This window comes from Rhodococcus sp. MS16 (assembly GCF_013277795.1).
GTDB lineage: Bacteria > Actinomycetota > Actinomycetes > Mycobacteriales > Mycobacteriaceae > Rhodococcus_F > Rhodococcus_F globerula.
In genome coordinates this window covers 342735-400405 of record NZ_VBTM01000005.1, presented here as the reverse complement: position 1 = coordinate 400405, position 57671 = coordinate 342735, and the positions used below count along the sequence as shown (strand labels likewise).

Sequence of the window (57671 nt, the reverse complement as noted above, 5' to 3'; positions counted from 1 at the left end):
AACTACCCAGCGGTCGCTGACATTGCGGTCGATCGCGAGATAGATCCACCCGAGGCCACCGTGAGCTATCGGCCCCTGCACCTCGTACTGACCGGAAACCAGTTCGCCTTCTTCGAGCAGCGGACGGAAGTCGAAAGTCGAACCGCACTTGGGGCACACACCACTCTGGCGCGCGGACGTGCCTGCCGCTTTGCGGCCCACCGGTTCTCCGCACTTCCAACAGAAACGTTTGCGTTCGGGAACCGTCGCATCGCTCATCACCGCCGACGCCGGGTCTACGTGGGGAACCGGGGGAACCTCGACCAGACCGCCGCCCAGACGGAGTTTGCGTGTCGAGCGTGATCGGCGGGAACGAGTGGACCGGCCCGTCGGCGTCGATACGGAGGATGGAACGGACTCACGTAACTGTGCGGATGTCTGCTCGGGGCGGGCAGTGGCCGCGGTGAAATCCGGCTCGAATCGTGGCGCTGCCTGTGTGGCAGCATGATCGGGCTCGCCGTTCCGATCCCCGCCGTTCTGATCCTCGTCTTTCGGATCTCGAGATTCTGTCATGACCGCCTCAATCCCGATACGCGGCAGGTGGGGGACCAGGAGTCGGTCCGAGCATGGTGAGCCAACGGTCGTAGAGAGAGTTCCAGGTGCCGTCGGTGCGGATCCGGTCCAGGGTGCCGTTCACGAATCGGACCAGATCGGTGTTGCCCGCGTTGATACCGATCCCGTACGGTTCGGTGCCCAACGAACTTCCGACCATGTCGAGATACGGGTCCTGCGAGGCAAGTCCGGCAAGAATGGTGTCGTCGGTGCTGATGGCGTCTACCTGCCCTTGTTGAAGTACCACAAGGCAATCCGACCACATCGGCACAGTGACAACCGTGGCCGCGGGTTGTAGTTTCTGGATGCGGCTCAGTGACGTCGTCCCGTTCGCGACACAGACCCGTTTATCGGCCAGGTCGTCGATATTGCGAATATCGGATCCCCGTACGACCAGAATGCGTTGGCGCGCAGTGAAGTATTCACTGGAGAACTCGATCTTCTCCCGCCGCTCGCAGGTGATGGACATGGTCTTGACGACGATGTCCACGGTGGAATCCTGCAGGGCTTCGATCCGCTCGTCGGACGTCAGGATTCGGTATTCGATCTTCTCGGGATCGCCGAGGACATCGCGGGCAACTTCGCGGGCGATGTCGACGTCGAAACCCTCGAGGCGTCCGGTTGCGGGATCCCGGAAGCTCATGAGGTTGCTGCCGGTATCGAGTCCGACGATGAGGCGGCCACGTTCGCGAATCTTGTCGACACTCGGCTGCGGCGGGCGAGGATTTGCGTCGGCCGGGACCGGACGCAGGCTGGCCGTCGGATCTCCACAGTCGGCCGACGTTGTCGGCGTAGGGCTGGGCGCGATGGTCGCTTCAGCAGGTAGCGGCGGCTGCGTGTATGGCGTGGTGGTGGACGAGATGAGCTCCTCGCCGGGTTGGCCGCCGCACGCAACCAGGAACAGCGCGGCCGCACCTGCCGCAACCAGCGCACGCGCTTTTCCTCTGCCGCTCACTGATACTCCCGCAGCCGTGGCCAGAATCCGGCGGCGATACCGACAACGCCAAGTACGGCCAGCATCGTCACTCCCGGAGCCGACGCTGACAACACACGCGAGGCGTGTGAGATGTCGGCGCGAAGGCTCTCACGGGAATCCGTTATCGCTTCCCACAAGGCGTCGTCGAGCGCGCGGTACTCGGCAGCGGAATCTTCCGCACCCGATCCGACGGCGATGTTCGCAGCTCCCGTGAAATCTCCGACGCCGAGGCGCAGAGCCATCCGATCGTGCGCCGCCACCCATTGATCGCGGGCGTCGATCGCCTGCGTGAGCACGGCGGTATCAACTCCCGACCGCCCATTGCCTTGCAGCTCACGGAGAATGGCGTCGACGTTGCTCACCTTGTTGATGAAGATGTCGGTCTCGTCGCCGTCGGAATCACGCTGGGCCAAACCCAGAGTCTCAACTGTTCGCGCTTGCTGGGCCATGATGCGGGCCTCGGTCAACTCGTGCAGCGGACCCGCTCCCGCGTCGAGCGCGCGGGTGGTGGTGATCGCCGAGATCAACCCGACCGTCAACAGCCAGATCAGCGCTGCAGCAACAGATATCGAGGCGAGGATCAATCCGAGATTGAAGCGTCGACGGCTGTGTTGCGCGATGCGGATCTGGACTGCGATGAGCATGGACAATGCCAGTGCAAATGCGATGATCGGCCACCACGGTGGGCGGACAAAATCATTCTGAACCTTGGTGACCTGCGCTTCTTGTGCGGAATGCAGGTGCTGAGCCGTGGGAAGCAAGGACGTTTGCATCAGATTCGACGCCTCGCCGAGATACGCGGCGCCCACAGGGTTTCCGACGCGATTGTTGGCACGCGCCGTCTCGATCAGCCCGGTGTACACAGTGAGGTCGGTCGAGATGGAGGTGAGGGCGGCTTGGCCGGCCATGTCCACAGTGTCGAGTCCGGCGGACGCGTTCACTATTTCTGCCGACGCCTCGCCGATCGACTGTGTATAGCGGTCGCGAACCGCCGGCGGTTCCAGTCCACCCCAGATGAACGCGGTGGCTGCGGCCGCGTCGGCAACCGACAGCGCGCTGTAGAGATTCTGAGCGGAGTTGGCAAGCGGTTCGGTTTCCGTCAGGACGTTGCCCAGGCGCGCTTGACGGTTCTCGATAGTCGCGGCGGCCAGGAATCCCGCCGCCAGGGTGAGCAAGATCAGGACTATCCCGACAGCGGTGAGGCGCCCGGGGGTCGACGTCATGAAATCGCGAAGTTCGCTCTGGATCATCGGCCTGGAGGCGGCTGTATCCACCGGGTCCTCGTCAGGCGGAGCGGGTGCGGTGCGAGGCTCGAGGGAGGGTGTCACGCGGCTGACCATCGAACACCTCTCACTCTCTGCACTCGGGCTGGAGGATCACTGGATTGCGGCCTCTTCGCGAGCATATAAGTATGGTCCGCACCGAGGGCAGATTGAACGGGTTAGTGTGGGGCAGGATAGTGGCGAATTTAAAGGCAGGGCGAGGTAGTCGATGCGTGGTGACGGTGACGGTTGGTCGGTCGGATCGGACGGAACTCGGCATTGGGGGCGTCACGGCGCCGCCGGATTGTTGTTGCGTGCCCCTGACGTAGACGGAACTCCGATGGTGCTGCTCCAGCATCGTGCGGCGTGGAGCCATCAGGGCGGAACCTGGGCTTTGCCGGGTGGCGCGCGTGACTCGCACGAAAACACAACGCATGCGGCAGTTCGAGAAGCACACGAAGAAGCCGGAATCGACGAGTCGTCGGTGCGGGTGCGGGGAGACGTCGTCACCATGCGCGCCGAGAGCGGATGGACCTATACGACGGTGGTTGCAGACGTCGAAAGTCCACTCGAGACGGTCGCGAACGGTGAGAGCACCGAATTGCGGTGGGTGCGAGAGGACGACGTCGAGAGCCTGCCGCTACATCCAGGATTTCATTCGGCCTGGCCGAGCTTGCGAACGTCGGTTGTTCCGGCGGACGAGGGAACGGATCAAGGCGGTGCCCGGACTGTTGTATTGCCGGACGGACGATTCGGTTGGACGTCGGGTAGTGCGGATTCTCTACAAGACGCCTCGGAGGCATCTCGCGCCCAGGCGTAGGACGGCTTCTCGCGCTCAGGCGTAAGACACTCCCGAGAAATACAAGAAGGGTCGGACTCGTCAGAGCCCGACCCTTTTCGTTGTAGTTTCGGCGCGGGCGGCAACGCGAACGAAGGGTCCGCAGCCAGCCGAAACGGCGCTCAGCTGAGCGTGTTCAGCGCGGTGATGAAGGAAACGGCGGTGATGCCGAGCTTGAGCAGTTCGCTGATCTTGCCGAGGTTCAAGTCTTCGAGTGAAGCGGTGCTCAGCGAGGCGGTGTCGATCGATCCCATGAAAACTCCTAAATTCGAATTGTTAGCTGAAGGTAAGCTATATCAGGAGAGTGTTGAATGCGGGACCAATGGACAGATCTGTGACCAAAATCACTAATTGGGATCATTCGGGCTGGTTAACGGACAATCGTGCAGCTTGTTTCTTGTCGAACTGGACAAGTTGACCAGTCCGGAACTTGCAGCTGGCCGCGAGCTGAACTGGAAGGTAACTAGAACACCATCATGTCGGCGAGGCGGCGCGCGGCTGCCTGCGGATCCGCGGCTTCCGTGATCGCACGAACGACGACAATTCGGGTGGCTCCGGCTTCGACGACCTCCGGAACGCGCGCCTCGTCGATGCCGCCGATCGCAAACCAGGGGCGCGTCGGCGTTGCATCGGCAGTCGAGCGGACCAGATCCAAGCCGGCCGCGCTGCGGTTCGGCTTGGTCGGTGTCGCCCAGACGGGGCCGGTGCAGAAGTAGTCGACGCCCTCTTCGATTGCAGCCAAACTTGCCTGCGCGCGTGAGCTCGTGGAACGGCCGATGACAACGTCGTCGCCGACAACCGTCCGCGCGTAGGGGACGGGGATGTCGTTCTGGCCGAGGTGCAACACATCGGCGCCTGACGCCATGGCCAGGTCGGCGCGGTCGTTGACGGCCAGGAGTGCGCCGTGACGCCTCGCGGCAGCCGAGAGAACGCCAAGCGCGATCAGCTCGTCCTTGGCTTCGAGCGGCCCGAACTCGCGCTCGCCCGCGGAGCCCTTGTCCCGGAGCTGAATGATGTCGACGCCACCGGACAACGCGGCTTCCGCGAACTGTGCAAGGTCGCCTTTGTCGCGACGTGCGTCGGTGCACAGGTACAGCCGTGCTGCTGCCAGGCGCTCGCGCCGGTCGAAGAGGTTACTGGGATGTGTGGGGTGCACGAAGCAAACGGTAGCCTCTAGGAAGCAAGGTTCGACACGGGAGTCCCGAAACTGTGCTGTCGCATTTGTCGCGAAGGCAAAGTTCGTGGGGCTGAGAGGGGATCGCGGCAAAGATCCCGACCGTCAGACCTGACCCGGATCATGCCGGCGCAGGAAGAAAAGGGTGGAATTTGTCATGAGCACGCACGCACGCTCGGTTGCGGTGGTCGGCGGGGGAGTCATCGGACTGTCCATTGCCTGGTACGCAGCGCGCGACGGATGGGCAGTACAGCTGTACGACCCGGCGATCGGAACCGGCGCATCCTGGGTCGCCGGTGGAATGCTCGCCCCGCTGTCCGAAGGATGGCCAGGTGAGGAAACGGCATTGACCGTCGGCGCAGCCTCGTTGGAGCGGTGGCCGGATTTCGGCGCGCACCTGCAGAAGTTCGGACCGTCGGTGTTCACCACCGACAGTTCACTCACCGTCGCTCTCGACAGCGCCGACGCCCAGGACCTGGCGACCATCGCGGAATGGGTCAGCGCGCAGGGACACGAACTACAGATCCTCGGCCGAGCGCAGATCCGTGAACTCGAACCGATGCTCGGCCGCGGCATTCGCTCGGGGCTCATGGCTGTCGGTGAATCCGCTGTCGACAATCGTGTGTTGCTGGCCGCTCTGCAGGCCGCGTGCGTGGCGTCGGGCGTCGAATTGATCAACCGCGCTGTCCACGATCTCGCGGAACTCGATACCGATCAGATCGTGCTGAGCGCGGGAATCACCTCACCGAAGCTGTGGCCAGGATTACCCGTTCGGCCGGTCAAAGGTGAGATCCTGCGTTTGCGCAGCCGGCCGGGAGTGACGCCGGCGCCCAGTCGAACCATCCGCGGCAGCGTCCACGGCCGACCCGCGTACCTCGTGCCGCGCGGCGACGGAATCGTGGTCGGTGCAACACAATACGAATCGGGCGAGGACACGCAGGTCACCATGGCCGGTGTGCGAGACCTGATCAACGACGCCGAAGCACTCATGCCGGCGATCGGTGAATACGAACTCTACGAGTGCGCGGCCGGCTTGCGTCCGATGACGCCGGACAACCTGCCGCTGATCGGCCGGGTCTCGGAGCGTGTTGTCATCTCTACCGGGCACGGCAGGAACGGTGTGCTCCTGACTCCGGTCACCGCAGACGCGACACTCGCGTTGTTGAACGGCACATCATTGGTCGAGGTCAAAGGAACCGAACCCCAGCGGTTCGCAGCAGTGAAGGAAAATTCATGAGTGAGCAGGTCCCGATCGGGATCACCGTCAACGGCGAAGAACTCGAATTCGATCGAGCCGTCACGGTGACCGAACTTCTGACACACCTCGAACTGCCAAGCAAGGGCATTGCCGTCGCCGTCGACGGTGCGCTCTTCCCGCGTGGGCGCTGGGACGAATCCGTCTCGCGTGGTTGGGAAATCGAGATCCTCACGGCGGTGCAGGGTGGCTGAACACGATCTCCTGACTATCGCGGGCCGTACGTTCGGCTCGCGGCTCATCACCGGCACCGGCGGCGCTGCCAACCTCGCAGTTCTCAAGGAAGCGCTGGTCGCGTCCGGCACCGAACTGACCACTGTCGCGATGCGACGCGTCGACGCTGCCGGCGGTACCGGCGTGCTGGATCTGCTTCGGCGCCTCGGAATCGAACCACTACCGAACACGGCCGGATGCCGCGGCGCGGCCGAAGCAGTGTTGACGGCGCAGTTGGCACGTGAAGCGCTCGAGACCAGTTGGGTGAAACTCGAAGTCATCGCCGACGAGCGAACCCTGCTGCCCGACGCCATCGAACTTGTCTCCGCTGCAGAACAATTGGTCGACGACGGATTTACCGTGCTGCCGTACACGACGGACGATCCGGTTCTGGCGCTTCGGCTCGAAGAGGTCGGTTGCGCGGCGGTCATGCCGCTCGGTTCGCCCATCGGGACCGGGCTGGGCATCGCGAACCCGCACAATATCGAGATGATCGTCGAGCGCGCAGGCGTGCCGGTCATTCTCGACGCCGGAATCGGAACGGCCAGCGACGCAACACTTGCCATGGAGCTGGGCTGCGACGCAGTGCTTCTCGCAACGGCGGTCACCAGGGCCAAGAATCCCGCGCTCATGGCGTCGGCGATGCGTCATGCCGTCGTTGCCGGTTTCGAGGCCAGGCACGCCGGCCGGATCCCGAAACGATTCTGGGCGCAGGCATCCTCCTAGGGGTCTTCTCGGGGTGGTTCCCGGGGTCCACGTCCTACCTGGGTACCACGTCGAACTAGACCTGCGACCGATGTGCAGGCGGTGCCGGATCAGGCAGAGTTCTCCTCATGATTGAACTGAGGGGATTGACCAAGGTTTACGGACCGACCAAGGCGGTGGACGATCTGACGTTCACCGTCCGCCCCGGCATCGTCACCGGGTTCCTCGGACCCAACGGCGCCGGCAAGTCGACGACGATGCGGATGATCCTGGGGTTGGATCGCCCGACGTCGGGTGAGGCGCTGATCGAAGGCAAGTCGTACCGCGAGCTCAAGGATCCGTTGCGTACCGTCGGCGCTTTGCTCGACGCGAAGTGGGTTCATCCGAACCGCAGCGCCAGGGCGCACCTGCAGTGGATGGCCGCGTCGAACGGGATTCCGAAGTCTCGGGTGGATGAGGTTCTCGGCCTCGTGGGGCTGTCCGAGGTTGCGGGCAAGAAGGCCGGCGGGTTCTCGCTCGGCATGTCTCAGCGTCTCGGCCTGGCCGGTGCGCTGCTGGGTGACCCGAAGGTGCTCCTGTTCGACGAGCCCGTCAACGGTCTCGATCCGGAGGGCATCGTCTGGATCCGTAAGTTCATGCAGCGACTGGCTGCCGAGGGACGCACCGTGCTGGTGTCGAGCCACTTGCTGTCGGAAATGGCTTTGACCGCGGAACAATTGGTTGTCATCGGTCGAGGTCGACTGATCTCGGACTCGACTGTCGCCGAGTTCGTCGATCGTTCGTCCGAGTCGACGGTTCGAGTGCGTAGTCCTCAGCTCGATGCATTGCGCAGCGTGTTGACGTCGCAGGGATTGACGGTGCGCGAAGACGGTTCGAGTGTTGTTCCCGCTCTGGTCGTTGTCGATTCCACCACCGAAATCGTGGGTAACTTGGCTGGTGCGCAGGGAATTGTGCTGCACGAGTTGGCTTCTCAGCGTGGTTCGCTCGAGGATGCCTTCATGAAGCTCACCGGCGACGATGTCCAGTACCACGCGACCGGGGTCACAGGCCCCGCCGTCGCGCAACCGAACGCTCACCAGAATGTCATGGGAGGTGCACTGTAATGGCTGTTCTCAGTGCTGAACGCATCAAGATCACCACGACCAAATCGCCACTCTGGTGCTCGGTCATCATCGTTGTTCTCGCTCTCGGATTTGCCGCCATCATGGGCACGGTAGCCAAGTCTGCGCTGACGTCGGACGCCCAAGGCGCCCCCGAACTCGACGCGGCACTTGCCACCGCCGGAATCTCGGGCTTCGGAATCATGGTCCTCATGATCATGGCGGCACTCGCGATCACCAGTGAGTACCGCTTCGGAACGATTCGCACCACATTCCAGGCAGTGCCCAATCGGGCATCGGTTCTCGCCGCCAAAGCCGGCCTGATCGGTGGATTCGGGGCAGTCCTGACCTTCGTTCTGGCATTCGGTGCCTACGCGATGGCCAAGGTCTTGGCCGGTGCCGACGCCAGCGTCGGCTTGACGCTGTCGAGCAGCTCTGACTGGCGCGCGATGTACGGCATCCCGATCTACGCGTTCTTCTGCGTGGTACTAGCCGTGGGTGTCGGTGCGATCATTCGTCAGTCGGCCGGCGCGATCGCCTTGCTGCTGCTGTGGCCACTGCTCATCGAGAGCCTCTTTTCACTGTTCGGCAGCTTCGGCGAGAAGATCATGCCGTTCCTGCCCTTCAACAACGCAAACCACTTCCTCAGCCCTGAAATGACGACCGGCGATTTCCACTGGGGACCGTGGGGCAGCCTGATCTACTTCGCGGTGTTCGTGCTGGTCATCTTCGGCATCAGCATTGTCCTGGTGAATCGCCGCGACGCCTGACCTCGACGCCTGACCTCGACGCCTGACACTGTGCGCCCTTGTCGACCGCCCGCGGTTGATAAGGGCGCACTGCCGTTTCCTTATCGGCTCCCGCGGTTACTCTTTCGCGCATGAGACTCCATCACGCGTTGGCAATCGGCATAGCCGGGGTTCTGGTGCTTGGTGGATGTTCGGCGGGGGCCAGGCCCGCAGACACGGCGCTGATCGAACCGCAGGCCTTCTCGGGGACGGTCACCGTCGACGCGGTCATGGGCCATCTCGATCAGTTCGGCAAGATCGCAGCTGCCAACGGTAATACTCGGTCCACGGAAACCCCGGGGTACGACGCCAGCGTCGACTACGTCGCAAACCTGCTCGAAGACAATGGTTTCGACGTGGAAACCCCGGAGTTCGCGTTCAGCTCCTTCGACCCGGGAACCGAGCTGTTGACCTCCTCAGGCGGAGTCGACTTTCCGGTCCGCGCATTGACCTACTCGACGTCCACCGGACCGGACGGGATCACCGCACGCGTCGTGTCGGTACCCGCAGACGAGACACCAGGTTGTGAAGCCTCCGACTACGACGGGCTCGATGCTGCGGGAGCTATCGTCCTCGTCACCCGCGGGGTGTGCCAGTTCGGCGCCAAGCAGACCATCGCAGCAGATCAGGGCGCCGCTGCACTGTTGGTGGTCAACAACGAAGACGCGATGTTGGGCGGCGGAACCCTGGGCGATCCGGATATTGCGCGGATTCCCACGGGAGGCATCAGCCTGTCGTCGGGGCAACAGCTTGCCTCAGAGGGCGGTGACGTCACTCTGGTGCTGGACACGGTCACCACCACAACACGCTCGCGCAACGTCATCGCGCAGACGAAGACCGGATCAAGCAGCGACGTTGTCATGGTGGGCGCTCACCTGGACAGCGTTCCCGAGGGGCCCGGTATCAACGACAACGGCAGTGGCAGCGCGGCCATTCTGGAGACGGCGCTGCAGCTCGGTAGTTCGCCGGACATCACCAACGCGGTGCGGTTTGCGTTCTGGGGCGCCGAGGAACTGGGCCTCGTCGGCTCGACCGAGTACGTTGCCGGGCTCAGCCCGGAGGAACAAGCGGCCATCGCGCTGTACCTGAATTTCGACATGCTCGGCTCACCCAACCCCGGATATCTGGTCTACGACGGTGACAATTCGGATGGTCTCGGCGAAGGTCCTGGCCCGGAAGGCTCCGCCGGTATCGAACGCACCTTTGTCGACTATCTCGGCGGTCGCGGAATTCCGGCAGAGGGAACCGACTTCGACGGACGATCGGACTACGGCCCGTTCATCGAGATCGGAATTCCGGCAGGCGGCGTGTTCAGCGGAGCCGAGGAGCTGAAAACCGTCGAGCAGGCACTGAAATGGGGCGGCGAGCCCGGCGTGAGTTTCGATCCGAATTATCACACCGCCTTGGACAATCTCGACAACATCGATCGGGACGCACTCGCCGCGAATTCCGCTGCGGTGGCGTTTGCGGTGGCAACGTATGCGCAGGATATCGGGGGCCTCAACGGAGTTCCGGTAGGCGAGGCCAGAACCTTGGCTCGAACCCGGTGATCATGAGGCGCGCGGTGAGCAGCTCTAGGTTACTCTCGAGTAATGAGCGATCCGATCCCGAGCGAAGTACCCGGTGACGTGCGCGATGCCGCTCCTTCCGGCGTCCGCTCGGTCATCGGATCGGTGCTCAACACCGCGTCGGATCTGAACGGACACCAGCAGATCGTCGAGGCGCTACGACGTGTACGTCGGTTGCTTCCGGGCGACCCGGGGTTCGGCGACCCGCTCTCCCTGTCGGGGCCTGGCGGCGCCCGGGCGGTGGCACGCGTCGCCGATCGTTTTCTCGACCACAAACCGGCCGCTACCAGGGAAATGAGCCTCGGCGCGTTGCAGGTGTGGCAGGCGGCCCTCGAGAAGATGGGCCGAGGCCGTGGTGATCAGGAACTGACTATCGTCTTCACGGACCTCGTCGGTTTCTCCACGTGGTCGCTCCACGCCGGCGACGGGGCGACGCTCGCGCTCCTGCGGGCGGTCGCGCAGGCTGTCGAAACACCCATCACGGATCGCTACGGTCACGTCGTGAAACGGATGGGCGACGGACTCATGGCAGTGTTCACCAGCCCAGACGCGGCAGTGGCCGCGGTCTTCGCGGCGCAGGAAGCCCTGGCACACGTCAACCTCGACGGCTATCGGCCCAAGATGCGCGTCGGCCTCCACACCGGAACACCCCGGCAACTGGGCGACGACTGGTTGGGTGTCGACGTCACCATCGCCGCCCGGATGATGGGATTGGGCGGCGACGGCAACGTCATGATGTCTGCGGCAACTCTCGAAGAACTTGCGCCGGGAACCCTCGAAGAGCTGAACCTGGAGATCCGTCCGTGGCGCCGCGGATTCTTTGCGACGACGCCGAACGGAGTACCGCAGGATCTGGGTATCTGGCGCGTGTGGCAGGCCTGATACTCCTACATTTCGAGCCGCCACAACGGTGACACGGGGCCGTGACCGGCTCCGAGGTCGTACGATGCCTCGAGGCACTTGGTCACCCATTCCTTGCCGAAGGCGACGGCGTCGGGAACCGAATAACCGTGTGCCAGAGCGCACGTGATGGCAGCAGCCAGTGTGTCGCCGCCGCCGTGATCGTTGCCGGTCGCGATGCGGGGACTGCTGAACTCGAGGAAAGTGTCACCGTCGAACAACAGGTCGGTGCTCATGTCCGAGGTGCGCAGATGTCCACCCTTCACGATGGACCACTGAGCGCCCAAACCGTGAAGGGCCTCGGCAGCGCGGCGTGCGGTGGCGTCGTCCTCGACGTCGATGCCGGTGATCAACCGAATTTCGTCGAGGTTCGGTGTCACAACAGTTGCGGCGGGGATAAGGACGTTGCGGACAGCGTCGAGCGCTTCCGCGTGCAGGAGAGGATCGCCGTGCATCGACGCACACACGGGGTCGACGACAAGCGGGATCGGCCGGTCGCGGCCGATCCCCACCTCCGCGGCAACCGCAGCTACCGCTTCGATGATGGTTGTCGACGCCAGCATGCCTGTCTTGGCGGCGCCGATGCCGATATCCGAGACCACAGTCCGCACCTGATCGGCGACAACCTGCGGCGGAATCTCGTGGAAACCGCTGACGCCCACCGAATTCTGCACGGTGACGGCCGCAACGGCCACGCACGCGTGGACGCCGCACATTGCCATCGTGCGGGAGTCGGCTTGGATGCCGGCGCCGCCGCCGGAATCGGTGCCGGCAATGGTAAGGGCACGAATCGGCGTCTGGCCGGAGGGCGTCAGGGGAAGCAGGTTCACGTCGGAGAGCCTACCGATCGGACCTGGGGAAACCCCAGTTCGGTCCGGGCAGGTTCGGTTTCCAGGAGGTCCGCGTACTGACGGACGTCCGCCGAGATCCGCATCGAGCAGAATTTCGGACCGCACATCGAACAGAAATGCGCAGTCTTGGCGGGCTCGGCCGGAAGCGTCTCGTCGTGGAATTCTCGTGCCGTATCCGGATCGAGCGACAACGCGAACTGATCCAGCCAACGAAACTCGAAGCGCGCCTTGGACAGTGCGTCGTCCCGGGCCTGAGCATTGGGGTGTCCCTTGGCGAGGTCCGCAGCGTGCGCGGCAATCTTGTACGTGATCACCCCGGTTTTCACGTCGTCGCGGTTGGGCAGGCCGAGGTGCTCTTTGGGGGTGACGTAACAGAGCATCGCGGTTCCGGCCCGCGCGATCATCGCCGCTCCGATGGCCGACGTTATGTGGTCATAGGCAGGCGCGATGTCCGTCGCGAGCGGTCCGAGTGTGTAGAACGGCGCCTCGTCGCACAGTTCTTCCTCGAGGCGGACGTTCTCTTCGATCTTGTCCATGGGAACGTGTCCCGGACCCTCGATCATGACCTGGACGCCCGCGGCTTTCGCGATCTGGGTGAGCTCGCCCAGTGTGCGCAACTCCGCGAATTGCGCGGCGTCGTTCGCGTCGGCGATCGAACCGGGGCGAAGACCGTCACCGAGGGAGAACGTGACGTCGTAACGCCGCAGGATCTCGCACAGTTCGTCGAAGTGGGTGTACAGGAACGACTCCTGGCGATGGTGCATGCACCACGCGGCCATGATTGCGCCGCCGCGAGAAACGATTCCCGTCACTCGGTTGGCGGTCAGAGCGATGTAGCCGATTCGCACACCCGCGTGGACGGTCATGTAGTCCACACCCTGCTCACACTGCTCGATTACCGTGTCGCGGTAGATCTTCCACGTCAGGGCGGTGGGGTCACCGTTGACCTTCTCCAGTGCCTGATAGATCGGAACCGTGCCAACCGGAACGGGTGAGTTGCGCAGAATCCACTCACGGGTGAGATGGATGTCCTTGCCGGTCGACAGGTCCATGATGGTGTCGGCGCCCCACCGGATCGCCCACACCATCTTCTCGACTTCCTCTGCCACAGAAGATGTTACGGCGGAGTTTCCGATGTTTGCATTGATCTTCACGGCAAACTTCTTGCCGATGATCATCGGTTCCAGTTCGCCGTGTCGATGGTTGGCCGGGATCACGGCCCGGCCTCTGGCCACCTCGGATCGAATGAGTTCCGCGGAAACGCCCTCTCGGACAGCGCAATACCGCATCTCCGGAGTGATCACGCCGGCTCTGGCGCATTCCAATTGTGTCGAATCTCGTGCACTCCGTTCCCACGCGTCACGCGTTCTGGGGAGGCCGCGGTCGAGATCGATCGTGGCGGCGGTATCGGTGTACGGACCTGACGTGTCGTACAGATCCAGATGCTCACCAGTGGTGAGGGTGACGCGTCGAAGCGGGATCCGGAGCGAATCCGATTCGAGATAGTGCTTGCTGCTGCCCTCGATCGGGCCGGTAGTCACAGCTGCCACGCCGTGGACAGGCTTGTTGGGGACAGTCTTTTTGACAGACTTCTCGTGCATTAATGCGCTCCCTACGCCGGCATTACCCGGTCAGGTTCATCCGGTCGACGGCCCTAGCCGTCCTCTCAGCCCGCTGGTGCGAGCCCCCGTGGTGGTTGTATGAAATTTTGTGCGCGTGCGCTCACAACGGCACCGGGCGACTGTATCTCAGTACCGAAAGAAAATCTCGGTGCGATTGCGGTCGGGTCGTTCTCGGTGCGAAAATTGGGCGATCCCGGGACAGCGTCGTCGGCAACTGTTTCTATGAGTGTCATGGATCACAGTTTGGGTACCGTGCGTGCAGCAGTGGAGGTTTCCACCATGAACAACTCCGCCATGAATAACACCGACATCACGCTGATCGACAACCCGTCACATGAACGGTTCGAACTGCTCGCGGGCGACGAACTGGTCGGCATCCTCGGCTACCGCGACGAAGACGAGATCCTCGGGTGCGGCGACGAAGCCGGCGATGTGGTGGCGTACATGCACACCGTCGTCAAGGAAGAGTACGGCGGCCAGGGAATGGCAGCCGTATTGGTGCAGTTCTCGATGGATTGCGCCCGCGAACGTGAGTGGTCGGTTCGCCCGGTGTGCTCGTACGTGCAGCGATACCTCGGCGAGCATCCCGAATATCTCGATCTGCTCGTCGAGGACTGACCGCTTTCTCGCCGCTCCCGCTTTTCAGGAACCCAGCTGTGCGATCACAGGGGCGTGATCGCTGGCGCCCTTGCCTTTACGCTCGTTCCGATCGATTTCGGCTGACTCGACGCGAGCCGCCAGTGCGGGCGAGCCGAGAATGAAGTCGATGCGCATTCCCTGCTTCTTGGGGAAGCGGAGCTGCGTGTAGTCCCAGTACGTGTACACGCCGGGACCGGGAGTGTGGGGGCGGACGACGTCCGTGAAACCGGACGAGATGAACGCGTCGAAAGCAGCGCGCTCGGCCGGCGACGTATGAGTCTTGCCTTCGAAGACAGCGGGATCCCAGACGTCCTCGTCGGTGGGTGCGACATTCCAGTCGCCGACGAGGGCGATCTGCTCGTCCGGGTTCTGCTTCAGCCAGCCTTCGGCGTCGTCGCGCAGCTTGGCGAGCCAATCAAGCTTGTACGCGTAATGGGGATCGTCGAGTTCACGGCCGTTGGGAACATACAGGCTCCACACCCGCACCCCGCCACACGTCGCGCCGATCGCGCGGGCCTCGCGCACCTGCTCCGCTTCGGGGTCCTTGGTGAAGCCCGGCTGATCCTCGAAGCCGATCTGCACGTCGTCGAGACCGACACGAGAAGCGATAGCGACGCCGTTCCACTGGCTGAGTCCGACGTGAGCGACCTTGTAGCCGATCTCCTCGAAACGTTCGTACGGGAACTGCTCGTCCTTGCACTTGGTTTCCTGCATCGCCAGGACATCGACGTCGGATCGGTCGAGCCAATCGATGATCCGGTCGGTACGGGCACGGACGGAGTTGACGTTCCAGGTAGCTATGCGCACGCGGGCAAGCCTAGCGTCAGGCACCGACAGGCGCGGTGGCGTACCGGTAGCGATGATGTTCGACGAAGCCGAGCGAGCGAGCTGTGGCGACTGCCGCGGCGTTGTCTTCGGGAACGGCCAGGTAAGCATGGGTTGCGCCCTGGATTCGACTCCACCCGAGCAAGTCAGTGCAGATCAGAGTGCCGATTCCGTGCCGTCGGTGCGCATCCGCCACCGCGAGATCGAGCAGACCTGCCCACCGACGGCCGTCGGGGGCGTCGCTGACGGCGACTCGTGCCGAAGCCAGAATCATCGTGTCGGCGCTGCCGATCGTTCCGGTGGCCACGCGCGTGAGGGAGTCCCCGGCGCGAGCGTCGTCGATGGTGGTCGTGAACTGTGGCGGCGTCGGGGCTACGTTGTCGAGGTCGGCGGCAAATATGATGCCCTCGCCGCCGGAAATCCACGTGGGCGGGGCAATTCCGAGGCGGTCGGGCAGCATCAGAGTGGTCGGACGTCCCCGATCTGCGAACCAGGAGCGGATGGCCGCCAGCGTTTCCGGGGTTCGCGACGCACTGCCGCCGGGTTCGCCGAGGGGGAGTGCCGAGTCCATGTCATGGGGCGAGTGCCCGATGCGCAGCAGCCAACCGTCGATCCGAGCCTGCTCGGTTCCCGGTGAACCTGCGGCCGCAGCGATCTCGAGGTTGCGGATGTCGCCCACCCGAATGGGCCGCGCTGCAAGAACTTTGAGCGCGATTACCTGATCCGCCGATACGGTGACAACACGCCCGTCGTTGCCGCGAACCGTGATCGGGTCCGCGGATTCGAGGGTGCCGATCACGTCGGTCATCGGATGCGAGTAGCCGGGTGGGAGCTTGTACCGCAGTACCACCCGGCTACCGATCGAGATGGGCAAATGTCTCAGTCTTCGTCGTCGTGGCCGAACGGATCGTCGACCGTACCCGGAGTCCAGGTCAATCCGGGCTTACCCCAACCGGACTGCTTGATGGCCTTCTTCGCGGCGCGCGCATTCCGGCCGATCAGAACGTCGGTGTACAGGAAGCCGTCGAGGTGGCCGGTTTCGTGCTGGAGCATCCGGGCGAAGAATCCGGTGCCTTCGTACTCGACAGGGTTGCCGTCGGCGTCGGTTCCGGTGACCTTGGCCCAGTCTGCGCGGCCGGTGGGGAACTGCTCGCCGGGAACGGAAAGGCAGCCTTCGAAGTCGTCCTCGGGATCGGGCATCGTCTCGGGGATTTCCGACGTCTCGAGGACGGGGTTGACCACAACTCCGCGTCGGCGGGTGTCGCTACGATCGTCACCTGGGCAGTCGAACACGAAAAGACGCAGCGAAACACCGACCTGATTGGCCGCGAGGCCGACGCCGTTGGCGGCGTCCATCGTCTCGTACATGTCGGCGATCAGTTCGGCGATTTCCGCCGGAGACTGCGTGACCGGCTTTGTGGGCTCGTGCAGTACCGGGTCGCCGACGATTCGGATGGGGAGGATAGCCATGGCGTCAAGGATAGTGCGGCGCGCCCGCGTGGTTATCGCGGCCCGCCCGATACCTCGTGGTTCAATGGTTGCTGAAGAACAACGATGTGATTTGTTGCTCGGTCGGGCCACGTGCCCGGGGGAACGCGGGCAACAGGGGGACACAGTCTCACTGACGGCGAATACAGCAGTCGAGGAGTGACATGGACAGCGCAGTTGCGCGTAGTCGAAGCCGGACCGATGGCGCCGAGGTCGAAGATGCTGCGGGCGTCAGCTCTGCCGGAATCAACGATGTCGGCGAAGACGGGCTTACTCGCCGAGAACACGACATTCTTTCCTTCGAACGCCAATGGTGGAAGTACGCCGGCGCGAAGGAAGTAGCGATCAAAGAGTTGTTCGACATGTCGGCAACCCGCTACTACCAGGTGCTCAATGCACTCGTTGATCGCCCCGAATCGTTGGCGGCCGATCCGATGCTGGTCAAACGCCTGCGCCGGTTGCGTGCCAGCCGGCAGAAGGCCCGGGCGGCTCGTCGCCTCGGCTTCGAAGTGACCTGAAGCCGCAAAACCTACACACAAACCTCTGTCGATGAACGGTCGAACCGCCCACTGGCGATAGGGTCGAGAGTGTGAGTACCCCGAAAGAGCAGCCGTCCGGACCACCACTACGCGCTATCGCCATGGTGCTGATCGCCCTCGCGATCGTGTTCATCGGGCTCGGTGCGGCGTCGCTCGGCGGTTCCGATTCCGACACCACGGCGGCCGAGCAGACCGAGACGAGCGCGCCGGCCGCGACCACAACAGCGGTTGCCCCCGTGACAACAGCGCCGGCTGCCAAAACCGGCACCGACTCCGCGGAAACCACGACGACACGCCCGTCCGCGACCACGACATCAGCCGGCGCGTCGGTGAGTGTCGATCCGTCGACTGTCAGTGTCCGGGTGCTCAACAACAGCACGGTATCCGGGCTCGCAGCAGGAACCGCGGAAGAATTGACCGCTGCGGGTTGGAACGTCGAGGAGACGGGTAACTACAGCGAAGGAACGGTGAGCACCACCACGGTGTACTACGGATCTTCCGCGGCCGAGAAGGCAGCGGCGCAGCAGATTGCCGCCGAACTCGGTGTGACCGCAGAGCCACGATTTGCCGGTATCGCAAGCGCGTCGCCCGGTGTGATCGTCATCGTCACGTCCAACTGACCCGTCGGTTCGGACCACCCGTCGGGTCTGTGTACTACTCACGCCGTTATGATCAGTTGCACTTCCTCGCCACCCAAAGGAGCGGTTCGATGGCCCCCAGCAGCACCCGGCGTATGTCCTGGCGCGTCGTTGCCCCCGTAGTCGCACTAGCCGCTTTCGGCTTGACTGCCTGCAGTAACAACGAAGAGCCCAGCAACGTCCCCGGTACAACTCCGCCTGTGTGGACGGGTGCGGCCGACCCAAGCGCACACGAGAGCGAAAGCCACGGAGCGTCGTCGACTGCTCATGCCGGTAGCTCCGCAACCGAGACGGTTACCGCAACGTTGAACGGCGCAGACGGCAGCAAGGTCGGCACTGTCACGTTCACGCAGGAAGGTAGTGACGTCAAGGTCACCCTCGATGCAAAGGGCCTGACGCCGGGCTTCCACGGCTTCCACGTTCACCAGATTGCCAAGTGCGAGACCAACTCGGTTGCGCCCAGCGGCGGCGAGCCGGGCAACTTCCTCTCGGCCGGCGGACACTTCCAGGCAGAGGGCCACACCGGCCATCCCGCCAGCGGCGACCTGACGTCCGTACAGGTTCTCGAGGACGGCTCGGCCACCCTCGTGACCACCACCGACGCGTTCACGGTCGATCAGCTGGTGGCAAACGGCGGCACGTCCGTCATGATCCACGCAGGTGCCGACAACTTCGGCAACATCCCGACGCGTTACGCGCCGGCGCCGGATCAGCAGACCCTCGACACCGGTGACGCCGGCGCACGCGTTGCGTGTGGTGTCATCACCGAGAGCTGATTCTGCTCTGAGTTCTGTATCACTTCGGCAACTACCACGCAGTAGCCAGCACGGTGTTCTCGCGATCATTGTGGTTGGATTCTCTGCGTGGTAGTTCCATTTCCGGGTTCGCCGCGTCCGACGCTGGGCGTGGAGTGGGAGATCGCCTTGGTCGATCGTGTGACCAGAGATCTCTCCAATACAGCTGCCGAGGTGTTTTCGGCGGTCGAGGAGCTTGCGGGCTCCGAGACTCCGCACATCACCAAGGAGTTGCTGCGCAACACCGTCGAGTTGGTGACGGGCATTCACGACACGGTCGGCGAAGCCATGAGCGATCTCGATGCGTCCCTCGACCTGTTGCGCCGGGCCGCGGATCCGCTGGCCGTCGACCTCATCTGTGCGGGTACCCATCCGTTTGCCCAGTGGTCCACTCAGTTGGTCACGCGCACGCCTGATTACGACGAGCTGATCGAGCGCACGCAGTGGTGGGGCCGGCAGATGTTGATCTGGGGTGTGCACGTCCACGTCGGAGTGTCTTCGGCGGATCGGGTGTTCCCCATCATCAATGCGCTGTTGCAGCGGTACCCGCATCTGTTGGCGCTGTCGGCGTCGTCGCCGATGTGGGCCGGCGTCGATACCGGCTATGCGTCCAACCGGGCACTGATGTTCCAGCAGTTGCCGACGGCGGGTCTGCCGTACCAATTCGAGAGCTGGGCCGAGTACGAGTCGTTCATCGACGACCAGATGAAGACGGGCGTGATCACCAAGATCGGTGGCATGCATTGGGACATTCGTCCGGCGCCCAAGTGGGGAACCATCGAAGTCCGGGTGTTCGACGGGGTGTCGACGCGCGCGGAACTGGGCGCGCTGGTCGCATTGGTTCACTGCCTCATCGTTGATCTCGACCGCCGCCTCAGCGCGGGGGAGACGTTGCCGAACATGCAGCCGTGGCACGTGAAGGAAAACAAGTGGCGCGCAGCCAGATACGGTCTCGACGCCGAGATCATTCTGGACTCGGCCGCAAACGAATGTCTGGTCACCGACGACTTGGAGCGACTGCTCGAAGATCTCACGCCGATCGCGGTGTCGCTCGGGTGCGCGGACGAGTTGGCATCCGTCGCCGATATTCCGCGCCGCGGAGCGTCGTACCAGCGTCAACGACGCGTGGCGGAAGCTCACGGTGGAGATCTGGTGGCAGTGGTCGACGCGTTGGTTGCAGAGTTGGGTACGTGACGCGCCGCTGAGCAGTTCGGACAAACAGTCCATTTGTCTAGACGCCGTCCAAGCACCGTTCACTCGCCGTTTACTATTATCCGGTGTTGACAGACAGTGTGTCCCGAAGTGGGGCTTCGACGGGACAGACGGGCCAGTCCTGGGCGGCTTCGCACAAGGTCCTGATTCTCGGTAGTGCCGCAGTGCTTGCCCTCGTTCTGGGCGTGCAAGCTTTTGCGTCCTACAAGGGATATCTCGGTCCGGTGGAAAGCCTGTTCGGTGACTACTTCCTGGTTCCTCGTTCGGCAACGATGCCGTGGGTGGGGCTGGCATTGGCCCTGGTCGGGCTCAATACCCGGGAGCGTGTGTACGCGATCTCCGCGGCTGTTGCCATCGACCTGGTGGTCGGAGTTATCCGCTGGTCCGCCGGCGGTCCGATCACGATGGGCACCGGCGGCACTTGGGTGCTCACTGCTATTGCGGTGTACGCGTTCTGGAAACTCACCGGTGAGCGTCGGTCCGGCGTGCTTCGCGGAGTGGTGTTGGGTGCGTTGCTGATCCTCGCCGCGAAGGTGGCCGAGACCTGGCTTTCGATCACCATCCTCCTCGGCACCGACGTGTGGGACGAGTACGTCTTCCTGGCCGATCAGGCGCTGGGCAACCCGTCGTGGGTCATGGGTCAGTTCGTCGACGCGCTCGGCCCGGTGGGAGCGGCGATCCTCGACTGGATCTACGTCGAATTGCCGGTCGCGATCATCGTTGTCGCGCTGTACCAATGCCGTAAGGGCTGGCCGTCGCATCACCTTCTCCAGACGTTTCTGCTGATCGGTTTGATCGGGCCGATCTTCTACATTCTGTTCCCCGTGGTGGGTCCGGTATTTGCGTTCGGCCCCCGCGGGTTCGGATTCCAGATCGGCGACTTCTGGCCGAATATCGTTCCGAACGTGGATTTCTCGGCGCCGGCGTCGCTGCCGTTCGACGACGCAGCACCACGTAACTGCATGCCGAGTCTTCATACGGCGTGGGCTGTTGCGCTGTTCACCCACTCGCGCCGCGGCCCGTGGTGGCTGCGGACCTTGGGTACGTTCTGGCTTCTCGCGACGTTGACGGCAACCCTGGGTTTCGGGTTCCACTACGGCGTCGACCTCATCGCCGGCGCGGTTCTGTGCCTGACTCTCGATGCCGCACTGCACGATCCGGAACGTGGTTGGGGTTGGTTCCGCATCAGGCTGGTGCTCGGCGGAAGCGCGATACTCGTCGGACTACTGCTGTCGTACCGGTTCGCGTCCGTGCAGATGGCGGCGTACCCGGAACTGTTCGGGCCGCTGCTCGTCGGAGTTCTGACCGCGATGTCGGTGGCCTTCTTCGCGACGTTCTACGCCAAGCCTGGCACTGCGCTTGCGCAGTGGGGCGGCCGGAGCGAAGACGTCGCGGACCCTACGGATTCAGCTACGGACTCTGCGGCGGGTCTTCCAATTCGTTGATCTTCATGACGGCGTCCTGCTCGCGCTGCTCGCGGTAGGCCACACGGCCGACGCTGTGTGCGATCACCGGCGCTGTCAGCATGGTGAAGATTCCGACCAGGACGAGCATCCAGATGTCGACGCTGCCGCGCAGCAGGAACACCGCGCCCATGAGAACAAGAACAAGTCCGACGACCTGAGGTTTCGTGGCCGCGTGCATCCGGCGCAATGTGTCGGGGAATCGCACGATGCCGACAGCTGCGGTCAGGGCGAGCACCGAGCCGAGGAAGATGGCGAGGACGCCGATGACGTCGAGGATGTTGCCGATCATCGGTCACTCACCCGGAATCGTGCAACCGAGACGGATCCGATGAATCCGACCAGAGCGAGTGCAACGATCGCGGGAACGATCGTGGTGTCTCCGCTGTACGCGGCCCATACTGCGAGTCCACACATGGCAACGGCGACAATCGTGTCCAGCGCGACCAGACGGTCGAGTGAGCTCGGCCCGTCGATGAGCCGGAAAGTGGTCAGGACTGCGGCGACCGCGAGCATCACTCCGGAGATGATCAGGATGGTGGTGATGAATCCGTTCATTATTGATCCTCCGCTCGTGGCGCATCGAATTCGTAGTCACGTTGGTGCCACGGGCTTGGTTGCCAGTCGGAGTCACGCTCGAACGACGCGATGAACAGTCGCTCCAGATCTTCGACCGAGCGATAGAACGCGCTCACCGCTTTCTGTGAACCTACGTCGAGGACGTGAACGTAGACGATCCGGCGGTTCTGGTCGATCTCGAGAACCATCGTTCCCGGGATCAGGTTCAGCACGTCGATGCACAGCGTGAGTACCAGATCGGACTTGATACCAAGTTGGTAGCGCAGAACACCGGTGACGGGCGGCGGCGACGGCCGGATGGCAAGCCACGCCACCTGGATGCTGGAGACGGCCGCGTAGTACACGATCACGCCGATCAGACGCAGGATCGAGAGCACGTGCACTCGACCTTCCACGGGGACCGGCGGCAGCGGTAGAAGGACCATGATGACCAGGCCGACAGCAAGTCCACCGAAGATATTGCCCCAGCTGACGTTGCCCCACAGCAGAATCCACACGATCATGAGCCACAGGAGGACTCCGATGCGGAGTACGAGTGAGCGTTTCATCGCGGCGCCTCCTCGGTGTCAGTCACAGGCGTGTCAGTCACAGGCGTGTCGGCTACAGGGGCGTCGGCTACAGGTATCGGTCGGTGATCGCCGAGAACCGCGTCGATGTAGATGGACCGATCCTGTAGATCCTTCGCGGCTCGGTCGCTGATGTCGATGATCTGCCCGGCAAACACCGTCAACGCGAGGCCGACGCCCACGAGTGCGACTGTCGGGATCAGCATGAAGGCGGGAATCTTGCCGACGTCCTCGCGGTCGTCGAACGCGATGTCCTCTTCGGATTCGTCGATCAGAGCCGACGGGCTGACATCGGCGAGGTCGCCTTCGGGTGCGTCGGCTCGGGCGCGCCAGAAGGCCTTGGTCCACACACGGGCCACGGCGTAGAGCGTCAGGAGGCTGGTGACGGTACCGCCCGCGACGAGTACCCAGGCGAGTGCGCTGGCGTCGGAGGCTCCGGCTTGCAGCAGCGCAACCTTGCCGATGAAGCCGGAGAACGGCGGAATACCACCAAGATTGAGAGCGGGAACGAGGAACACGATAGCCAGAATCGGGCTGGCAGCGGCCAAACCGCCGAGGCGTCGTAGTGACGAGCTTCCGGCTTGTCGTTCGATCAGACCCACGACGAGGAAGAGCGTCGTCTGCACGATGATGTGGTGCGCGACGTAGTAGATGGCGCCCGACAATCCCGAGGTCGTGGAGAGCGCGATACCGAAGATCATGTAGCCGATATGGCTGACCAGGGTGAAGGACAGTAATCGTTTGATGTCGCTCTGGGCGATGGCACCCATGATGCCGACCACCATGGTCAACAGACCGCACACCATCAGGACATTGTCGAGTTCACCTTGCGGGAACAGCAGTGAGTGCGCGCGGATGATCGCATACACACCAACTTTGGTGAGCAGGCCGGCAAAGACGGCGGTGATGGGCGCCGGTGCCGTCGGGTAGGAGTCGGGAAGCCACGCCGACAGTGGGAAGACCGCAGCCTTGATCCCGAACGCCACGAGTAGGACGCCGAAGATCGCGGTGCGGGTGCCGGCGGGGATGTTGTCGAACCGCAGGGCCATGTCGGCCATGTTGAGTGTGCCAGTCGCGGCGTACGCAAAGGCGATGCCGGCCAGGAAGATCAGCGAAGACACCATCGACACCATGACGTACGAGACACCCGCTCGAACGCGGTCGGCACTCGCTCCCAAGGTCAGCAAGACGAAGCTCGCGGACAGCAGCACCTCGAACCCGACGTACAGGTTGAAGAGGTCACCGGCGAGGAAGGCGTTGGAAATACCCGCGGTCAGAGCCAGATATGTCGGCAGGAAGATCGACACCGGCTGCGCTTCGTTACCGTCGCGGATACCCTGACCGATCGCGTACACCATGACGGTGAGCAGGACGATCGAGGAGACGACCAGCATCATCGCCGACAGTCGGTCGACGACGAGAGTGATGCCGATCGGCGAATCCCAGCCGCCCACCTGAACTGCGGTGGTGCCGTCGCGGTCTGCCAGATACAGCAGCATGCCGGACACAGCCACGACGGCGACCAGTGCGATCAGGGTGATGACTCGCTGGAACCGGGGACGTCGGCCGACAACAAGTGTGGCGGCAGCGCCCAGCATCGGAATCAAGACGGGCAGGGGCGCCAGTGCGCCCATGAGGTTGGACGAAATGGTCACGTGCGCGCACCTCCCTTACCGTCTTTCTGGCGCTTCTCAGGTTCTTTCTTGCGGGCGAGATCCGTGGCCCAGTCGGGCACGGGTTCGTCCTCGAAATCGCCGTCGCGAAGATCTTCGTAGCACTCGATGTCCTCGAGGTTGACCAGTTGTTCCAGGGGGATGGGGTTGCCGTCCTTGTCGAATGCGTCGCCGCCGATGCTCGGCGCACCGGTGACGGGGTCGTCGGATCGGTCGTGGTCGGGAGCGTCGGCGGGCAACCGGCGCAGCAAGACCTTGGTGTCCTCGGGATCGTCTTCCACGGCGTCGGCGGTGTTGATCTTGTAAGACCGGTACGCCAGTGCCAGAACAAAGCCGGCCATGCCCATCGTGATGACGATCGCGGTCAGGATCATGCCCTGCGCCAGAGGATCGGCGATCTCTTCGTGCACGGAGTCGCGGCCGACGATCGGCGGATTGCCGTCACTGCCGCCGACGGTGAGGATCAGCAGGTTGATGCCGTTTCCGAGCAGAAGCATTCCCAGCAACATGCGGGTGATACTGCGCTCGATCAGCAGGTACACGCCCGTCGACGTCAGGACGGCGATCAGGAGGAGCATTCCGATATTTGCGCTCATGATGCTTTCACCTCGATTTCTGCGTCGAGGCGTGCGCCGAGACTTCGGAGTACGTCCAGCACCAGGCCGACCACGATGAGGTAGACGCCCAGGTCGAAGAACAGTGCGGTGACCAGTTTGACGTGGCCGATAAGCGGGAGGGTGAACTCGAAGACCGCCGACGAGAGAGCCGGGGCACCGAGGAACAGCGAGATGATCGCGGTGCCGGCCGAGAGAGCCAAGCCCAGGCCGAGGATCTTTCCGGCGTCGATGGGAACGGCTTCACCGAGTTCGTAGCGTCCACCGGCGAGGTAGCGCAACACGAGCGCAAGCCCGGCCGTCAAGCCGCCGGCAAAGCCGCCACCTGGCGCGTTGTGGCCGGAGAAGAAGAAGTAGATCGACAGCACCATGATCGTCGGGAAGACCAACCGGGTGGTGACCTCGAGGACCAGGGAGCGGTGACGCGGATCGATCAGGTCGCCGCCGCGCAGCCAGGTCGTGTCGGTGCTTGCGGCCGCTTTGTCGACGATCACCGAAGGCGCGTCGGACACTCGGGGCGCGATACCGAAGCGGCGGTTGCGGAACACAAGGCTGGCGACGCCCGTCGCGGCAACCAGCAGCACCGAGATCTCGCCGAGAGTGTCCCAGGCGCGGATATCGACGAGCAGGACGTTGACCACGTTCTTGCCGTTGCCGATGGTGTACGCGGCGTCGGGAAGCAGTTCGTAGATCGGGCGCGTATTGCGAGCGTTGACTGCGTACGCCGCGATGGCGGTGATCGTGATTCCGACGGCACCGGCCAGAAGGGCGCGCGGCAACTTGAACCCGATCGCCTTACTCTCGTCGATCTCGGCCGGGAACTTTCGAAGCACGAGCACAAAGATGACCAAAGTCAGTGTTTCGACCAGGAATTGGGTAAGAGCCAGGTCGGGGGCACCATGCAGCGCGAACAACACACCGGAGCCGTAGCCGGTGAGTCCGACCAGGATCACGGCGGCCAGACGGTTGCGCATCACGGTCGCAGCGATGGCTGCGGCGATCATCATCAGCGCGATCGTCAACTGGATGGGGGAATCCCACAACCGGAGATCGACGCCCGTGTCGGTGTCGATGATCAGCAGGACCAGGGGAACGACAACCAGCGTCGCGAGGATGGTCGACTGCGTCCGGGGCAGTGAACCACGCTGCGTGACTCCGGTCAGACGCATGGAGATGGTGTCCATGCCGCGCAGGGTCGCGTCGTAGATACGGTCGGCGTTGCCGAGCGGAGGGTGCTCGAAGTGAAGGCGGCTGATCTGGCGTTGCGCGATGTAGAGCGCAAAACCTCCGGCGATGACCACACAGGTGAGCAGCAGCGGCGTATTGACGCCGTGCCACAACGCCAGGTGATAGTCGGCGTGCGGACCGGCGGGCAGGGTGGTGGAGTACGGCGTCAGTAGCTTCTCGAGCTGCGGCGACAGTATTCCGGCAGCCAGTCCGGCAACGGCGAGCAGACCAGGGGAGAACAAGAACAGAGCGCTGGGCGCATGCATCTTGCTCACGGCGGGACTGGGCTTGCTCAGGGTCTTGCGTCCGAACGCGCCCCAGATGAAGCGAATGCTGTATCCGACGGTCAGAATCGAACCCATCACGATGACAGTGATGACGGCGATGGACGACCAGTGGCCGAGGACGTCGGTTTCGAGCACCGATTCGAGGGCAGCTTCTTTGCCGACAAATCCGAGAAGCGGCGGTAGCCCGGCCATGCTGGCGGCGGCTAGGGCCGCGATGATCGCCAACGCGGGGGCCGTCTTACCGAGATGGGCAAGTTTGCGCAGGTCACGGGTGCCGGTGGTGTGGTCGATGATACCGACCACCATGAAGAGCGCAGCCTTGAACATGGCGTGCGCCACCACCATCGTCATGCCGGCGAGGGCCGCGTCGCGCGTTCCCAGACCGACCAGAACCATCATGAAACCGAGTTGGCTGACGGTGCCGAACGCAAGGACGAGCTTGAGGTCGTATGCCCGCATGGCTCGCCAACCGGCCAGGATCATCGACAACAAGCCGAGGCTGATGATGGTGATGCGCCACGGCGGTGAATCCGCGTATCCGGGGGCGAGACGGGCAACGAGGTAAATACCGGCCTTGACCATCGCGGCGGCGTGGAGATAACCGCTGACCGGGGTGGGCGCGGCCATGGCGCCGGGAAGCCAGAAGTGCAGCGGGACAATTGCGGATTTCGACAGTGCGCCGATCAGGATCAGGACAATCGCGACGGACGGCAACCATCCCGTCGGCGGGTTGGCGACCAGGTCGGACAGGTTGTAGCTGCCACCGGCTTGGCCGAGGATGATCATGCCGACCAACATCGCGAGACCACCAGCGGTGGTGACCAACAATGCCTGGGTTGCGGCGCGGCGACTGGTAGCGCGCTCGGCGTAGTGGCCGACCAACAGGAATGACAGAACCGTGGTCAGTTCCCAGAACATGTAGAGCAGCAACATGTTGTCGCTGGTCACGAGGCCGAACATGGCGCCGGCAAATGCCACCATTTCGGCAGCGAAGATGCCGAGGCGGGGTTCGTCGTCGTTGAAATATCGTGCGCAGTAGATCAGAATCAGCGTGCCGACACCCAGGACCAGGACGGCCATGATCGCGGAGAGCGCGTCGAATCTGAAGTCGATGTCCATCGACAGGCCAGGAGCCCACGTGATGTGGAGCGTCTCGACTGTGCCCCATTTGTCGATGACCCAACCGAGGCTGATCAGCGGAACCAGTGAGAGCGGGAAAAATCCATTTCGCCCGAACCTGCGCACCACAAGCGGAGCCAAGAGGGCGGCAACGGCATGGGCAAGCAGAATACTGAGCAAAAGGCACTCCGTCGTGTTGTGTTCAGCGGGCGGCGGGGTGTCCGAACAAATCGAACCTATCGGTAATTTCGGGACGTAGCCCCTTCACAAGGACACCGTCTGGGTGTATATATTACCGGCCCGTCTTCATTTGCCGTGCAGTGCGTCGCTTCGAACTACAACCGTGTGAACTGATACACGTATGTTGGACCGGGTGAAAACGCAGATCATCCGCACCGCTGCCCTTGCACATATTCGGGATCGCCGACTGATTCAGACCCGGTCGGTCGGGAAGACGGCGTTCTATATGGCCGGCGGCAAAATCGATCCGGGTGAGACCACCGAACAAGCATTGCACCGCGAGATTCGTGAGGAACTCGATGTCGGACTTGTCCCCGGCACCGTCGAGTTTCTCGACGTGTTCGAAGCTCAGGCGTTCGGGCATTCGGTAGGGACGGCGCTGCACATGAGTTGCTATCGCGCCGAGATGGACGGCGAACCCCGCCCGACGAGCGAGATCGCCGAGTTCCGGTACTTCACGTGCGCAGAGTACGAAGCCATGGACGACGTGGCACCAGGTTCGCTCAAAGTGTTTCGACGCTTGGTGTCGATGGACCTGATTGACTGATCAGACGCAGTCGGCGGCTCGCGTAAGCGCAGACGACCACGATCACGAGGGCTGTGCCGTTGAGGATCAAGACGTCGTCGGACGGTTCGAACCGACTGGCCGTGGTAGCTCCGGTGATGGGCGTGTAGTCGGTCCACCCGTAGGAGAACTGCGGATATACCAGTAAGGCCAATGCCGTGGGTCCGAAGATCACACTGAGACCGACGAGCAGTCGCGACGCGCCGGTCCGCGCCGGTTCGGACTGCATGGCGCTGACAATCGTGTACGCCGCGCCGGCGCCGCAGATGCGGATCAGGACGTCGCTGACCGAAAGCGCGTTCTCCGAAGAGAACGTGGTTGTTGCGACGTAACTCGCAATTCCGGCAACGGACAGGACAACGAGCACGATGTAGCCGCCCACGAGTGAGGGACGAAACGCTGCGAGCGTTGCTGCCGCGATGATGAGGACCGTGAGAAAAACCGCAGTCGGAACGGGCGCCGATGCCCCGGTGCTCACGGACGCCGACAGGCTGTTTGCCACCGCGGATGCCAGCATGGCCGCGGCGGCCGTCGACATCAGCAGGATCTGGCCGCCCTTCTCCAAAACACGCGCGGCGATGACGGTGACCAAAATGGCACAGGCGACGACGGGAATCGCCGCCCACACCGTGTTGATGGTGATCCACCAGTTCACGGCCACGCCCATGAGCGTCAGCACTGCCGAGATCACCACAGGCCGCACTGCCATCCGTTCCGGTGGCTCGTCGCGATGTCGGTCGGCGTTGCTGCGCCACCAAACGAGCGCCGTAAGTGCAGTCAGTCCGAGGGCGATGAGTGTGGCGGCCACGATCGGCGGCTGAAACTGGGTGGTGTCTTGCGCGAGGTAGTCCGCATAGCGACGTGGAACTGCCGTGGGGTCGAGCAGTGCATCCGAAACGAACACGGCAACAAGCACACCCGCTACGGTGGCAGCCCGCACCATGCGGGGAATCGTGACCGTTATTGCTCCGAGCGCCACGCCGGCACCAACCGGGGACAGGGCCTCGAAGGCTTGGTAATACAGACCTGGCAATTCCAGCAGGAGTCCGCCGAATGCAACCAGCGCCGACGTCCGAATGCGAGTTCGAGCCAGACCGGCCGCGGTGCCGACAGCAACAACCGCCAGAACGCCGGCCCCGATCGTGCCGATGGACCAGAATCGATCGCCCGACCAGATCGACCTGGACTGGCTTTCCAGGAAGGGAGCCAAGCCGACCACAGTGACCACGAATGCCGTCACGCCGCCGAGTATCAGACGGGGCGTCCTGCTTATGACGGGCACCACTTCACGGTAGTCAATGAGCGTCGGATACGCCGGATTCTGCTGAATTGGAGTTGTGTGGAACTCGTCTGATGGCGGCGCAGCACACTGCGATGATCGCGACAAAGAGGAGAGCAGTTCCGATTGTCCGGGCGTTGACGTAGTCGACTGGAATCGTCGTGGTGCTTGTTGCGGATTCCACAAAAGCGAAGTTCAGTCGCACAGGGGGCCACGAAAGTTGACAGGCCAGAACAGCGATCGAGGTGAACGTCATTGCCGCGAACAGGATCGCGAGTCCGAGGGTGGCGTCGACCAGGCTGGCCGGAGCAAGCGCACCGAGCAACGCCGCTCCGCCGAACCCCAGGGCGGCGATTTTCACCACGATCGAAACGGCTCCGTGTGCAGTGGTGAAAGGGAGAAGCTCGGACAGGGGCACCGCGGCGAGGATGACCACTGCGACGGTGGCAGGGATGCGCTTGCTCAGGCGCAACCCCAGCGCGACCGCCACACCGGAGGCGAGCACCACAACCCAAGGAGATTCCAGCGATGCCCATTGGCCGTATTCACCGTTGACAAGCATCAGGGTCGGGGCCGACGCAGCTGCGAGTGCTGTTGCGGCCCAGAGAAACTTGCCGCCCGCGCCGGACTGCTCGCCGAGTTGGCGGGCAGCGATCGCCGTCAGGGCCAATGCCGCTGCGGCGCAGAGAATCATGACCACCCAGGCGGTGCCTTTGCTCGCGAATTCCTGTCGGTCGACGATGGATCCGAGTATCCGGTGCCCGATTGCCAAGGCGATCACGGCAATGAGCGCGACGCGGATTTCGCCGGCATCGGGGCGTCTGATGCGGAATGCGGACTGAGCGCTTATTGCGCAGGCGACTGCCAGTACAGCAGTTGCCGCCAGCAACAACCACGCTGGTTCACCCACAGCGGAGGTGCTCATCCGGCCGGCTCCGGTACCGAAGGCGTGCGCGGACAGATATCCTGCGATCACACCCAGTAGCACGCCGTTCCTTGCGGCGGTCCGATCCCAGCTTGCGGCAACTGCGCAGCCCAGAATGACGCCTGCCGCAACACTTTTGAGTACCACGAGTGTGATCAGCAGGTCGAGGACGGCAACGTCCGGAACGGCAACCCGGATCAGTGCGATGATCGCTGTTGCCGCGGTGACAACGATCCACGCTGCTCGGCGGGAACCGCTCCGCTGCGACAGTGCGCACGCGAGGACGGCTACGACGGCGCCCAGTGCAACGGAGGTGGGACCGCTGCTGATCCAGCGGTCGATTTCGGACTGCGAGGCGACAATCGCCCAGTCCTGCAGCGGGGGATTGGTCAAGGCGAAGGCGGCAAGTGCCCCCGACGCGAGTGCCGCGAGGGTGGTGAGGATCGCTCGGAAATCGACTGGCATCGAACCAACCTATCGCGGGCTCGCTCTCAGGCCGGTGGGGTCAGCGCGGGAAACCAGATGTCGGTCAGGACGTCGGCGGCCACGTCGGCGCCGGCGGTGATGGCGCCTTGCTCGGCCCAGCGGATGAAAAAGCGCTCGATCTGGGTGAGTAGCAGTTCAACTCGGAGTTTTGCCTCGTCGTGTCGCTCCTGCGGCCAGCGGGCAAGGTACGACGTCATCGCATTGGGGAGCGCCGAGATGCCGTCTCGCGCGAGGGTCCGAAATTCGGGTTCGAGAACCATGGCCTCGTCCCACGCGCGCATCAGGTGGTGGTGATCGCGGCACCAGTCGAGTGTCCGGTTGATCCACCCCGCAAATTCTGCGCGTGAACCGGAATCGAGGACGTGGTCGAGGTCCTGGAATATCGCGAGCGTGCTGATGACGACGGAATTGGACCCGAGGGCCTTGAGTATGTCGAGTTTGCCGGGGAAGTGGAGATAGAACGTGGCCCGGCTGCACCCGACCGCGGCGGCGATGTCTTCGACGGTGACGGCGGCGTAGCCCCGTTCGGTGAACAGTGCGTCGGCTGCGGCCACCAGGTCGGCACGGGTCTGCTGCTTCTGCTTTTCGCGCAGAGTCGGTTTGGCGGCAGTGTCTGTCATTGGAGGAATCTTACGGCTGTCGGCGGATTTGCACGAGACTATCCGTCTGTCACTTGACAGGCCGTTAGTGAAAGCTACTCTGTGGTGCAGGGCACAATCGACCGATCAGAGGACGCCATGACTATCTCGGATACAACGCGCACACCTGACCTGCCAGCCGGATTCGACGTCACGGACCCCGCGATTCTCGGCGAGCGGATTCCGTTCGAGGAATTTGCCGAACTTCGCCGAAGCGCACCGGTGTGGTGGTGCGAGCAGCCCCCTACCGTCGGCGGATTTCAGGACGAGGGTTACTGGGTTGTTTCTCGGCACGCCGATGTCAAAGAGGTCAGCCAGCGCAGCGATATCTTCTCGAGCTGGGAGAACACCGCCATTGCGCGCTTCGCGGACGACATGCCGCGCGAGGCCGTCGAGATGCTGCGGCACCTGCTCCTCAACAAGGATGCGCCGGAGCACACCAAACTTCGCAAGCTGATTTCCAAGCTGTTCACCCCGCGGGCCATCAACGGGATGCGCGACGAGTTGGACCGGCGCGCACGCAGCATCGTCGACACCGCCGTCGGTGAAGGCCCGGGCGATTTTGTGAAGCAGATTGCCAGTGAGCTGCCGCTGCAGGCGATCGCAGATCTGATCGGCGTCCCGCAAGACGATCGCGACAAGCTGTTCAAGTGGTCCAACGAGATGATGGGCTACGACGACCCCGAGTACGTGGGTGATCCGGCGGTCGCGTCCACCGAGGTGCTCGGATACGCATACCAAATGGCCGACGCGCGTCGCAGTTGCCCGGCCGACGACATCGTCACCACTCTCGTCCAGGCCGACATCGACGGCGACGCATTGAGCCCCGAAGAGTTCGGATTCTTCGTGCTGATCCTCGCGGTGGCGGGCAACGAGACAACCCGAAATGCCATCACCCACGGCATGATTGCGTTCCTCGAGAATCCCGAGCAGTGGGAGCTGTACAAGAAGGAACGGCCCAAGACCACGGCCGACGAGATCGTCCGCTGGGCGACACCTGTCACCGCGTTCCAGCGCACCGCCCTCGAAGACACCGAACTGGCCGGCGTCTCCATCAAGAAGGGACAGCGGGTGGTCATGCTCTACAGTTCCGCGAACTTCGACGAGGATGTCTTCGAGGATCCGATGACCTTCGACATCACCCGTAACCCCAATCCGCACTTGGGTTTCGGTGGAACTGGCGCGCACTTCTGCATCGGGGCGAATCTTGCCCGGATGGAGATCGACCTGATGTTCAACGCACTCGCCGACAATGTCCCCGACATCACCAAGATCGGTGATCCTCGTCGTCTGCGCTCGGGTTGGATCAACGGCATCAAGGAGTTCCAGGTTGATTACAAGAGCACAGGCTGCCCGGTAGCTCACTAGGGGCTACGCCCCTGTGCGCCTTTCTGGTAGCCAGCGCTACCAAAAAGGCGCACAGTAAGGTGACGTATCGCCTACTTTCAGGAGCCACCGTATGACATCGATCAACGACAAGGCCACCGCTCTACTGGCGCTGCACCAGCCAGGAAACCCCGTCATTCTCCCCACCGTCTGGGATGCCTGGTCCGCAAATCTTGCGGTTGCGGCCGGTTTTGCAGCTCTGACCGTTGGCAGCCACCCGGTATCGGATTCCATCGGAAAGCCCGATAACGAGGGAATCACGTTCGGCGAGTTGGTACGCCGGATCAAGCAGATCACCGGCGCCGTCGACGCTCCGGTTTCCGTGGACATCGAGAGTGGATACGGACTCGAGCCCGCTGTGCTCATCGAAGGGCTGATCGATGCCGGCGCGGTCGGTCTCAACATCGAGGACACCGTGCACAGTGAGGGTGGCCGTATTCGGGAGGCACAGGAGCACGCCGATTTTGTGGGTGGGCTTCGCCAGGCCGCCGACGCCGCAGGTGTCCACGTTGTTGTCAACGCGCGCACCGACCTGTTCGTGAAGCAGGTGGGAGACGAGGCTGATCGTGTGGACCGCGCCATTGCTCGCCTGAAACTGGCCGCCGACGCGGGAGCCGATGTTCTCTACCCCGTCGGACGGCACGACGACGCGGTCCAGCGGCGTCTGACGTCGGAGCTTCCGTTGCCGGTCAATGCAATCGGGATCCCGGATCAGGACGACCCGGCTAGTTTCGGACCGCTCGGCGTCGCCCGCGTGAGCTTCGGGCCGTTCTTCCAGATGGCATTGTCGACTCGGGCCAACGAGATTTTGGGGCGCTGGAAATAACTATGCAGAACGTGATGTCGCCAGGCCCGCTTCTCGATGCGCGTGGGCACCTCGTAGAGGCGGGCTGGGCGCCGTCGGAGGTCAAGACTTATCGGCGGTCGGCAGTCAAGGCGCCGAAGTTCCGGCTCAAGGAGTGGGACTACTACTGCGTGCTCACACCGGAATACGGGATTGCGCTGACCGTCGCGGACAACGGCTACATGGGGTTGCTCGGGGTGTCGTGGCTGGATTTCACCACTCCGGGTGAGGTCACGGAAAACGTGATGCTGCCCTTCCCAATGGGCAAACTTGGGTTGCCTTCCAGTGCCGATTCCGGCGACGTCGTTGTGTCGAAAGGTAAGGCGCGCTTCGAGTTCAGGCATGTCGACGGTGGTCGTCGCCTGATCGTGGACTACCCGGCATTCGACAGGGGCAAGGGATTGCACGCCGATCTGTTTCTCGAAAGCCCCGCCGATGACCGCATCGTGATCGCCACACCTTTTCCGAAAGCTCCCCGGTCGTTCTACTACAACCAGAAAGTCAACTGCCTGCCCGCAACCGGAACGGTTCGGGTCGGATCACAGGAATTTGCGTTTGCTCCGGAAGATGCCTTCGGAGTGCTGGATTGGGGCCGCGGAGTCTGGACCTACGACAACACCTGGTACTGGGGCTCGGCATCGGGATTGGTGAACGGCGAGCGCTTCGGCTTCAACATCGGTTACGGATTCGGAGACACCACAGCGGCCAGCGAGAACATCGTCTTCGTGAACGGTGTTGCGCACAAACTGGATCGCCTGGCGTTCGAGATTCCACGAACCTACGACGGTGCGCCGTGGAACTTCACGAGCAACGACGGCCGGTTCGAGATGAAGTTCGAGCCCATCATCGATCGCGCCGCGAAATTCGACGTGGGTGTCCTGCGGTCCATTCAGCACCAGGTGTTCGGCAGGTTCACCGGCACGGTTGGTCTCGACGACGGCACATCGGTGGAAGTTCGCGACCTCCTCGGGTTTGCGGAGGAAGTTCGGAACCGCTGGTAGGGGTGCTGGCTAGCCGGCGGTGTTCAGGTCTCCGTACACCGTTCGCCCCGCGAGGACGGTGGCGCGCACCTCGATGTCGGCCAAGTCGGTGGGCGCCACATCGAGGGGATTGTCCGACAGCACAACAAGATCCGCGTAGGCGCCCGGGAAGATTGCGCCGATGCTCTCCTCGCTGAAGAGCTGCCAGGCGGCGTTGACGGTATGAGCGCGCAGCGCAGCGTCGACGGGGATACGTTCCTCCGGTGCACGCACCTGGCCACTCGGCGAGAGTCGGGTGACCGCGTCCTGCATGTTCCGCAGCGGGTTGGCCGGGGTGACCGGGCCGTCGTTGTGGAATGTGAAGCGCTGCCCGGCGGCAAGGGCAGAACCTGCTGCCGCCCATGCTCCGCCGTGCTCGGGACCGAACAGATCGTCGACCAACACGTCGCCCCAGTAGTGCAGGTGATCGATGAAGATGCTGACGGTGACGCCCAGCTGCGCGGCCCGGCGGAACTGATCTGCGCGCATCGCGCCGACATGTTCGAGGCGCAAGCGGTGATCGGACCGCGGAAACTCCTGCAGCAGTTGCTCCCACGCGTCGAGAACCATCGTGATTGCGTTGTCGCCGTGGGCGTGGCACGCGATCTGCCACCCCTGCTCGAAGTAGGCTGCGCTGATGTCGTGGATCTGCTCACCGGTGTAGTTGGCATGACCGTGGGTGCAGGCGATGCCGAGTCCGCGAGTGGCGGCTGTGTCGAGGTACGGGAAACTGGTCGCGACGTTGCCGACCCACGGTGAACCGTCCGACCACACTTTGATGCCGATCTGCTTGACCAGATCATCGCCCTCGCCGGGGGTGGCGTCCGTGGCGCGTTCCGGTGTCGACATTTCGTAGAGGCGGAACCTGGTGGTGAGCCCGCCCGCGTCGGCAATTGCCTTCAAGGCCGGGCGCATTCGTGGGTCGAACGACATTTCGGCGACGGTGGTGATGCCGGCCGCATTGAGCCGGGCGCACTCGGCGGCCAACAGTTGGGGGTAGTCGCTCCCGATGGTCATCGCGTGGCCGGCAACGGCAAACACGGCCGGTGTCTCGTACGCCGCGCCGTCGAGTTCGCCCGAGGAATCGTGGCCGTACGATCCGCCGATCGGATCGGGGGTGTCGCGGGTGATCCCGGCCTGCGCTGCTGCTGCGGAGTTGAAGTATGCAACGTGGCCGGAGTTGTGCATGATCACGAGCGGGTGGTCCGGTGCGATCATGTCGAGCCACTCGCGCGTGGGCTCGGGTAAACCCGTCTGCAGCAGAGGATCCCAACCGTTGAGCGATGCACCGGCCGCGCCGCGTGCTGCAACGGTGTCGATGACCGTGGCAACAACGGTATCCGCGTCGGCGATCGTGACGGGGCGGATGTCGACCACTGCCGGGCCGAGCACGATCGCCTCTTCGAGTGGGTGCCCGTGCGGTTCGATGAATCCGGGGAGCACGCAGGCAGTTCCGACGTCCACCACCCGCGTACCTTCGCCGATGAGCGAGTCGATCTCGGTCCGCTCGCCGACTGCCGTGATCCGGCCACCGGTCACGGCCAGAGCGTTCGCGCGCGGAGCGTCCTCGTGCATCGTGACGATGTCGCCGTACAGAACCAGATCAGCATCCACGTCAGTCCTCATCGGTTGTCGGCGTATGCCTGCAGGTGGGCTACCTGCTCGGGATCGAGTGACGGGCGGACCTTGTCGCGCGCGGTGGCAACATCGGCGGCGGTCACGTCGGCGGCGTCCATGCTGCGGCGCATGGCTGCCAGGGCGGCTTCGCGTAACAGAGCTGAGCAGTCGGCTGCCGAGTAACCTTCCAGATCGACTGCCAGCGCGTCGAGGTCGACATCTTCCGCCAGCGGCACAGACTTACCCGACGCCTTGAGAATTGCCTTGCGCGCGTCCGCGTCCGGCGGCGGAACAAATACAAGGCGTTCCAGTCTGCCTGGCCGCAGCAGTGCGGGGTCGATCAGATCAGGGCGGTTGGTGGCGCCCAACACCACGACATCACGCAGTGGCTCGACGCCGTCCATCTCCGTCAACAGGGCTGCGACGACGCGATCCGACACCCCGGAGTCCGAGCTCTGCCCGCGGCGCGGGGCGAGGGCGTCGATTTCGTCGAGGAAGATCAGCGAGGGTGCGGAATCGCGGGCGCGCTGGAACAATTCGCGCACCGCTTTTTCGGATGCGCCCACCCACTTGTCCATCAGCTCGGCACCCTTGACGGCATGCACACTCAGGTGTCCCGAGCTGGCAAGGGCGCGAACAAGATACGTCTTACCGCAGCCGGGAGGGCCGTAGAGGAGGACGCCGCGGGGCGGGTCGACGCCAAGGCGGGCAAAGGAATCGGGGTGCTGCAGCGGCCAGAGCACTGCCTCCGTGAGCGCCTGCTTGGTTTCGACCATGTCGCCGACGTCGTCGAGAGTGACGCTGCCGATGGACAGTTCTTCGGTACTGGACCGGGACAGTGGCCGAATCACCTCGAGCGCTCCGACGAGGTCGTCCTGCGTGATCTCCGGCGCTTCGGCGGATTTGGACGCTCTGGTCGCGGCTCGCAGCGCGGCTTCACGGCACAACGCGGCGAGGTCGGCAACCACAAAGCCGGGGGCGCGGGAGGCAATGGCGTCGAGTTCGAGTGTGCCGGTGGGAACTCTTCGGAGCAACAGTTCGAGGAGTGCCTTGCGGGTGGCACCGTCGGGCAGGCTCAGGGAGAGTTCACGGTCGCACAGATCTTGACCGCGCAGGCGGGCGTCGACGGCTTCGGGGTGCGCGGACGTGGCGACAAACGCGATGCCGGGGGTGGCGACGGCGCTGCGCAGCTGTTCGAGGATGAGCGCGGAGACGGGTTCGGGTGTGGCGGGCAGTAATGCGTCGATATCGGTGATCAGGAGAACCCCACCGCCGCGCACACCGGCTACAGCGTCGACGATGCGCTGCAGGCGCGTATTCGCTTCGGTTGCACCGACTCCGGGGCCGTCGAGTTCCACCAGCTTTCGCGCCGAGAGAACTGATCGGGCGAGTGTGGCTTTTCCGACGCCTGCCGGTCCGGTGATCAGAACACCGAGGTGCGGGGACGCGCCGAGTGTGCGCAGCAGTTCCGGTTCGTCGAGCGCCAGGCCGAGCCACTCGGTGAGTTTGGCGGCCTGGGCCTGTGCGCCCACGAGGTGGTCGAGGGGAACGGCAGGGGTGGGCTCGGCAGGGACAGACACAGTGGCACTGGAAACAACACGGGCAACGCCGGCGGGACTGGCTGTTCCCCAGTCCACCGCCGAGTTCGGCTGCACACTCACCGGCCCACCGGCCGGGTCGACGCCGGTGACGGTGAGCAGTTCCGACGTCCAGGCGACACCGAAGGTGCGGGAAAGAGCTTGAGTGGCTTCGGAAGTGCTGGTGCCCGGGCCCAAGTCGCGGGGGAGAAGCGAGACGGTATCGCCGACGCTCACCACCTTGCCGAGCAGGGCTTGGCGCAGGACGGTGGGGCTGATCGAGCGGGTTGCCATGGTGGAACCGGTAACGGAGACGGATCGTGCTCCGTACACCGTCACCGGACCCACCACGACGGACGAGTTCTCGGTGAGCCCCACGTTGGACATCGTGACGTCGTCCAACAAGATCGTGCCCGCCGGTGTGCCGGTGGGGGCCCGCCCCGCCACGGCAGCGGTTCCGCGTGCGCCCATCAAGGCGATGGCATCCCACTCGCGGATACCCAACGCTGCCAAGGCTTCGGGATGCAGGCGCACGACACCGCGTCGTAAATCTGCTGCGGAGGTGTTGAGTCGGACAGTCAGGGCGAGTTCCGGCGAAGTCACTCCCCGAGACTACGTCCTGAGCTAGCGAGGCCGACGCAAGCCGAGGCGCACCATCGAGCGTCGTCCACCCGCTGTGGGTTGACGACGGATCGCCCGGCGCTCCGACGGCTTGATGTCCCACGTTTCCGGCCGCGCCGCCACCCAGCGCTTGGAGCGGACGGCAAAGGGAATGTGAACCAGGTAGATCGCAATGAGAACGATCAACAGCACGTACGGGAAGGTGATCAGTGCGGCCGCGGTCAAGGCCACGAGGACCAGCAGCGCGGCAGCCATGTGCGGCGGCACGGATACCGATTTCATGGCCAGGGTCGGGATGCGGCTGACGATCAGAGCTGCCGAGAACAACATCCAGATGACTACAACTACCTGCGACGACCACCACCCGTCACCCCATTGGATGGTTGCAGCCAGGGGGGTGAGGGCGATCAGGGCGCCTGCGGGCGCTGGCACTCCGACAAAGTACTCGCGGGCATATGCGGGGACGTCGTCTTCGTCGAGCAGGGTATTGAACCGGGCCAGGCGCAACACGATGCTGACGGCGTAGACCAACGCGATGATCCAGCCGAAGTTGGTGTCGTCCAACAACGTCACGTACAGGACCAATGCCGGGGCAACGCCGAACGAGATGGCATCGGACAGCGAATCGAGCTCGGCACCGATCTTGCTGGTCGCGTCGAGAAGGCGGGCGATCCGGCCGTCGAGTGAATCGAGGACCGCCGCAGCACCGACCATCGCGAGCGAGATGCCAGGCTCTCCGTCGAGTGCGAACTTGACGGCGGACAGGCCCGCACACAGAGCGAGGATGGTGATGACGGACGGCAACAGCCGCACGGCTTGGGTGCGTTTTGGCACCTTCATGGCCGGGCTGGTTGTCACCACCGGTCTCTTCACGGCTGGCTTCATTCTCGGTGTCTTCACGGCAGTTGCGCGATGACGGTTTCAGCGCCAATTGTGCGCTGACCTGGTTCGACCAGCAAGGTCGTTCCGGCCGGGAAGTACGTGTCGACGCGCGATCCGAAGCGGATCAGACCGTAGGTGTCACCGATGGGAAGGGCATCGCCGACACCGGCGTAGCAGACGATACGACGCGCGAGCAGACCGGCGATCTGCACGACGGCAACGTCGTGTCCGCTCGCGGTCTCGATGAGCATGCTGTTGCGCTCGTTGACCTCGCTGGCGTCGGCCAGGTCTGCGGAGAGGAACTTGCCAGGCTGGTGAACAACCGTTTTGACGGTGCCTCCGACGGGAGCGCGCTGGACGTGTACGTCCAGAACCGACAGGAAGATGCTCACGCGGGGTCGAGGTTCGCTGCCGAGGTTCAGTTCGGCCGGCGGGACGGCATTGTCGACCAGTGCGACCTCGCCGTCGGCCGGGGCCACGACGACGCCGATGCGGTTGGGCGGTACCCGGTGCGGGTGACGGAAGAACGTGGCGCAGGCAGCTGCGGACACAAGGCCGGCTCGCCGCACCCACTTACGGTTGCGTCCCAGGGCTGCAACACCCAGCGGAGCGAGCACAAACGGAAGACCGGCGGGATGAAGCGGCGGAATCGCATGCCGAACCAGATCGACGATATGTCCGATTCCGGTGGGTTGCGGGGTTCCGGGGGGTGTGGGTCGGCGTGCCACAGGCTCCTCTAACTACTCGGTCGGTGTACTGCTGGCCGCACAGACACTACGGGGCGTCGTGCATCACTAGATTACGTGAGGCATCCGTTACTGCGGCATCTGTTGTTGCGGCACCCGGTATCGTCCGCCCCAGATCATGTAGGCGCAGTAGCCGAGCACACCGACCAGATAGAGAACGGTCGGGGCGACGAGGAGCCAGGTATCGACGGAACCATCCGTCGACGTGCCCGCGACCGCTGCGATCCAGGCAAGTAACAGTGCGGTGGCAGCGCCGAGCCATTCGAGGTCTTCGGAAATTCTTCGATCGAACTCGGCGCGATTGACCGGGTCCGTCCAGTATCGATGGTTCGCGATGCTGATCGCGTGCCCAGGAACACGGGGGATCAGGAACCTCGCTGACCCGAACGCGAGAGTGAGACCGAGACAGATTCCGCCGATCGGACCGAGGAACGACCACTTCGAATCCCACCGGGTTACCGCACCGGACGCGTCGAAGTGACCGGGAATCTCGTAGGCAACTCTATTACGTGTGCGCAGCCTGTAGCGGCATCAAGTACGAGAAGTACCCGGCGTAGTCGGTGGTGCGGATAGCAAGAGGCAGTGCCGCGCCGCTCGCCCGAATCACCAGTGCCCGACCGGGTTGCGCTGCCGCGGCCTCGCGTAGTCGCTGCCGATCGACCAGCACTCGGAACCTCTCTGCGGGAACCACGTCAGCCGGATCGATCCGAGCGCTTCCGTTGCCGTCGACGCTTACGATCGCTGTTTCCGTGGAGCCGTTGAGCAGGGCCGCCAATTGGTCACCTCTCAGTTCGGTTGCGCCACGGTCTTCGCGCAGGATGCGATGGTCCGGAAATTCACCGTCCTCGATGAGTGGGCTCGACACCGATCCACCGGGATAGGACGCGGTCACCGATCGGGTGGCGAAGGTGAGCGTCACGACTCCGGCGATGCCTCGCATCCTTCGCGCAAAGGCGAGCGGAACGATTGCCGAGACGGTCAAATTGGATCGCACGCTCACTTCTGCGACCGCTAGCCGGTACCGATCAGTGGTGACAAACGCCGCGACACCGTCGTGAATGTCGATATGTACTCCGCGAAGGATCGGGAACTCCGAATCGGCGTCCACGGCAAAAAGCACGGCGTCGAGTGCGCGTCGTACATCCCAGGAATCGAGGGTGACGCCGGTTGCGGTCGGCCGTGAATCGATGAGCCGATGGATTCGATCGAGTTCGGCTCGGGCGTCGGCGAGCCCGTCTTCGAGATTGCGCAAGTGCGCGTCCAACCGGGAGTGTGGGTCCGGCCCGGTCAGGACGGCTGTCATTTCCCGAACCGGGACACCGACGCGCCGCATGCCCGCGATCAGGCGAGCATCGCGGAGTTGGTCGTCGGTGTACCAGCGATAACCGGTGTGAAGGTCGACGGAGTGCGGAACCAGCACGCCTTCCTTGTCGTAGAAGCGCAGCGCACTGATCGGTAGCGCCGACGCCCTCGCCATCTCACCGATTGTCAGGAGCGCAGGGGTCAGGAGCGCTGGTCTAGTGGTCACGATCGAATTCTGCCCGCAATCGCGCGATGCCGCCCCGAACCATCCGGCCGTATCCGTCGTCGACGAGTGTTCCGGCCGCGCCTTCGGCCTTGGTCAGATGCTCGTGAGCTTCGGCGACTCGACCGAGTTTGTTGTAGTCGGCGGCCAGGTTGAGGTGCAACGACGGGTAGAAGCCTGCAACCTGCAGCGTCGAATGGTGTTCTTGCGCCCGAGCATCGGTCAGCGAATCAGCCGCTTCCAGTGCACGCAGATCCCACTGAAGTTCGTCGGCAGGGTCGTCTTGAACGTCGGCCATGTAGTGCGCGAGGGTGACAACGTGCAGCGGATCAGTGCCGACGTCGCGCCACACGTTTTCGAATGCAGAGCGAGCCCCGGCCCGATCGCCGGAGCTCGCCATTTCTTGTGCCTGCATTATTCGGTTCATCACGGGATCCATGAAAGGGATCCTGGAGTCTCGACCTGGTCGAGGGTCAAGCGGGAACGCTGGCTGCTTCCGCTTCCTTCTTCACACGCTCGAGAGTGGCGTTCATGCCCTTGACGAGTTCGACCTCGAAGCTGTCGTTGCCACCGAAGACCGTCTTGACCAGGAACTGCGAGACCTGGGACGTTCCGGTGGGAGCTTCACGGCGCTCGGTGAGCTTGGTTCCGGTTTCGGTCGCTTCGATGTTGTACGACCAGATGGTGCGGTTCTCGGCGATGCGGAACGCGACGGACTTGTTGGGCTCGAACCGAACAACCTTCGCTGTTGTCGGCCAGACGAGAAGGCCCTTGCGGTTGATGTTCAGGGTCTTGGCACCCTCACGGACGGTTCCACCGATGACCTTCATCTTCTTGCACTGGGGGCTCCATTCGCCCATCCGCTGCAGGTCGGCGACGATCGCCCACACATCCTGCGGGGATGCATTGATGTCGATGCTGGCTTCGAGGGTGTTGGACAATGGTTTCTCCAGTCAATTTGATGATACGACGAGTTACAAACACTTTTGCCGACGGTACGCGATACGTCAATACCCGATGTGCCTCAGGTCACCTTACGGCCAGGTCGCAGGGGTGGGCGGGAGGCTGGCGGCCGGTAGCGGACAATAGACGGCGCACGCATGCCTGCCATCCGACTGGAGTACCGAGTGAACACCGACGCCTTGCCCGACGAACGGGCCGGACTCAAGAGGGGGCTGACGGCGCGGCACATTCGTTTCATTGCTCTGGGCTCGGCAATCGGAACGGGACTTTTCTACGGCAGTGCCGAAGCGATCAAGCGCGCCGGGCCGTCGGTTCTGCTGGCTTACCTGATCGGTGGCCTCGCGGTGTACCTGGTGCTGCGCGCTCTCGGTGAGATGGCGGTACGCAACCCCGTCTCCGGTTCGTTCAGCGAATACGCCAACCAGCATCTGGGTCCGCTTGCCGGATTCATGACAGGGTGGACGTACACATTCGAGATGGTGATCGTCTGTCTTGCCGACGTCACAGCGTTCGGCCTGTACATGCAGTTCTGGTTCCCGGACGTGCCACGCTGGATTTGGGTTCTGGCCGTCGTCTTCTTCATTGGCGCCCTGAACCTGTTGAGCGTCAAGGTGTTCGGTGAGCTCGAGTTCTGGTTCACGCTCGTCAAGATTACCGCCATCATCGCGATGATCGTGGGTGGCATCGCGATCATCGTGTTCGGATTCGGCGTGCACGACACCGACGCGGGAGTCAGCAACCTGTGGTCGGACGGCGGATTCTTCGCTACGGGAATCGGCGGGTTCCTCGCGTGCTTTGCAATCGTCATGTTTGCGTTCGGCGGCACCGAAATCATCGGAATCACTGCCGGTGAGGCAGAAGACCCGGCGCGGACCATCCGAAAAGCGGTCAACACCGTTCCGGTACGCATCATTCTCTTCTACGTCTGCACCCTCGCAGTCATCATGATCATCATTCCGTGGCAGACCATCACCAGCGACAACAGTCCCTTTGTGCAGATCTTCGAGAACCTCGGATTGGGCACCGCTGCTTCGATACTCAACATCGTGGTCATCACCGCGGCGCTGTCCGCCATCAACAGCGACGTATTCGGTGCCGGCCGCATGATGTTCGGAATGTCCCACGCCGGTCAAGCGCCGCAGGTCATGAAGAAGGTGTCCCGCAACGGAGTTCCGTGGATGACCGTTGTCATCATGACCGTCGCCTTGTTGGTCGGCGTGGTGCTCAACTACCTGATCCCGGACCAGGTTTTCCTCGTGATCGCGTCGCTCGCGACCTTCGCCACCATCTTTGTGTGGGTCATGATTCTGCTGTCGCAGTTCCGTTCACGCCGCCAGATGAGTGCCGACGAAACAGCGGCACTGAAGTTTCCAGTGCCGCTGTGGCCGTACGGTCAGATCTTCGCGATCGGTTTCCTGGTGTTTGTCATCATCCTGTTGGGCGTCATTGCGGACACCCGTGTTGCCCTACTGGTGGGCGCCGGATGGCTCGTGCTGCTGGCCGGCGCGTACTACAAATGGGTGAAACCCGCCGTCAGCGCAGCGGATCGAAGTGGCGCATCACAGTAGGCATCGTGCCTGCCGTCATCGACTCCGCCATCATCTTTCCGGTCAACGGACCCAACGCGATTCCCCACATCCCGTGACCACCCGCGACATGGACGCGCGGCGACTTCGTAGCACCGATCAACGGCAACCCGTCAGTGGTGCAGGGACGTGATCCGACCCATTCCTCGTCACGCGCAGTCCAGTCGATGCCGCGGAGCATGGGCTTTGCGGCGTCGATGATCGCCTGCACGCGACGCGGATCCAACGGTGCGTCTGGGCTGCGGAATTCCATCATTCCGGCGACGCGGAACCTGTCGTGCAGCGGCGTGCACGCCACGCGCTGAGTGGGGAAGTACACCGGGTTCTTGGGCAGGTGATCGGGTGTGACGCTGAAGCTGTATCCGCGTCCCGCCTGCACCAGTTTGCGCACACCGAACGGCGCTGCCAGCTTGTTCAAGCGAGCGCCACTGGAAATCACGACTGCATCTGCTGCACGCGAATCACCGTTGGCGGAGCGAACACTCACGCCGTCGGCACGGTCGTCGATTGACGCCACATCGAAGCCGGTGATGATCTCGGCGCCACGTTCACGGACGGCGTCGGCCAACGAGTTCACAAATTGCGGGGGATCGATGAAACGCTGACCACGCAGCCGGATTCCGGCCTTCACACCGGTGCCGAGGGTTGGCTCGAGCGAGTGGATCGCATCGTGGTCGAGGAGATCGAAGTCGACCTCGCCGCCGGCGGCCTCCACATGACGGAACTCCTCGACCAGGTTCTCGCGATCCTGCTCCGACGCGAACGCCGCGAGGAACGGATCAGCCAAGCGGGTGTGCTCCTTGACGCCACCGTCGGCAAGTTCGTCGAATGCGCCCAGCGCAGTTCGGTTCACTTCCGTGTAGACGGACATTGCTTCCTGCCACTTCGAGGGTGTGCAGTGGCGAGCAAATCCGACCAGGAACCGGATCAGTTTCAGATCGGTTGTCAGCGGAACATACACCGGCGACGACGGGCTGAGCATCGCGCGCAGGCCGTACTGAAGGACTGCAGGTTCGGGGAGCGGAAGCGTGAGAGCGGGCGCGAGCCAGCCGGCATTTCCCCAGCTGGCATCAGCGGCGACGCCATCTCGATCGACGACGGTGACGTCGACTCCACGTTCCTGGAGGAACCAGGCCGTCGACAATCCGACCATGCCTGCGCCGACCACGACCACACGATCGGGGCTCTGACGAGTTCCCATGACCTGCTCCTTTAGCTCCGTTGACATGCGAGACGCCGGTCACACCGGCTCTGTTTCAAGCATGGGCTGAGGGGAGGGCAAAAGGAGTGGCCGTTCGGCCACAGGTAGAGATCAGGCGCTGTGCATATGCACAACGGGCGTTCAATTCCGCAGTTTGAACTGGAGCATCAGGATCAGTCGAGTGTCCGCGTCGGTCAGGTCAACACCACACATGTCCTTGCAGCGGCGTAGCCGATTGCGCAGGGTGTTGGGGTGAACGTGCAGTGCTGCGGAAGAATTCGCGACATCACCGCCCTTGTCGAGGAAGGTGCGGGCCGTGGCGACAAGTTCGCTGCCGTGCCGACGGTCGTGCTCGTCCAACGCGCCAAGGGGTGTGACATCGCCCAGTCCGTCGAAGATGTCGGCGACATGCAATGCCAGTACTGACGCCAAGGTGTCGTTCATTCCCGCGACAATCCCGCCGGACCGGTTGTGCCGCAGCGCGCCCAGAACATGGTCGGCGTCGGCGCGCGATAGATGGCATTCGCTGGCGGATTTCACAGTTCGGCCCACCGCCACGGCAAGTTGTGCGCGTTCGCGGGCGCGACCGAGGAAGTCCTCCAGCAATCGGCGGGTGTTCGCTTCGTCAGCGGAGACAACAAGATACGTCGCGTCGATCAACTGCGCGATCACGGCGTCGACGGCCAGTGTGTCGAGATACAGACCCAACGACGCCGCGACGGTGCTCGGCATGAAACCGGCTGTCGCGCCAACCGCTACAACGGTCAGCGGTCCGCGCAGTCGCAAGTCCTCGGCGGCGCGGAATGCCTGCTCGCCGCCGCCGATCAGTGCTTTGACTCGCTCGGTCTGGCGGCGTCTGGTGCTGTTGATCCGGTCCCGCTCGGACGCGATGTGCTCCGCAACCACGGGCACAGCAGCGCGAAGTGTCGATTCCTGGGACGGCGTCGGCTCGCCGGCGAGTGCCACCCAGATAGACCCGACGGCAATGTTGTTCTCTCGCACGGCGATGACAAGCCGGGGAGTGATCGCCGGATCGTCGAGGTTGACGTAGATAGGGTCCGTCTCGCGATGGAGGCGTTCGAAAACACCTGCATTCGAGAGTAGTTCGCGAATTCGGCCGGGTACCTGCCGGCCGAGGATGGTTCCGATCCGAGCCTCGTCCACGGCTTGTTCACCACCGGAGTAGGCAAGGACGGTCGAGTTCTCGTCCTCGATGGTGACGGGGGCTCCGAGTAATTCCGCCAAGGATCCCGCGACGCTGAAGAGATCGTCGTCGCGCAGGTCCATGAGGCTGAGCCTACTGAGCCGGTTCGTTTCTTGTGGTGCGACGCGTCGGGGTTGCAACTATAGGCTGGTGCAATGGCTGACATCGAAGGTGTTCTGTTCGACATCGACGGAGTCCTGCTCACGTCATGGCAGCCCATCGAGGGTGCCGGCGAGGCGGTCCGCGATGTGCGTAGTCGGGGCTTGGCGTGTGGGTTTCTCACCAACACCACCTCCCGCAGTTCGACCCTGATTGCGGAGGGACTGTGTGACGCGGGAATTGCGGTCGAACCCAGCCAGATTGTGACCGCAGCAAGGCTCACGGCGGAGTACGTGCGCACCACATATCCCGAAGCGAAGGCCTGGGTGCTCAACAACGGCGATGTGTCCAGCGACCTCGAGGGAATCGAACTGGTCGACAAGAACCCTGATGTTGTCATCCTCGGCGGCGCAGGTCCCGAATTCACTCACGAGGCCCTGAGTCAGGTGCTCGAATATTTGCTCGACGGTGTCCCGGTGGTCGCGATGCACCGAGGAATGATGTGGGAGACAGATACGGGCTTGAGGATCGACACCGGAACGTACCTACCGGGTTTCGAGGAAGTTGCCGGCGTCAATATCGCGGCCGTCGGCAAGCCGTCGCTCACGGGCTTTCTCGCGGCCACCGAATTGATGGACGTCGACGCCGAAGCGACGGTCATGGTGGGAGACGATCTGATCGGTGACATCCTTTCGTCGCAAAGGGTCGGGTTGACCGGAGTTCTGGTGCGTACCGGCAAGTTTCGGCAGGCAGTGCTCGAATTGGCAACGCAACAGCCGGACTATGTCATCGATTCCGTGGCGGATCTACCGGGATTGTTGGAAACCTTGCTCGAGTCGTGACCTGCAAAGCGTGACGGACGTCATGTGAGCGGGTACTCTCGCGCCCGAATCCATGAACGTGTTCCAAGAAGGAGTTTTCTATGCCCTTGATCTCGTCAGTCTGGTTCCGCCGCTCGTCCTCACGAGTTAACGGAAGTACCAGTAGTCGGTTGGGGGGCCGCCTGGCGAGAACAGGGGCTGTGGTGACCGCGGGGATGGGCTTGGTTGCGGGGCTGGCGCTGGCAGGCGGGGGAGTCGCTTCGGCTGCACCCGTTACGTGTGTGTCGCCGCCGTTGGTAAACGACATTCAGGTATCGGACACCGCGAGCTGTGGCGCACAGGCTGTTGGTGCGGGACGCTCGCAGGCCGGTGCCATGGAGAGCGGAACAGCTGTCAGCGTCTCGGCTGACAACAGCTACACCAACACTTACGCCAACGGTTTCGGAACGGCTCTCGGCGCTTCGCGCGGCAACGGTCAGGCGCACGCCTACGCACTCGGTGGCGGCATCGCCCGCGCCGGTGCGGCCGACGGAAACTTCACCGTCGCCATCGCCGGTTGGGGAGCGGGAGCGACGGCTGACGCCAACGGAGTCAACTGCATGGGCAACTTGTCCTTCGCTGTGAACTTCACCAACGGGCAGTTCTGCATCGCCGGCTGAGTCTTGACCTTGCACTCGGCACGCTCGAGTGCTAAAAATGCAATTGGCACTCGCGAGCTGTGAGTGCCAGGTCGAGTCAGTGAGACCGGGATCCATCGACACCCCCGGTCGTCCGTCGCGGGCACTGACTTAAGACCACAGGCTAGATGGGTGACCTAAGCAAAATTCGGTCGCCCTGTGCCGATGAGGTGACCCGACGAGCGGTCACCTTGTGTGTCACCCCCTATCCGGAGGATCACTTCGCAATGGCAAAGATCATCGCGTTCGACGAAGAGGCACGTCGCGGCCTCGAGCGAGGCCTCAATGCCCTCGCCGACGCTGTCAAGGTGACGTTGGGCCCCAAGGGTCGCAACGTCGTTCTCGAAAAGAAGTGGGGCGCCCCCACGATCACCAACGATGGTGTTTCCATCGCCAAGGAGATCGAACTCGACGACCCGTACGAGAAGATCGGCGCGGAGCTCGTCAAGGAGGTCGCCAAGAAGACTGACGACGTCGCTGGCGACGGCACCACCACCGCCACCGTCCTCGCACAGGCATTGGTCCGCGAAGGCCTGCGTAACGTCGCAGCCGGCGCGAACCCGCTCGGCCTCAAGCGCGGCATCGAGAAGGCTGTCGAGGCTGTCACAGCTCGCCTGCTCGAAACCGCCAAGGAGATCGACACCAAGGAGCAGATCGCTGCTACCGCCGGTATTTCCGCAGGCGACCCGTCCATCGGCGAGCTCATCGCCGAGGCAATGGACAAGGTCGGCAAGGAAGGCGTCATCACGGTCGAGGAGTCCAACACCTTCGGCCTGCAGCTCGAGCTCACCGAGGGCATGCGCTTCGACAAGGGCTACATCTCGGCGTACTTCGCCACCGATGCAGAGCGTCAGGAAGCCGTCCTCGAAGACGTCTACATCCTGCTCGTCAGCTCCAAGATCTCCACGGTCAAGGACCTGCTGCCCCTGCTGGAGAAGGTTATCCAGTCCGGCAAGCCGCTCCTGATCATCGCCGAGGACGTCGAGGGCGAAGCTCTCTCCACCCTCGTCGTCAACAAGATCCGTGGCACCTTCAAGTCTGTTGCCGTCAAGGCTCCCGGCTTCGGTGACCGTCGTAAGGCTCAGCTCGCCGACATCGCCATCCTCACGGGTGGCGAGGTCATCAGCGAAGAGGTCGGACTCTCCTTGGAGACCGCAGGCCTCGAGCTCCTCGGCCAGGCACGCAAGGTTGTCATCACCAAGGACGAGACCACCATCGTCGAAGGTGCCGGCGACGCCGACGCCATCGCAGGTCGCGTCAGCCAGATCCGCGCTGAGATCGAGAACAGCGACTCGGATTACGACCGCGAGAAGCTGCAGGAACGTCTGGCCAAGCTGGCCGGCGGCGTTGCAGTCATCAAGGCAGGCGCAGCAACCGAGGTTGAGCTCAAGGAGCGCAAGCACCGCATCGAAGATGCAGTGCGCAACGCTAAGGCAGCTGTCGAAGAGGGCATCGTCGCCGGTGGCGGCGTAGCACTCATCCAGGCAGCTCCCGCCCTGGACGACCTCAAGCTCGAAGGTGACGAGGCAACCGGCGCGAACATCGTTCGCGTTGCACTGTCCGCTCCGCTCAAGCAGATCGCATTCAACGCAGGCCTCGAGCCCGGCGTTGTTGCGGACAAGGTCTCGAACCTGCCCGCAGGTCACGGCCTCAACGCTGCGACCAACGAGTACGAAGACCTGCTCGCTGCAGGCATCAACGACCCGGTCAAGGTCACCCGCTCGGCACTGCAGAACGCAGCGTCCATCGCGGCTCTGTTCCTGACGACCGAAGCTGTTGTCGCTGACAAGCCGGAGAAGTCTGCTCCCGCAGGCGATCCCACCGGCGGCATGGGCGGCATGGACTTCTGAGTCCATCCCCTTAGCTCCCAGAGGCCCGGTCCACCATTTGGTGGGCCGGGCTTTTGCGTGAGTGAGGGTGTGGTGGAACTCGACTTCACAAGTTTCTTCGCATGGCGCACGGCTTCGATCAGTCTGTTGATCGGAGGTTGTTTCTGTCAGGAAGTGACCTTGTTTCTGTCAAGATCGCGGGATCTCTCATCGGATGCCATCTTGAGCTGCTCGAAACTCGCGCGAAGAAGCCCAATGTAGTGATGGAGATCCGGCATTGCCACTGTGTCCGCTATGACATTGAGAGTTAACCCGCCGCCGGATGCGGCGACCATAAAGTGCCGCAGCCCATCCCCGTCCACTGGCGGTTGTGTCGCGAGCACAGCTGCGCCCGGTGCCCCGTTCAAAGTTAGCCCGTCGACCGAGAGCGGAATATTGCTCACCATTGTGTGCTGGTAGCAGGGGTGGTTCAGGTCGTAGGGGTTCTTCCTACGTGTATATGCAATCAACCGCAGCAATGGTGCCGGCGCTGTTTCGATCGCAGCGCTTACACGGCGGATCGCGAGGTGGGAAGTGCGAGCTTTCTCCAAACGGGCAGACTCTGCAATGAGCGCCACCCGTTTCAACGGATCTTCGACGTGGGTGTGCATATCAATTGCCAGGATTACCAACTGATTCGCAGACTCCCAGTCTTCTATCTTGCGCATCGACCGTGGCACCATCGCAACGAGTGATCCCTTCGGCTCTTCACCCTTCTCCGTCAGGTACCTCATCAGAGCACCGCCGACGACTGCTAGCAGAACATCGTTGATGGTTGCCCCGGAGACTGCATCCTTGATCTGGCGAACAGCTGCACCGGGCAGCGTGATCTGCTCGAGTGTCCCAGACCCGCTCACCTTGCCGTTGAAACGGGTTGTTGGATGATCGCGGAAACTCTCGACCCATTCGCCAGCAGCCTGTGCTTCGGCAACGGCCCTGTGAGCCGCACGATTGGCGGGCACGTGTCTGGCGAATCGTAGAACCTGTTTTGGCATACTCAGCACAGCATTGAGGAGCATGCGCGCCTTCAAAAACGGTATCGCAGGCTCGAACTCCGCCGGCCGCAACGTATCCGAAAAGATGGCTTCACCCAACATTCGGATCGCAATTCCGTCCGCGCCGCTGTGGTGCGACTTGAGGACTACAGCGGTCAGTCGGCCGGGCAGATCGTCCAGTCCCTCTATTCCATTGAAAAAGTGCAGTTCCCAAGGTGGACGTGTCAAGTCCATCCGGGAGGTCAACAACTTGCTAAGCGGATCCTGCAGTGCGGCCCAACCAGGCTCGGTGATATTGGTGACTTGTACGTGGTCACTCACGTCGAAGTTGCTGGCTGGGACCCAATGCGGATGCTCGAGGCTCAGTGGTGTTCGCTGAATGCGTTGCGTAAACATCCGGTTGTGGCCGAGGCGCGCAGTGACCCACTCGACGGCTTGTTCCTGTGAGAATTCCGAATCGGGGTGTCGCGAGGTCTCGAAGAAATAGACGCCGATGAGGTGTCCCAGATGCCCATCGGCTTCGTTGTAGATGTAATCGGCATCGCGTGGGCTCAATTGCGTAACCCTCATTGCCAATGGATTGGACAATCTCATGGGTGCTCCTCGTGTGGGGGTGCAGAGCTATATGCTGGCGCTGCTGAAGTCGAAAATCCCCGAGGCTTATGTCAGCCTCGGGGATTCTCTGAGTTCCATGGATGATGGCCAGAAGACCATGATCATTTGGTAGATCGACGGCTACCATCCGTCCACCCCAGACCGTTCACTTGGGGTTCTTGATCACCATGCTTCCGATGGCCGTGTACTCGGTAACGAGCCCAACCCAGTTCAGCATGTGGATAAGGTACCTCTCAATCATTGTAAATTCCTCTCATTTCAGACTGGTTGGGTGAAGGAAGACAAGGTGTCGAGGTACTTCGCAAATGTACCTACCAGGTCAACAGAACCGAACGCGACCATGTCGGACAAGTAGGCCAGAAGAATATTGAACATTGTTGTTTTATCTCCTAATTACGTGCCGGCGATGGAGCCGAGGCCCGATTGGATGAGTCCGGAGGATCCCGCAGAACCGGTAACCCCAAGATTGATGGCCGCGGACACGGTTGCGAATATTCCGCCAACTATGCCCTTCATCGACTCCAATACCGGCAGCAATAGTGCTGCATCGATGCTCCCGAGCGCGCCCATAAGGCTCGAAGTATCCACGATTTATTTGCTCCTCAACGATTGATTATTATTGAACGGGATTGAAATTCATATCGATGGACCCCATGACGGGAATCACGAATATGAACCCAATAATCATCTTGACCAGTTCACCGTACGGCGGGTCGAACATATCGGCGATTGATCCGAGTTTCATCATTCACTCCTGTCGTCAGAAAATATTCGGAAAAGAACTGCATTGCCATCAGCTGTTGCTGACGGCCTCGGCCAATGACCCCGTGCCAGCATCGACTCCGGGAATTATTGATCCGGAATACAGAACTCCCATTAGGTCGCTGAACATCGTCGCGGTCGTCGCAAAAAACAGTGCGAGCATACAGAGTTCCACCCTTTCGGTAGATCGGTAAACGATAGTTGCGCATTCATAAACGCCGGCTTGTGTAAGTCCACAAAGAGTAAAAACGTGGGCAGAGCTCAGGAAACACTGGTGTTCCAAACACTCAGATTTTCGTTGACCTGCTTACTCTTTGTGGATGCTTCTGGCATCACGCTAATGCAGGATAGCTCGATTCGGTCACTTTTTGTCAAAGAAATTTTCCGCAATTTGCAACCTGTTTCAGTTTTTGCTGGTCACGCCCCTAGTTTGCGAACGATCGTCCTTGTATCGGCCGATCGATGTGGCAACGGATCGGCCCTCCTGTGTGCTGGCCGGCGTGGATGCGGCCGATCATCTGTCGAATCCTGTGCCTGTATAGGTTACTTAGGCTGTCTACCAATAATTTTCGACGCATTGGCCGCTTGTCGCCCGGTAATTCGTTCGATCCAAGTGAATCGACCAGAGCGGCTCGCGCACCTGGCGTATCCATCGAAAGTACTAGTGTCCGAAGAGAGTTCAGTGGCACTGTATCCGTCGAAAGTACTAGCGGGTGCCTAGTTTCGGCGCACCGCATCCTCTGAAAGTACTAGTTTCGGTGTACTGAACCCACTGAAAGTACTAGTCCAAGTTGATAATTCGGATGCGTCTAGGTTGGAGGGTGTCGCCACACTGATCGTCAGCGGGTGGGTGCTGTGGTCAGTGCTGTCGGGGATTTGTAGTCGGCTCATTGCTGCATGTTGCGTGCTACGTCATCTCGTTTCTTAAGCTCAGAATTTTCGGCCAATGACCTGGCCCTCGATCCCGTGTGGGTGACCAAACTCCATCAGGGAGCCGCGCGATAGTTAGTCGTGAGACTGCAATTTTTGCATCGAATTGCGCTTCTTGATCGGAAATACGGTTTCGGTCGGGGTGTTGTTAGGCGTTGATCTTGTCGCTAATTGCGGACGGGAATCGGATGTTGATCTGTTGTCGTCACCATGAGTAAGAGTGGTCTGTGACCGGTGCTAGTGCGAACCCGGCGCGACTAGTAGTTGTTAGAAGTCGTCTGTCGAGAGTGCCTGTTCGCGAAGTTTGCTGCGATTGTGTCGGTCGGACGATCGCAGACATCGCGTGGATGCGGTCGGATACTCATGGCTGAAGCAGTGCGTATGTTTGTCGGATTGGCTCGTTCGTTCGCGAGCTTGCAAGTGACGTTGACACAATTTCTGGAACACTGAGTGGTCCAAGCCTTCCGTTGGGAGAGCCCGACCTGAGCGCCGCAGCGAATTCAGTTTAAGCTGCTGAGTGTCCGAGGCAGTAGCGGAAATCCACAGGTTGCGGAGGAAGCTCTTGCGCATTACCTCGCTGCCACGCGTCATCGACGTCGCAGGACAAGCAAAGGGAATGTGTGCGATGACCGACCTGAGTTTGCCGGAGGTACGAGAGTAATGGCTATTCGAAGCCTGAACCATGCGGTGCTGTTCGTTTCCGACGTCGAGCGGAGTGCGTCGTTCTACTGCGATGTACTGGGATTCGAGAAGCTTCCCGTGAATTTCCCCGGCGGAGCATTCCTGCGCGGCGCGAATTCGGCAAACGATCACGACCTGGGGCTCTTTCAGGCCAGCGCGCCGCGGGCGCGAGATGGCGCGGTAGGTCTCTACCACCTGGCCTGGGAGGTTGAGACGCTGAGCGAACTCGCGCAATGCCGCGATCGCATGCTGGCCGCGAATGCTCTCGGCGGAGCGTCCAATCACGCCGCGACCAAGGCCCTGTACGGTCGCGACCCGGACGGAATCGAATTCGAAGTCACCTGGCTGGTACCGGACGGGCTACTCGACGGTGAACTTGTGCCTGGTGTTGCGCACACGCGACCGCTGGACATCGCTGCCGAGATCGAACGATACGGCGCTTCGACGCCTGGTGGTCCGCGAACGGATCGTGCGATTTACGCGCAACTCATGGGGCGCATGGAGGAACAGAATCAGGACGCTTCGAATTGATTCTTGGAGCGAAGATCGTTTGCGACGCAGGTATCCCAGATATCGCGCGCTGCGATACGCACCGTTGATACGAGTTGATTCATTTTCATGTCGTCGATCGGTCCGCAGACAGAGAGTGCTGCGCGGTTGCCGTAGTAGTGATCGCGCGGACCGATTGACGTTGCCACGCAGGCAATTCCGAGCACTGATTCTTCGCGGTCCATCGCTACCCCGCGGTCGCGGACGCGATCCAATTCTGTGTAGAGGTGTTCTTGCGACGCGATGCTGTACTGGGTTGTCTTGCGAAGCGGAGCGCGAGTAATGCTCTGCATCTTGTCTGGTTCGAGATTGGCCAGAATCGCCTTGCCGACGGCGGTGACGTGTGCGGGAAGTCGCGAGCCGACACGGCTGGGGAGTGCTAGTGGCGTTCGTCCGGGGACGCGGTCCAAGTACAAGACGTCACTGTTGTTCAGTGCCGCCAGATGGACCGTCAGCCCGGTGGAACGAGCTAGCCGGTTCAAGACGGGCACCGCTCCATGGCGCAGTCGGTTCTGATTGAGTGCCCACTGGCCGAGTTCGTACGACTTGCTGCCGAGTTCGTATCGGTGTTCTTGCCGAGTGATCCACCGTTTGGTCACGAGTTGCTCGAGCAGGCGGTGAGCGGTGGAGCGAGGGATCCCCGTTCGCTGAGTTACCTCGGCGAGCGTGAGTGGCCCTGTGTTCTCGAAGGTTTCGAGGATGGCCGAAATTCGATCGACAACCGACACCGGATCGTCCACCTTGCGAGTGGTTCTCACCATGAACTCCTGTCCTCGCCGCGAATCTGTGATCGCAGTCACCTTAGTGTTGCCCGATTCGCGTCGGCAATTGTTCGGCCCAGCCAGCGGGAGTGAGTGCGGCGGCTCGGCCTCATGTCGTGTGCACCGTTGCCCACAACTCGTCAGGGGACGGCCGGATGTGCCTGCCGCCAGGAACTTGTGTGCACTCAGGTCCGGGGGAGAAGCCTGGGCAATCCCCGGATATTTGGACACCTGACCGATACAATCCGGACAGTCTTCCAGCGTCGGATGTGAGGGGCACACATGATCTTTCGGAACTCGTTGCCAACCGGGGTAGCTCAGTTGGGTCCGCGGGATGCGGAGTTCATCTACAACGAGTCCGAGGGCCACCTCAGTCATATGGTGTGCGCGTACTTCTTCGACACTGCGGGCCATCCGCTGGCCGACATGACACACGCCGACGCGGTTGGATGGATTTCGGAACGGTTCGGGTACTGGCCGCTGTTCACGAGCCGAGTGCAGCGAGTTCCCCTCGACCTGGACTATCCGTACTGGGTGCCGGCAACTGATTTCGATGTCGACGATCATGTGCGGGTGCACAAGGCGTCGGGGCCCGGATGGGCACCGGTGCGAGCATTGCTGGGCAAGTCTCTGAGCGCGCCGATGGATCTGACGCGGCCGCCTTGGGAGCTGGAAGTCATGACCGGAATCAGCGGGATCGACGATCTACCCGGTGACCTGACGCTCATCATGCTCAAAACTCATCACAGCGCCGGCGACGGTTTGGAGATCAGGAACCTCACCAACCGATTGTTCTCGGGGCCGGCAAAACCCAAGTCATCCGCACGGGAATCGGGTCTGCCGCTCGTGGAGATGATGGGGCGCAGCGTCCTCGGGTTCCCGGGACAACTGATCCGGTTCGGGAAGGGTCTCTCGGCGACAAAGGTAGCCGCAGAAGAGATCACACAGGCCGAGGAATCCGGTGAGTTGGCGAAGTACGTCGCAGACCGCCCGCCGACGCGTTTCAACCACGTGCTGGAGGGTGATCTGGCCCTGGAGTTCGTGACGCTCGACGGTGCTGACATCAAGGCGATCAGAGCCGCCGTGCCCGGGGTGACGGTGAACGATATCTTCCTGACGGTGGTGGCTGGGGCGCTCGAGAAGTATCTCGAGGAGAAGGACGAGCGGCCGGAACGCCCTCTGGCGGCAATGGTTCCGCGCTCGATGCGGCAGATTGCGGAATGGGAGTCGGCCAATCAGCTCGCGCTCCTGACCGTCGATCTGCACTCCGACGTTGCGGATCCGGTCGAGAAACTGACCCGGATCCGGGATTCTGCGCAAGTGGCCAAGGAGCGTAGCTCGCACCTCGCTGTCCGGAAATTCAGCACACGTATCGAGACGTCACCTGCGCCGTTACTACGTTTGACGGGGCTGGCCAGGCGCCTCAACAAGCTGAATACGGATCGTGAGGTCATGCAGCACACCACGATCAGTAATGTCCCGGTGACGATCGACGGAAACGTGTTCGACGGTGCGCCCGCAGTTGCCGTGTTGGGTGGGCAGGCGCCGGTTGACGGAGATGTTTTGCGCCACTTCCTGATTGCCGCGGCCGGCGGCGCGTTGACGCTCAACGTCATCGTCGCTCGCGGAGCGATGCCCGATCCGGAGCACTATGTCGTGCTGCTGCGCGAGAGTTTCGACGAACTGCGCCAGGCAGTGGAGTACGACGTCCCCGCCGTCGAATGATTTTCCGGTCAGGTGCCCGCCGGGCCGGAATTGTTGTGGATCGCAATGAATTTTGTCCGGTAAATTGTTTCGAGAATGGGAAAATCGAGTTAATCGTTCATTTCGGACACAGGTTCTAGGATTAACACTAAGGTCGTAGACGACACATCAACGGTGAACCTTCGCCGGAACCGATTCTTTGGCGGTCGAGTGGGGATCCTTCTAGATAGGGAGTTCAGTCATGGGTTCTTTGATGGACATTCTTCTTGGACCGGACGGGATGGGCACTCAGCTGGGGAGCCTTCTCAACATGCTGATGGGATTGGATAACTTGGGTGCCAATCTCTTCGGCTCTCTGAGTGACACCTTCGGAGGGATCTCCGGATCTCTCGACACGAT

General features: G+C 62.6%; 57 protein-coding genes and 2 riboswitches (2 of these 59 cut by a window edge). Of the genes, 25 read left to right on the top strand and 32 right to left on the bottom strand.

What is annotated here, in order from left to right:
- The 3 genes in view from FEZ60_RS14725 to FEZ60_RS14715 are tightly spaced (at most 53 nt apart) and all read right to left on the bottom strand, a layout consistent with a single transcriptional unit that may run on beyond the window.
- A protein-coding gene (locus tag FEZ60_RS14725) for a serine/threonine-protein kinase (RefSeq protein WP_172936356.1) crosses the window boundary here: on the bottom strand, positions 1-552 show its 5' portion. The gene continues 1785 nt to the left of window position 1, outside the view; only the first 552 of its 2337 coding nucleotides appear in the window; the start codon lies at positions 550-552; its stop codon lies beyond the left edge, outside the window.
- 7 nt (positions 553-559) lie between these two features.
- The gene (locus FEZ60_RS14720) at positions 560-1489 is read right to left on the bottom strand and encodes a glutamate ABC transporter substrate-binding protein (RefSeq protein ID WP_242484647.1); all 930 of its coding nucleotides are present in this window, start codon (positions 1487-1489) and stop codon (positions 560-562) included.
- 53 nt (positions 1490-1542) lie between these two features.
- A complete protein-coding gene (locus FEZ60_RS14715) occupies positions 1543-2895 on the bottom strand; it encodes a hypothetical protein (protein ID WP_258956882.1) in 1353 nt (450 codons plus the stop codon).
- A 163-nt stretch (positions 2896-3058) separates the two neighbouring features.
- On the opposite strand from FEZ60_RS14715, the gene FEZ60_RS14710 reads away from it, so the two are divergent.
- Positions 3059-3649, top strand: a complete 591-nt coding sequence (locus FEZ60_RS14710; protein ID WP_045064023.1) for an NUDIX hydrolase — start codon at positions 3059-3061, stop codon at positions 3647-3649.
- Between the two features lie 140 nt (positions 3650-3789).
- Here FEZ60_RS14710 and FEZ60_RS32910 read toward each other — a convergent pair whose 3' ends face one another.
- Entirely contained in the window at positions 3790-3921 is a 132-nt protein-coding gene (locus FEZ60_RS32910) for a hypothetical protein (RefSeq protein ID WP_255285215.1), read from the bottom strand.
- 209 nt (positions 3922-4130) lie between these two features.
- Positions 4131-4823, bottom strand: coding sequence for a thiamine phosphate synthase (gene thiE, locus FEZ60_RS14705; RefSeq protein WP_172936355.1), 693 nt, complete (start codon positions 4821-4823; stop codon positions 4131-4133).
- A 26-nt stretch (positions 4824-4849) separates the two neighbouring features.
- Positions 4850-4996, top strand: a riboswitch (TPP riboswitch).
- Between the two features lie 2 nt (positions 4997-4998).
- On the opposite strand from thiE, the gene thiO reads away from it, so the two are divergent.
- The 7 genes from thiO (at position 4999) to FEZ60_RS14670 (ending at position 11352) form a co-directional block, all read left to right on the top strand.
- Positions 4999-6078 (top strand): glycine oxidase ThiO, encoded by a 1080-nt coding sequence (gene thiO, locus FEZ60_RS14700; protein ID WP_095887948.1) that lies wholly within the window; start codon positions 4999-5001, stop codon positions 6076-6078.
- Positions 6075-6290 carry a sulfur carrier protein ThiS gene (thiS, locus tag FEZ60_RS14695; RefSeq protein ID WP_033235612.1) on the top strand — a complete coding sequence of 72 codons (216 nt, stop codon included), beginning with the start codon at positions 6075-6077 and terminating at the stop codon, positions 6288-6290. Before thiO ends, thiS begins: the two co-directional genes overlap by 4 nt.
- The gene (thiG, locus tag FEZ60_RS14690) at positions 6283-7035 is read left to right on the top strand and encodes a thiazole synthase (protein ID WP_172936354.1); all 753 of its coding nucleotides are present in this window, start codon (positions 6283-6285) and stop codon (positions 7033-7035) included. The genes thiS and thiG overlap by 8 nt, the downstream gene beginning before the upstream one ends.
- Before the next feature lie 107 nt (positions 7036-7142).
- Positions 7143-8117: an ATP-binding cassette domain-containing protein gene (locus FEZ60_RS14685; RefSeq protein ID WP_033235610.1), complete on the top strand. Its 975-nt coding sequence runs from the start codon at positions 7143-7145 to the stop codon at positions 8115-8117.
- On the top strand, positions 8117-8884 hold the full coding sequence (locus FEZ60_RS14680) for an ABC transporter permease subunit (protein WP_033235609.1): 768 nt from the start codon (positions 8117-8119) through the stop codon (positions 8882-8884). The genes FEZ60_RS14685 and FEZ60_RS14680 overlap by 1 nt, the downstream gene beginning before the upstream one ends.
- Before the next feature lie 110 nt (positions 8885-8994).
- Entirely contained in the window at positions 8995-10452 is a 1458-nt protein-coding gene (locus tag FEZ60_RS14675; protein WP_172936353.1) for a M28 family peptidase, read from the top strand.
- Positions 10453-10494: 42 nt separating this feature from the next.
- Entirely contained in the window at positions 10495-11352 is an 858-nt protein-coding gene (locus tag FEZ60_RS14670) for an adenylate/guanylate cyclase domain-containing protein (protein ID WP_172936352.1), read from the top strand.
- 5 nt (positions 11353-11357) lie between these two features.
- Here FEZ60_RS14670 and thiD read toward each other — a convergent pair whose 3' ends face one another.
- Both thiD and thiC read right to left on the bottom strand, forming a co-directional pair.
- Positions 11358-12200: a bifunctional hydroxymethylpyrimidine kinase/phosphomethylpyrimidine kinase gene (gene thiD / locus FEZ60_RS14665; RefSeq protein WP_092802335.1), complete on the bottom strand. Its 843-nt coding sequence runs from the start codon at positions 12198-12200 to the stop codon at positions 11358-11360.
- Entirely contained in the window at positions 12197-13822 is a 1626-nt protein-coding gene (gene thiC / locus FEZ60_RS14660) for a phosphomethylpyrimidine synthase ThiC (protein WP_172936351.1), read from the bottom strand. The genes thiD and thiC overlap by 4 nt, the downstream gene beginning before the upstream one ends.
- Positions 13815-13922: riboswitch (TPP riboswitch) on the bottom strand. It overlaps the preceding gene by 8 nt.
- A 152-nt stretch (positions 13923-14074) precedes the next feature.
- Here thiC and FEZ60_RS14655 point away from each other — a divergent pair.
- Entirely contained in the window at positions 14075-14461 is a 387-nt protein-coding gene (locus FEZ60_RS14655) for a GNAT family N-acetyltransferase (protein ID WP_033235798.1), read from the top strand.
- A 24-nt stretch (positions 14462-14485) separates the two neighbouring features.
- On the opposite strand, the gene FEZ60_RS14650 is transcribed toward FEZ60_RS14655, so the two are convergent.
- From FEZ60_RS14650 to FEZ60_RS14640, 3 genes are read right to left on the bottom strand one after another with little or no spacing between them, the layout of a single operon-like run.
- A complete protein-coding gene (locus FEZ60_RS14650; protein WP_033235606.1) occupies positions 14486-15289 on the bottom strand; it encodes an exodeoxyribonuclease III in 804 nt (267 codons plus the stop codon).
- Positions 15290-15305: 16 nt separating this feature from the next.
- Complete coding sequence (locus tag FEZ60_RS14645; protein ID WP_346343377.1) at positions 15306-16157, bottom strand: GNAT family N-acetyltransferase; 852 nt, start codon at positions 16155-16157, stop codon at positions 15306-15308.
- A 29-nt stretch (positions 16158-16186) separates the two neighbouring features.
- Positions 16187-16777, bottom strand: coding sequence for a peptide deformylase (locus tag FEZ60_RS14640; RefSeq protein ID WP_033235604.1), 591 nt, complete (start codon positions 16775-16777; stop codon positions 16187-16189).
- A 182-nt stretch (positions 16778-16959) separates the two neighbouring features.
- Between FEZ60_RS14640 and FEZ60_RS14635 the strand changes: the two genes are divergently transcribed.
- From FEZ60_RS14635 to FEZ60_RS14615, 5 genes are all read left to right on the top strand, one after another.
- Positions 16960-17313, top strand: coding sequence for a DUF3263 domain-containing protein (locus FEZ60_RS14635; protein ID WP_033235603.1), 354 nt, complete (start codon positions 16960-16962; stop codon positions 17311-17313).
- 71 nt (positions 17314-17384) lie between these two features.
- Positions 17385-17954: a LytR C-terminal domain-containing protein gene (locus FEZ60_RS14630; protein ID WP_033235602.1), complete on the top strand. Its 570-nt coding sequence runs from the start codon at positions 17385-17387 to the stop codon at positions 17952-17954.
- Between the two features lie 89 nt (positions 17955-18043).
- Positions 18044-18748 (top strand): superoxide dismutase family protein, encoded by a 705-nt coding sequence (locus FEZ60_RS14625; protein ID WP_033235601.1) that lies wholly within the window; start codon positions 18044-18046, stop codon positions 18746-18748.
- 87 nt (positions 18749-18835) lie between these two features.
- Entirely contained in the window at positions 18836-19960 is a 1125-nt protein-coding gene (locus FEZ60_RS14620; protein WP_033235600.1) for a glutamate--cysteine ligase, read from the top strand.
- 83 nt (positions 19961-20043) lie between these two features.
- Complete coding sequence (locus FEZ60_RS14615; protein ID WP_033235599.1) at positions 20044-21423, top strand: phosphatase PAP2 family protein; 1380 nt, start codon at positions 20044-20046, stop codon at positions 21421-21423.
- Here the strand turns inward: FEZ60_RS14615 and mnhG are convergent.
- The 6 genes from mnhG to FEZ60_RS14585 are packed head-to-tail and all read right to left on the bottom strand — an operon-like array spanning position 21389 to position 27686.
- On the bottom strand, positions 21389-21733 hold the full coding sequence (gene mnhG / locus FEZ60_RS14610) for a monovalent cation/H(+) antiporter subunit G (protein WP_033235598.1): 345 nt from the start codon (positions 21731-21733) through the stop codon (positions 21389-21391). The genes FEZ60_RS14615 and mnhG overlap by 35 nt on opposite strands.
- Positions 21730-21987 (bottom strand): monovalent cation/H+ antiporter complex subunit F, encoded by a 258-nt coding sequence (locus FEZ60_RS14605; RefSeq protein WP_033235797.1) that lies wholly within the window; start codon positions 21985-21987, stop codon positions 21730-21732. The genes mnhG and FEZ60_RS14605 overlap by 4 nt, the downstream gene beginning before the upstream one ends.
- 11 nt (positions 21988-21998) lie before the next feature.
- Positions 21999-22568 (bottom strand): Na+/H+ antiporter subunit E, encoded by a 570-nt coding sequence (locus tag FEZ60_RS14600; RefSeq protein WP_033235597.1) that lies wholly within the window; start codon positions 22566-22568, stop codon positions 21999-22001.
- Positions 22565-24241, bottom strand: coding sequence for a Na+/H+ antiporter subunit D (locus FEZ60_RS14595; RefSeq protein ID WP_033235596.1), 1677 nt, complete (start codon positions 24239-24241; stop codon positions 22565-22567). The genes FEZ60_RS14600 and FEZ60_RS14595 overlap by 4 nt, the downstream gene beginning before the upstream one ends.
- Complete coding sequence (locus FEZ60_RS14590; protein WP_033235595.1) at positions 24238-24855, bottom strand: Na(+)/H(+) antiporter subunit C; 618 nt, start codon at positions 24853-24855, stop codon at positions 24238-24240. The genes FEZ60_RS14595 and FEZ60_RS14590 overlap by 4 nt, the downstream gene beginning before the upstream one ends.
- Positions 24852-27686: a Na+/H+ antiporter subunit A gene (locus FEZ60_RS14585; RefSeq protein WP_045064013.1), complete on the bottom strand. Its 2835-nt coding sequence runs from the start codon at positions 27684-27686 to the stop codon at positions 24852-24854. Before FEZ60_RS14585 ends, FEZ60_RS14590 begins: the two co-directional genes overlap by 4 nt.
- A 193-nt stretch (positions 27687-27879) precedes the next feature.
- On the opposite strand from FEZ60_RS14585, the gene FEZ60_RS14580 reads away from it, so the two are divergent.
- On the top strand, positions 27880-28293 hold the full coding sequence (locus tag FEZ60_RS14580) for an NUDIX domain-containing protein (protein ID WP_230590259.1): 414 nt from the start codon (positions 27880-27882) through the stop codon (positions 28291-28293).
- On the opposite strand, the gene FEZ60_RS14575 is transcribed toward FEZ60_RS14580, so the two are convergent.
- Genes FEZ60_RS14575 through FEZ60_RS14565 form a run of 3 tightly spaced genes read right to left on the bottom strand, consistent with a single transcriptional unit; the run spans position 28250 to position 31621 of the window.
- Positions 28250-29551, bottom strand: coding sequence for a hypothetical protein (locus tag FEZ60_RS14575; RefSeq protein ID WP_233364352.1), 1302 nt, complete (start codon positions 29549-29551; stop codon positions 28250-28252). The genes FEZ60_RS14580 and FEZ60_RS14575 overlap by 44 nt on opposite strands.
- A 55-nt stretch (positions 29552-29606) precedes the next feature.
- A complete protein-coding gene (locus tag FEZ60_RS14570) occupies positions 29607-30980 on the bottom strand; it encodes a hypothetical protein (protein WP_172936350.1) in 1374 nt (457 codons plus the stop codon).
- A gap of 26 nt (positions 30981-31006) precedes the next feature.
- Positions 31007-31621, bottom strand: a complete 615-nt coding sequence (locus tag FEZ60_RS14565; protein ID WP_033235591.1) for a TetR/AcrR family transcriptional regulator — start codon at positions 31619-31621, stop codon at positions 31007-31009.
- A 117-nt stretch (positions 31622-31738) separates the two neighbouring features.
- On the opposite strand from FEZ60_RS14565, the gene FEZ60_RS14560 reads away from it, so the two are divergent.
- The 3 genes from FEZ60_RS14560 to FEZ60_RS14550 all read left to right on the top strand — a co-directional run bounded on the left by FEZ60_RS14560 (position 31739) and on the right by FEZ60_RS14550 (position 34870).
- Positions 31739-33007 (top strand): cytochrome P450, encoded by a 1269-nt coding sequence (locus tag FEZ60_RS14560; protein ID WP_116102023.1) that lies wholly within the window; start codon positions 31739-31741, stop codon positions 33005-33007.
- Positions 33008-33098: 91 nt separating this feature from the next.
- Positions 33099-33851 carry an isocitrate lyase/phosphoenolpyruvate mutase family protein gene (locus tag FEZ60_RS14555; RefSeq protein WP_172936349.1) on the top strand — a complete coding sequence of 251 codons (753 nt, stop codon included), beginning with the start codon at positions 33099-33101 and terminating at the stop codon, positions 33849-33851.
- Positions 33852-33853: 2 nt separating this feature from the next.
- Positions 33854-34870, top strand: coding sequence for a DUF2804 domain-containing protein (locus FEZ60_RS14550; RefSeq protein ID WP_172936348.1), 1017 nt, complete (start codon positions 33854-33856; stop codon positions 34868-34870).
- A gap of 9 nt (positions 34871-34879) precedes the next feature.
- Here the strand turns inward: FEZ60_RS14550 and FEZ60_RS14545 are convergent, their stop codons facing one another.
- From FEZ60_RS14545 to FEZ60_RS14515, 7 genes are all read right to left on the bottom strand, one after another.
- Positions 34880-36514, bottom strand: coding sequence for an amidohydrolase (locus FEZ60_RS14545; protein WP_172936347.1), 1635 nt, complete (start codon positions 36512-36514; stop codon positions 34880-34882).
- Positions 36511-38685 carry an AAA family ATPase gene (locus tag FEZ60_RS14540; RefSeq protein ID WP_141484864.1) on the bottom strand — a complete coding sequence of 725 codons (2175 nt, stop codon included), beginning with the start codon at positions 38683-38685 and terminating at the stop codon, positions 36511-36513. The genes FEZ60_RS14545 and FEZ60_RS14540 overlap by 4 nt, the downstream gene beginning before the upstream one ends.
- Before the next feature lie 21 nt (positions 38686-38706).
- Positions 38707-39543 (bottom strand): phosphatidylcholine/phosphatidylserine synthase, encoded by an 837-nt coding sequence (locus FEZ60_RS14535; protein ID WP_033235794.1) that lies wholly within the window; start codon positions 39541-39543, stop codon positions 38707-38709.
- A 56-nt stretch (positions 39544-39599) separates the two neighbouring features.
- Complete coding sequence (locus tag FEZ60_RS14530; protein WP_033235586.1) at positions 39600-40313, bottom strand: phosphatidylserine decarboxylase; 714 nt, start codon at positions 40311-40313, stop codon at positions 39600-39602.
- 523 nt (positions 40314-40836) lie between these two features.
- Complete coding sequence (locus FEZ60_RS14525; protein WP_233364349.1) at positions 40837-41859, bottom strand: MerR family DNA-binding transcriptional regulator; 1023 nt, start codon at positions 41857-41859, stop codon at positions 40837-40839.
- Positions 41849-42295: a hypothetical protein gene (locus FEZ60_RS14520; protein WP_172936346.1), complete on the bottom strand. Its 447-nt coding sequence runs from the start codon at positions 42293-42295 to the stop codon at positions 41849-41851. Before FEZ60_RS14520 ends, FEZ60_RS14525 begins: the two co-directional genes overlap by 11 nt.
- 34 nt (positions 42296-42329) lie before the next feature.
- On the bottom strand, positions 42330-42797 hold the full coding sequence (locus FEZ60_RS14515) for an SRPBCC family protein (RefSeq protein ID WP_095886778.1): 468 nt from the start codon (positions 42795-42797) through the stop codon (positions 42330-42332).
- A 186-nt stretch (positions 42798-42983) separates the two neighbouring features.
- Between FEZ60_RS14515 and FEZ60_RS14510 the strand changes: the two genes are divergently transcribed.
- Positions 42984-44387: an amino acid permease gene (locus tag FEZ60_RS14510; RefSeq protein WP_095887945.1), complete on the top strand. Its 1404-nt coding sequence runs from the start codon at positions 42984-42986 to the stop codon at positions 44385-44387.
- On the opposite strand, the gene FEZ60_RS14505 is transcribed toward FEZ60_RS14510, so the two are convergent.
- The gene (locus FEZ60_RS14505; protein WP_045063993.1) at positions 44353-45606 is read right to left on the bottom strand and encodes an FAD-dependent oxidoreductase; all 1254 of its coding nucleotides are present in this window, start codon (positions 45604-45606) and stop codon (positions 44353-44355) included. The genes FEZ60_RS14510 and FEZ60_RS14505 overlap by 35 nt on opposite strands.
- A gap of 141 nt (positions 45607-45747) precedes the next feature.
- A complete protein-coding gene (locus tag FEZ60_RS14500; protein ID WP_172936345.1) occupies positions 45748-46893 on the bottom strand; it encodes a PucR family transcriptional regulator in 1146 nt (381 codons plus the stop codon).
- Positions 46894-46965: 72 nt separating this feature from the next.
- Here FEZ60_RS14500 and FEZ60_RS14495 point away from each other — a divergent pair, with 72 nt between their 5' ends.
- The 3 genes from FEZ60_RS14495 to groL all read left to right on the top strand — a co-directional run bounded on the left by FEZ60_RS14495 (position 46966) and on the right by groL (position 50257).
- Positions 46966-47751: an HAD-IIA family hydrolase gene (locus FEZ60_RS14495; RefSeq protein ID WP_172936344.1), complete on the top strand. Its 786-nt coding sequence runs from the start codon at positions 46966-46968 to the stop codon at positions 47749-47751.
- Positions 47752-47831: 80 nt separating this feature from the next.
- Complete coding sequence (locus tag FEZ60_RS14490) at positions 47832-48389, top strand: DUF6764 family protein (protein WP_080711786.1); 558 nt, start codon at positions 47832-47834, stop codon at positions 48387-48389.
- A gap of 245 nt (positions 48390-48634) precedes the next feature.
- Entirely contained in the window at positions 48635-50257 is a 1623-nt protein-coding gene (gene groL, locus FEZ60_RS14485; RefSeq protein WP_033235579.1) for a chaperonin GroEL, read from the top strand.
- 146 nt (positions 50258-50403) lie between these two features.
- Here groL and FEZ60_RS14480 read toward each other — a convergent pair whose 3' ends face one another.
- The 3 genes from FEZ60_RS14480 to FEZ60_RS32905 form a co-directional block, all read right to left on the bottom strand.
- On the bottom strand, positions 50404-51864 hold the full coding sequence (locus FEZ60_RS14480; protein ID WP_172936343.1) for a wax ester/triacylglycerol synthase domain-containing protein: 1461 nt from the start codon (positions 51862-51864) through the stop codon (positions 50404-50406).
- Positions 51865-52278: 414 nt separating this feature from the next.
- The gene (locus FEZ60_RS14475) at positions 52279-52473 is read right to left on the bottom strand and encodes a hypothetical protein (protein ID WP_033235577.1); all 195 of its coding nucleotides are present in this window, start codon (positions 52471-52473) and stop codon (positions 52279-52281) included.
- A 28-nt stretch (positions 52474-52501) separates the two neighbouring features.
- A complete protein-coding gene (locus tag FEZ60_RS32905; protein WP_255285217.1) occupies positions 52502-52630 on the bottom strand; it encodes a hypothetical protein in 129 nt (42 codons plus the stop codon).
- A gap of 1607 nt (positions 52631-54237) precedes the next feature.
- Between FEZ60_RS32905 and FEZ60_RS14470 the strand changes: the two genes are divergently transcribed.
- On the top strand, positions 54238-54789 hold the full coding sequence (locus FEZ60_RS14470; RefSeq protein WP_033235576.1) for a VOC family protein: 552 nt from the start codon (positions 54238-54240) through the stop codon (positions 54787-54789).
- Here the strand turns inward: FEZ60_RS14470 and FEZ60_RS14465 are convergent.
- The gene (locus FEZ60_RS14465) at positions 54771-55568 is read right to left on the bottom strand and encodes an IclR family transcriptional regulator (RefSeq protein WP_033235790.1); all 798 of its coding nucleotides are present in this window, start codon (positions 55566-55568) and stop codon (positions 54771-54773) included. The two genes, FEZ60_RS14470 and FEZ60_RS14465, sit on opposite strands and share 19 nt — an antisense overlap.
- Before the next feature lie 282 nt (positions 55569-55850).
- Here FEZ60_RS14465 and FEZ60_RS14460 point away from each other — a divergent pair, with 282 nt between their 5' ends.
- Together FEZ60_RS14460 and FEZ60_RS14455 are read left to right on the top strand one after the other, a co-directional pair.
- Positions 55851-57293 (top strand): wax ester/triacylglycerol synthase domain-containing protein, encoded by a 1443-nt coding sequence (locus tag FEZ60_RS14460; RefSeq protein ID WP_172936342.1) that lies wholly within the window; start codon positions 55851-55853, stop codon positions 57291-57293.
- A gap of 220 nt (positions 57294-57513) precedes the next feature.
- Positions 57514-57671: the 5' portion of a hypothetical protein gene (locus tag FEZ60_RS14455; RefSeq protein ID WP_045063985.1), read on the top strand. The gene runs 34 nt beyond the window's last position; the window shows 158 of its 192 coding nt (coding positions 1-158); the start codon lies at positions 57514-57516; the stop codon falls past the right edge of the window.

Bases quoted from the DNA above. Each gene is read 5' to 3' on its own strand.
- FEZ60_RS14505 (WP_045063993.1), bottom strand. From the start codon at position 45,606: ATGGGAACTCGTCAGAGCCCCGATCGTGTGGTCGTGGTCGGCGCAGGC.
- FEZ60_RS14670 (WP_172936352.1), top strand. From the start codon at position 10,495: ATGAGCGATCCGATCCCGAGCGAAGTACCCGGTGACGTGCGCGATGCC.
- FEZ60_RS14635 (WP_033235603.1), top strand. From the start codon at position 16,960: ATGGACAGCGCAGTTGCGCGTAGTCGAAGCCGGACCGATGGCGCCGAG.
- FEZ60_RS14490 (WP_080711786.1), top strand. From the start codon at position 47,832: ATGCCCTTGATCTCGTCAGTCTGGTTCCGCCGCTCGTCCTCACGAGTT.
- FEZ60_RS14590 (WP_033235595.1), bottom strand. From the start codon at position 24,855: ATGAGCGCAAATATCGGAATGCTCCTCCTGATCGCCGTCCTGACGTCG.
- FEZ60_RS32910 (WP_255285215.1), bottom strand. From the start codon at position 3,921: ATGGGATCGATCGACACCGCCTCGCTGAGCACCGCTTCACTCGAAGAC.
- FEZ60_RS14555 (WP_172936349.1), top strand. From the start codon at position 33,099: ATGACATCGATCAACGACAAGGCCACCGCTCTACTGGCGCTGCACCAG.
- FEZ60_RS14520 (WP_172936346.1), bottom strand. From the start codon at position 42,295: ATGGATCCCGTGATGAACCGAATAATGCAGGCACAAGAAATGGCGAGC.
- thiC (WP_172936351.1), bottom strand. From the start codon at position 13,822: ATGCACGAGAAGTCTGTCAAAAAGACTGTCCCCAACAAGCCTGTCCAC.
- FEZ60_RS14565 (WP_033235591.1), bottom strand. From the start codon at position 31,621: ATGACAGACACTGCCGCCAAACCGACTCTGCGCGAAAAGCAGAAGCAG.
- thiS (WP_033235612.1), top strand. From the start codon at position 6,075: ATGAGTGAGCAGGTCCCGATCGGGATCACCGTCAACGGCGAAGAACTC.
- FEZ60_RS14570 (WP_172936350.1), bottom strand. From the start codon at position 30,980: ATGCCAGTCGATTTCCGAGCGATCCTCACCACCCTCGCGGCACTCGCG.
- FEZ60_RS14495 (WP_172936344.1), top strand. From the start codon at position 46,966: ATGGCTGACATCGAAGGTGTTCTGTTCGACATCGACGGAGTCCTGCTC.
- mnhG (WP_033235598.1), bottom strand. From the start codon at position 21,733: ATGATCGGCAACATCCTCGACGTCATCGGCGTCCTCGCCATCTTCCTC.
- FEZ60_RS14710 (WP_045064023.1), top strand. From the start codon at position 3,059: ATGCGTGGTGACGGTGACGGTTGGTCGGTCGGATCGGACGGAACTCGG.
- FEZ60_RS14600 (WP_033235597.1), bottom strand. From the start codon at position 22,568: ATGAAACGCTCACTCGTACTCCGCATCGGAGTCCTCCTGTGGCTCATG.
- FEZ60_RS14465 (WP_033235790.1), bottom strand. From the start codon at position 55,568: ATGGTGAGAACCACTCGCAAGGTGGACGATCCGGTGTCGGTTGTCGAT.
- FEZ60_RS14535 (WP_033235794.1), bottom strand. From the start codon at position 39,543: ATGAAGGTGCCAAAACGCACCCAAGCCGTGCGGCTGTTGCCGTCCGTC.
- FEZ60_RS14480 (WP_172936343.1), bottom strand. From the start codon at position 51,864: ATGAGATTGTCCAATCCATTGGCAATGAGGGTTACGCAATTGAGCCCA.
- FEZ60_RS14500 (WP_172936345.1), bottom strand. From the start codon at position 46,893: ATGGACCTGCGCGACGACGATCTCTTCAGCGTCGCGGGATCCTTGGCG.
- FEZ60_RS14675 (WP_172936353.1), top strand. From the start codon at position 8,995: ATGAGACTCCATCACGCGTTGGCAATCGGCATAGCCGGGGTTCTGGTG.
- FEZ60_RS14625 (WP_033235601.1), top strand. From the start codon at position 18,044: ATGGCCCCCAGCAGCACCCGGCGTATGTCCTGGCGCGTCGTTGCCCCC.
- FEZ60_RS14460 (WP_172936342.1), top strand. From the start codon at position 55,851: ATGATCTTTCGGAACTCGTTGCCAACCGGGGTAGCTCAGTTGGGTCCG.
- FEZ60_RS14550 (WP_172936348.1), top strand. From the start codon at position 33,854: ATGCAGAACGTGATGTCGCCAGGCCCGCTTCTCGATGCGCGTGGGCAC.
- FEZ60_RS14655 (WP_033235798.1), top strand. From the start codon at position 14,075: ATGGATCACAGTTTGGGTACCGTGCGTGCAGCAGTGGAGGTTTCCACC.
- FEZ60_RS32905 (WP_255285217.1), bottom strand. From the start codon at position 52,630: ATGAAACTCGGATCAATCGCCGATATGTTCGACCCGCCGTACGGTGAA.
- FEZ60_RS14685 (WP_033235610.1), top strand. From the start codon at position 7,143: ATGATTGAACTGAGGGGATTGACCAAGGTTTACGGACCGACCAAGGCG.
- FEZ60_RS14680 (WP_033235609.1), top strand. From the start codon at position 8,117: ATGGCTGTTCTCAGTGCTGAACGCATCAAGATCACCACGACCAAATCG.
- groL (WP_033235579.1), top strand. From the start codon at position 48,635: ATGGCAAAGATCATCGCGTTCGACGAAGAGGCACGTCGCGGCCTCGAG.
- FEZ60_RS14545 (WP_172936347.1), bottom strand. From the start codon at position 36,514: ATGAGGACTGACGTGGATGCTGATCTGGTTCTGTACGGCGACATCGTC.
- FEZ60_RS14560 (WP_116102023.1), top strand. From the start codon at position 31,739: ATGACTATCTCGGATACAACGCGCACACCTGACCTGCCAGCCGGATTC.
- FEZ60_RS14640 (WP_033235604.1), bottom strand. From the start codon at position 16,777: ATGGCTATCCTCCCCATCCGAATCGTCGGCGACCCGGTACTGCACGAG.
- FEZ60_RS14470 (WP_033235576.1), top strand. From the start codon at position 54,238: ATGGCTATTCGAAGCCTGAACCATGCGGTGCTGTTCGTTTCCGACGTC.
- thiO (WP_095887948.1), top strand. From the start codon at position 4,999: ATGAGCACGCACGCACGCTCGGTTGCGGTGGTCGGCGGGGGAGTCATC.